This is a genomic window from uncultured Ruminococcus sp., assembly GCF_946415235.1.
Lineage (GTDB): Bacteria > Bacillota > Clostridia > Oscillospirales > Ruminococcaceae > Ruminococcus.
On record NZ_CAMKRR010000004.1, the window covers coordinates 57,348 to 112,780 of the forward strand.

At 47.3% G+C, this 55,433-nt stretch carries 52 protein-coding genes and 1 riboswitch; of the genes, 25 read left to right on the forward strand and 27 right to left on the reverse strand.

The features are described from left to right. Positions 1-9 precede the first annotated feature (9 nt). Genes Q0R37_RS02080 through Q0R37_RS02110 form a run of 7 tightly spaced genes read right to left on the reverse strand, consistent with a single transcriptional unit; the run spans position 10 to position 5,421 of the window. Complete coding sequence (locus Q0R37_RS02080) at positions 10-1,164, reverse strand: D-alanyl-D-alanine carboxypeptidase family protein (protein WP_294750572.1); 1,155 nt, start codon at positions 1,162-1,164, stop codon at positions 10-12. Positions 1,165-1,223: 59 nt separating this feature from the next. Next, positions 1,224-1,658 carry a spore germination protein GerW family protein gene (locus Q0R37_RS02085; protein ID WP_294750573.1) on the reverse strand — a complete coding sequence of 145 codons (435 nt, stop codon included), beginning with the start codon at positions 1,656-1,658 and terminating at the stop codon, positions 1,224-1,226. 11 nt (positions 1,659-1,669) lie between these two features. Further along, complete coding sequence (locus Q0R37_RS02090; RefSeq protein WP_294750575.1) at positions 1,670-2,611, reverse strand: hypothetical protein; 942 nt, start codon at positions 2,609-2,611, stop codon at positions 1,670-1,672. 28 nt (positions 2,612-2,639) lie between these two features. Then, positions 2,640-3,215: an SMC-Scp complex subunit ScpB gene (gene scpB, locus Q0R37_RS02095; protein ID WP_294750577.1), complete on the reverse strand. Its 576-nt coding sequence runs from the start codon at positions 3,213-3,215 to the stop codon at positions 2,640-2,642. Further along, on the reverse strand, positions 3,185-3,940 hold the full coding sequence (locus tag Q0R37_RS02100; protein WP_294750579.1) for a segregation/condensation protein A: 756 nt from the start codon (positions 3,938-3,940) through the stop codon (positions 3,185-3,187). Before Q0R37_RS02100 ends, scpB begins: the two co-directional genes overlap by 31 nt. A gap of 33 nt (positions 3,941-3,973) precedes the next feature. Next, on the reverse strand, positions 3,974-4,690 hold the full coding sequence (locus tag Q0R37_RS02105) for a site-2 protease family protein (protein WP_294750581.1): 717 nt from the start codon (positions 4,688-4,690) through the stop codon (positions 3,974-3,976). 17 nt (positions 4,691-4,707) lie between these two features. Next, a complete protein-coding gene (locus Q0R37_RS02110; protein WP_294750583.1) occupies positions 4,708-5,421 on the reverse strand; it encodes a site-2 protease family protein in 714 nt (237 codons plus the stop codon). Between the two features lie 222 nt (positions 5,422-5,643). Here Q0R37_RS02110 and rpmB point away from each other — a divergent pair, with 222 nt between their 5' ends. From rpmB to Q0R37_RS02135, 5 genes are all read left to right on the forward strand, one after another. Next, positions 5,644-5,829: a 50S ribosomal protein L28 gene (rpmB, locus tag Q0R37_RS02115; RefSeq protein WP_019678047.1), complete on the forward strand. Its 186-nt coding sequence runs from the start codon at positions 5,644-5,646 to the stop codon at positions 5,827-5,829. A gap of 113 nt (positions 5,830-5,942) precedes the next feature. Continuing rightward, on the forward strand, positions 5,943-6,515 hold the full coding sequence (locus tag Q0R37_RS02120) for a hypothetical protein (RefSeq protein WP_294750585.1): 573 nt from the start codon (positions 5,943-5,945) through the stop codon (positions 6,513-6,515). Positions 6,516-6,554: 39 nt separating this feature from the next. Next, positions 6,555-7,259 carry an amino acid ABC transporter permease gene (locus Q0R37_RS02125; protein WP_366517390.1) on the forward strand — a complete coding sequence of 235 codons (705 nt, stop codon included), beginning with the start codon at positions 6,555-6,557 and terminating at the stop codon, positions 7,257-7,259. Positions 7,260-7,271: 12 nt separating this feature from the next. Then, positions 7,272-8,033: an amino acid ABC transporter ATP-binding protein gene (locus Q0R37_RS02130; RefSeq protein WP_294750587.1), complete on the forward strand. Its 762-nt coding sequence runs from the start codon at positions 7,272-7,274 to the stop codon at positions 8,031-8,033. A 262-nt stretch (positions 8,034-8,295) separates the two neighbouring features. Next, a complete protein-coding gene (locus Q0R37_RS02135; protein WP_294750589.1) occupies positions 8,296-9,636 on the forward strand; it encodes an MATE family efflux transporter in 1,341 nt (446 codons plus the stop codon). Between the two features lie 41 nt (positions 9,637-9,677). Here Q0R37_RS02135 and Q0R37_RS02140 read toward each other — a convergent pair whose 3' ends face one another. The 8 genes from Q0R37_RS02140 to Q0R37_RS02175 form a co-directional block, all read right to left on the reverse strand. Continuing rightward, positions 9,678-10,073 (reverse strand): pyridoxamine 5'-phosphate oxidase family protein, encoded by a 396-nt coding sequence (locus tag Q0R37_RS02140; protein ID WP_294750591.1) that lies wholly within the window; start codon positions 10,071-10,073, stop codon positions 9,678-9,680. A 42-nt stretch (positions 10,074-10,115) separates the two neighbouring features. After that, positions 10,116-11,045, reverse strand: a complete 930-nt coding sequence (gene cysK, locus Q0R37_RS02145; RefSeq protein ID WP_294750593.1) for a cysteine synthase A — start codon at positions 11,043-11,045, stop codon at positions 10,116-10,118. 78 nt (positions 11,046-11,123) lie between these two features. Continuing rightward, complete coding sequence (locus Q0R37_RS02150) at positions 11,124-11,399, reverse strand: hypothetical protein (protein ID WP_294750596.1); 276 nt, start codon at positions 11,397-11,399, stop codon at positions 11,124-11,126. A gap of 21 nt (positions 11,400-11,420) precedes the next feature. Continuing rightward, entirely contained in the window at positions 11,421-13,430 is a 2,010-nt protein-coding gene (locus tag Q0R37_RS02155; protein WP_294750598.1) for a class I tRNA ligase family protein, read from the reverse strand. A gap of 130 nt (positions 13,431-13,560) precedes the next feature. Next, on the reverse strand, positions 13,561-15,195 hold the full coding sequence (locus Q0R37_RS02160) for a glutamate--tRNA ligase family protein (protein ID WP_294750600.1): 1,635 nt from the start codon (positions 15,193-15,195) through the stop codon (positions 13,561-13,563). 682 nt (positions 15,196-15,877) lie between these two features. After that, positions 15,878-16,384 carry a peptidoglycan-binding protein gene (locus tag Q0R37_RS02165; RefSeq protein WP_294750602.1) on the reverse strand — a complete coding sequence of 169 codons (507 nt, stop codon included), beginning with the start codon at positions 16,382-16,384 and terminating at the stop codon, positions 15,878-15,880. A gap of 116 nt (positions 16,385-16,500) precedes the next feature. Further along, entirely contained in the window at positions 16,501-17,892 is a 1,392-nt protein-coding gene (locus tag Q0R37_RS02170) for a peptidoglycan-binding protein (RefSeq protein WP_294750604.1), read from the reverse strand. Positions 17,893-17,895: 3 nt separating this feature from the next. Beyond that, positions 17,896-18,588, reverse strand: coding sequence for a carboxypeptidase regulatory-like domain-containing protein (locus Q0R37_RS02175; RefSeq protein WP_294750606.1), 693 nt, complete (start codon positions 18,586-18,588; stop codon positions 17,896-17,898). Positions 18,589-18,722: 134 nt separating this feature from the next. On the opposite strand from Q0R37_RS02175, the gene Q0R37_RS02180 reads away from it, so the two are divergent. The 3 genes from Q0R37_RS02180 (at position 18,723) to Q0R37_RS02190 (ending at position 20,915) form a co-directional block, all read left to right on the forward strand. After that, entirely contained in the window at positions 18,723-19,838 is a 1,116-nt protein-coding gene (locus Q0R37_RS02180; protein ID WP_294750608.1) for a hypothetical protein, read from the forward strand. A 76-nt stretch (positions 19,839-19,914) separates the two neighbouring features. After that, complete coding sequence (locus Q0R37_RS02185; RefSeq protein WP_294750610.1) at positions 19,915-20,427, forward strand: hypothetical protein; 513 nt, start codon at positions 19,915-19,917, stop codon at positions 20,425-20,427. 17 nt (positions 20,428-20,444) lie between these two features. Further along, a complete protein-coding gene (locus tag Q0R37_RS02190) occupies positions 20,445-20,915 on the forward strand; it encodes a peptidylprolyl isomerase (RefSeq protein WP_294750612.1) in 471 nt (156 codons plus the stop codon). 108 nt (positions 20,916-21,023) lie between these two features. Here the strand turns inward: Q0R37_RS02190 and Q0R37_RS02195 are convergent, their stop codons facing one another. Then, positions 21,024-24,167, reverse strand: coding sequence for a GDSL-type esterase/lipase family protein (locus Q0R37_RS02195; protein WP_294750614.1), 3,144 nt, complete (start codon positions 24,165-24,167; stop codon positions 21,024-21,026). Between the two features lie 308 nt (positions 24,168-24,475). Here Q0R37_RS02195 and Q0R37_RS02200 point away from each other — a divergent pair, with 308 nt between their 5' ends. Genes Q0R37_RS02200 through Q0R37_RS02210 form a run of 3 tightly spaced genes read left to right on the forward strand, consistent with a single transcriptional unit; the run spans position 24,476 to position 26,120 of the window. Beyond that, a complete protein-coding gene (locus Q0R37_RS02200) occupies positions 24,476-24,703 on the forward strand; it encodes a helix-turn-helix transcriptional regulator (protein WP_294750616.1) in 228 nt (75 codons plus the stop codon). A gap of 22 nt (positions 24,704-24,725) precedes the next feature. Further along, entirely contained in the window at positions 24,726-25,409 is a 684-nt protein-coding gene (locus Q0R37_RS02205) for a JAB domain-containing protein (RefSeq protein WP_294750618.1), read from the forward strand. A 3-nt stretch (positions 25,410-25,412) separates the two neighbouring features. Then, entirely contained in the window at positions 25,413-26,120 is a 708-nt protein-coding gene (locus tag Q0R37_RS02210) for a JAB domain-containing protein (protein WP_294750619.1), read from the forward strand. Between the two features lie 48 nt (positions 26,121-26,168). On the opposite strand, the gene Q0R37_RS02215 is transcribed toward Q0R37_RS02210, so the two are convergent. The 4 genes from Q0R37_RS02215 to Q0R37_RS02230 all read right to left on the reverse strand — a co-directional run bounded on the left by Q0R37_RS02215 (position 26,169) and on the right by Q0R37_RS02230 (position 30,519). Then, entirely contained in the window at positions 26,169-26,591 is a 423-nt protein-coding gene (locus tag Q0R37_RS02215) for a hypothetical protein (protein WP_294750621.1), read from the reverse strand. Positions 26,592-26,595: 4 nt separating this feature from the next. Continuing rightward, on the reverse strand, positions 26,596-27,780 hold the full coding sequence (gene metK, locus Q0R37_RS02220) for a methionine adenosyltransferase (RefSeq protein ID WP_294750623.1): 1,185 nt from the start codon (positions 27,778-27,780) through the stop codon (positions 26,596-26,598). 63 nt (positions 27,781-27,843) lie between these two features. Next, a riboswitch (SAM riboswitch) is annotated at positions 27,844-27,948 on the reverse strand. 428 nt (positions 27,949-28,376) lie between these two features. After that, positions 28,377-29,855, reverse strand: a complete 1,479-nt coding sequence (locus tag Q0R37_RS02225; protein WP_294750625.1) for a HAMP domain-containing sensor histidine kinase — start codon at positions 29,853-29,855, stop codon at positions 28,377-28,379. Beyond that, positions 29,842-30,519, reverse strand: coding sequence for a response regulator transcription factor (locus tag Q0R37_RS02230; RefSeq protein ID WP_294750627.1), 678 nt, complete (start codon positions 30,517-30,519; stop codon positions 29,842-29,844). Before Q0R37_RS02230 ends, Q0R37_RS02225 begins: the two co-directional genes overlap by 14 nt. A gap of 246 nt (positions 30,520-30,765) precedes the next feature. Here Q0R37_RS02230 and Q0R37_RS02235 point away from each other — a divergent pair, with 246 nt between their 5' ends. The 14 genes from Q0R37_RS02235 (at position 30,766) to Q0R37_RS02300 (ending at position 49,847) form a co-directional block, all read left to right on the forward strand. Further along, on the forward strand, positions 30,766-33,048 hold the full coding sequence (locus Q0R37_RS02235; RefSeq protein ID WP_294750628.1) for an EAL domain-containing protein: 2,283 nt from the start codon (positions 30,766-30,768) through the stop codon (positions 33,046-33,048). A 31-nt stretch (positions 33,049-33,079) separates the two neighbouring features. Next, positions 33,080-34,162: an ATP-dependent 6-phosphofructokinase gene (locus tag Q0R37_RS02240; RefSeq protein WP_294750629.1), complete on the forward strand. Its 1,083-nt coding sequence runs from the start codon at positions 33,080-33,082 to the stop codon at positions 34,160-34,162. Positions 34,163-34,445: 283 nt separating this feature from the next. After that, positions 34,446-36,161 carry a phospho-sugar mutase gene (locus Q0R37_RS02245; protein WP_294750630.1) on the forward strand — a complete coding sequence of 572 codons (1,716 nt, stop codon included), beginning with the start codon at positions 34,446-34,448 and terminating at the stop codon, positions 36,159-36,161. A 104-nt stretch (positions 36,162-36,265) separates the two neighbouring features. Then, on the forward strand, positions 36,266-37,966 hold the full coding sequence (locus Q0R37_RS02250; RefSeq protein ID WP_294750633.1) for a DUF6311 domain-containing protein: 1,701 nt from the start codon (positions 36,266-36,268) through the stop codon (positions 37,964-37,966). Positions 37,967-38,104: 138 nt separating this feature from the next. Then, entirely contained in the window at positions 38,105-38,308 is a 204-nt protein-coding gene (gene rpmE, locus Q0R37_RS02255; RefSeq protein WP_019678077.1) for a 50S ribosomal protein L31, read from the forward strand. A 51-nt stretch (positions 38,309-38,359) separates the two neighbouring features. Beyond that, positions 38,360-39,001 carry a YigZ family protein gene (locus Q0R37_RS02260; RefSeq protein WP_294750635.1) on the forward strand — a complete coding sequence of 214 codons (642 nt, stop codon included), beginning with the start codon at positions 38,360-38,362 and terminating at the stop codon, positions 38,999-39,001. A gap of 92 nt (positions 39,002-39,093) precedes the next feature. Beyond that, complete coding sequence (locus tag Q0R37_RS02265; RefSeq protein WP_294750637.1) at positions 39,094-40,089, forward strand: deoxyguanosinetriphosphate triphosphohydrolase; 996 nt, start codon at positions 39,094-39,096, stop codon at positions 40,087-40,089. Between the two features lie 9 nt (positions 40,090-40,098). Continuing rightward, complete coding sequence (gene dnaG / locus Q0R37_RS02270) at positions 40,099-41,835, forward strand: DNA primase (RefSeq protein ID WP_294750639.1); 1,737 nt, start codon at positions 40,099-40,101, stop codon at positions 41,833-41,835. Continuing rightward, positions 41,798-42,928 carry an RNA polymerase sigma factor RpoD gene (gene rpoD / locus Q0R37_RS02275; RefSeq protein WP_294750665.1) on the forward strand — a complete coding sequence of 377 codons (1,131 nt, stop codon included), beginning with the start codon at positions 41,798-41,800 and terminating at the stop codon, positions 42,926-42,928. The genes dnaG and rpoD overlap by 38 nt, the downstream gene beginning before the upstream one ends. 187 nt (positions 42,929-43,115) lie before the next feature. Then, positions 43,116-45,854, forward strand: coding sequence for an EAL domain-containing protein (locus Q0R37_RS02280; protein WP_294750641.1), 2,739 nt, complete (start codon positions 43,116-43,118; stop codon positions 45,852-45,854). A gap of 103 nt (positions 45,855-45,957) precedes the next feature. Then, entirely contained in the window at positions 45,958-47,052 is a 1,095-nt protein-coding gene (ychF, locus tag Q0R37_RS02285; protein WP_294750644.1) for a redox-regulated ATPase YchF, read from the forward strand. A 5-nt stretch (positions 47,053-47,057) separates the two neighbouring features. Further along, positions 47,058-47,636: a DJ-1/PfpI family protein gene (locus Q0R37_RS02290; protein WP_294750646.1), complete on the forward strand. Its 579-nt coding sequence runs from the start codon at positions 47,058-47,060 to the stop codon at positions 47,634-47,636. Positions 47,637-47,973: 337 nt separating this feature from the next. After that, on the forward strand, positions 47,974-49,269 hold the full coding sequence (locus Q0R37_RS02295; protein ID WP_294750648.1) for a glutamine synthetase family protein: 1,296 nt from the start codon (positions 47,974-47,976) through the stop codon (positions 49,267-49,269). A gap of 8 nt (positions 49,270-49,277) precedes the next feature. Beyond that, the gene (locus tag Q0R37_RS02300; RefSeq protein WP_294750650.1) at positions 49,278-49,847 is read left to right on the forward strand and encodes an ANTAR domain-containing protein; all 570 of its coding nucleotides are present in this window, start codon (positions 49,278-49,280) and stop codon (positions 49,845-49,847) included. A 136-nt stretch (positions 49,848-49,983) separates the two neighbouring features. Here Q0R37_RS02300 and Q0R37_RS02305 read toward each other — a convergent pair whose 3' ends face one another. The 7 genes from Q0R37_RS02305 to leuS all read right to left on the reverse strand — a co-directional run. Then, positions 49,984-50,457 carry a CD1247 N-terminal domain-containing protein gene (locus Q0R37_RS02305; protein ID WP_294750651.1) on the reverse strand — a complete coding sequence of 158 codons (474 nt, stop codon included), beginning with the start codon at positions 50,455-50,457 and terminating at the stop codon, positions 49,984-49,986. A 39-nt stretch (positions 50,458-50,496) separates the two neighbouring features. Then, a complete protein-coding gene (gene efp, locus Q0R37_RS02310; protein ID WP_294750653.1) occupies positions 50,497-51,054 on the reverse strand; it encodes an elongation factor P in 558 nt (185 codons plus the stop codon). Between the two features lie 86 nt (positions 51,055-51,140). Continuing rightward, entirely contained in the window at positions 51,141-52,205 is a 1,065-nt protein-coding gene (locus Q0R37_RS02315) for an aminopeptidase P family protein (protein WP_294750655.1), read from the reverse strand. Between the two features lie 10 nt (positions 52,206-52,215). Then, the gene (gene aroQ / locus Q0R37_RS02320; RefSeq protein WP_294750657.1) at positions 52,216-52,647 is read right to left on the reverse strand and encodes a type II 3-dehydroquinate dehydratase; all 432 of its coding nucleotides are present in this window, start codon (positions 52,645-52,647) and stop codon (positions 52,216-52,218) included. 2 nt (positions 52,648-52,649) lie between these two features. Further along, positions 52,650-53,177 (reverse strand): YqeG family HAD IIIA-type phosphatase, encoded by a 528-nt coding sequence (locus Q0R37_RS02325; RefSeq protein WP_294750659.1) that lies wholly within the window; start codon positions 53,175-53,177, stop codon positions 52,650-52,652. A 78-nt stretch (positions 53,178-53,255) separates the two neighbouring features. Beyond that, entirely contained in the window at positions 53,256-53,429 is a 174-nt protein-coding gene (rpsU, locus tag Q0R37_RS02330) for a 30S ribosomal protein S21 (protein WP_009984057.1), read from the reverse strand. A gap of 193 nt (positions 53,430-53,622) precedes the next feature. Further along, on the reverse strand, positions 53,623-55,433 hold a 1,811-nt coding region (leuS, locus tag Q0R37_RS02335), incomplete at its 5' end, for a leucine--tRNA ligase (RefSeq protein WP_294750661.1).

Below are 55,433 nucleotides of genomic sequence, written 5' to 3' on the forward strand. Positions count from 1 at the left end.
ATCCAGTCCTTAAGGGGAGAATATTCTCCCGAAAAATTCTTTTATCCTTGTGAACAAACCTTTTTCAGCCTTTTTCGTCTTTACGGTCACTGCCTGTACGTCCTCGGCGGCATAAAGCGGAACCGTGTCCACCTCTCGTCCGAAATAGCTTATCCTCAGCCTTGCGGCTTCCTCTCCCGCTTTTACGGGAGCATACAGAAAAGGCGGTCTGAGCACAGTATATGTAAAATCATCGGCATTTCCTGCCACTGTTGACACAATATACGTACTGTTTTCGGGTACGAGCCGCAGCTTTTCCGAGGTACCGCCCGCTACATCAGCCGTGATATCCTTTGGCAGCGTGAGCTCAAGCTGCCTTACCGCATCAAAGCCGTACTCATACAGCGCGATATGATCGTTCCAGTCGTTCCGGTCGTTGAGAGTAACGCATATCAGGTTTTTGCCGTCACGCTGACAGGCAGACACGAGACAGCGCCCCGCCTCATCGGTAAAGCCTGTCTTTACGCCGTAAACTCCGTCATACATTGAAAGCAGCTTATTTGTATTGTAAAGCCACCTTTCATAGGGCGGAGCGCCGAAGCTTACCTTTATGCTTTCCTTTGAGCATATCTCACGGAAAAGCTCGTTTTTCAGAGCCTCACGGGCAAGCAGAGCCATATCTGCCGCCGACGAACCGTGTCCCTCTCCTTCAAGTCCCGAGGGAGTAACGAAAAATGTCTTTGAAAGACCCATTTTTCTTGCACGTTCATTCATAAGCTCCGCAAAGGCTTCGATACTTCCCGATATCCTTACAGCTGCCGCATTTGCCGCGTCATTGCCCGAGGGCAGCAGCATTCCGCAGCACAGCGCGTATTTTGTGACTATATCCCCCTCGCGCAGTCCCATTGACGAGCCTTCTGCCTTTATCGCCTCACTGTCCACAACGAACTCGTCATAGAGCCCGCCGCTTTCAAGGCAAAGCAGGGTCGTCATTATCTTGGTAGTACTTGCCATGGGGAGCTTCTCCGCGGCATTGAGCCCGTAGATAACCTCGCCCGTATCGGCAGATATGAGAACAGCCGCTTTGGCATATATCTCAGGGGCTTCCGCGCCGAAGGACACAGTACCGCACAGACAAAAGGCTGTGAGGAGTACTGCCGCAAATACAGATACAAGTCTTTTCACAGGCACACCTCCGCATAAATGCTATGCTAAAGGATATGCCTCATATCAGGTTTTTATGCTCAGTTTATTGAAACGGAGCCGTCTGTGATATCAGAGGTCTTTGCGTCCGTATTTCCGCCCTTTTTCTTGTTGATAAAGCCGCTTACCTTGTCGATGATGGCAGGCATTTTCTCAATGGCGTTGCTGATAGGATCGTTGGAGCCTTCCATATTTACCATTTTTGCAGAGCCGTCGGGAGCTATTACAAGGAAGCCCTCGGGCTTTATGGAAACTCCTGCGCCAGCTCCGCCGCCGAAGAGCTCCTTATCGTACTTTGAAGGAAGATCGGAACCACCCGATGCAAAGCCGTAGCTTACCTTTGAAACAGGGATTATGGTAGTTCCGTCGGGAAGCTTTATGGGCTCACCGATTATGGAGTTGACATCTGCCATTTCCTTGATCTTTTCAATGGAAATACCCAGGAGATCGCTTACAGGTGTATTGTTTGCACTCATAATTATATACCTCACTTCTGCCTTGCGGCGGATTTTTTCATTTTGCGTTTCATTCTGAATTTTCTCAGCTTTTCAGGCAGAAATGTCCTGAAAAGATATGTTATCAGGAACCATGCTCCTGCAATAACCACCGTTCCGAGGCGGAAATACAGCTTGCCCGCTGCATCCCAGCGCCCCTTTGATACTCCGAACTGCGGACGTACATCTATGGTTTTCAGCCTTACCGTAAAAAGCTCACTGAAAAAAGCGATGCCGTTGTATACAAGCGCGGAATACTTTCCGTATTTCAGCGCACAGTCATATGCGTCCTCATCTGCAATAACGAAGTCAATATAAAGGTCCTTGAGCCTGAAGCCCCTGAATATTTTCAGCATGGGACGCTGAGCGCTCTCCCATATGCCCACAAGGAACTCTATTTTGTCGCTCAGAGACTTCTTTTCATCATCTTCACTGCCTTCGCTTTTTTCATCTGCGAAGATATCGTCGTCAGAATCGTCCTTTTTCTTCTTTTTATCCTTTTTTCCGCCTTTATCTTCATCAGAGCTGTCAGATAAAGGCTCGTAAGCAGCACTTTCATCCGTTTCGGAAGAAGTTTCCGCTGCAATATCCGCTGACTGCATATCAGTCTCGGGATCGTTCACGGGAATGCTGTCAAGCTCCTGCTCCCATTCATACTTTTCCCGTTCCTTTTTCTTTTTTGACTTCTTTTCCCTGACGGGCTTCGGCTTTTTGAGCTTCCTTGGCTTATCCTTTTTGGCGGCTTTTCGTTTTTTCCACCAATTATAAAGTCCTCCGCCCTCCGAGTCCATGATATCAAGCAGCCACAGCTTTACCCTATAACTGAATTTCCCGTCGATATAGCTGAACTCTCCCCCCACAGGGATCATCAGCACGAGAAGAATTATGCCCAAAACGGCAAGAAGTATATACAGCAGAATTTTCAGTACTATCATTCCTGCCGCTCCTTTCTGTTGATCGTCTTTACTGCTGAGACTCGGCAAGCTCCCTGTCCACGAATTCCTCCTCTGTTTCGAGGACAAGATCCCCCTGTCCCGGAAGAGGCGGCAGCTCCGCAGTGGAGCTGAGACCGAAGCTTCTCAGGAACACGGAGGTGGTCCTGTAGACTATGGGCTTTCCCGGAACATCAAGACGTCCCGCTTCCTCAACGAGCCCCTTTTCAACAAGGTTGTTTATTACCGACGAGCTGTCGATACCTCTTACATTTTCCACAAAGCCCTTTGATACGGGCTGATTGTAGGCGATTATGGTAAGAGCCTCCATAGCAGCATTTGAAAGAGGAGTTGTCCTTTTTGTCTCGAGAGCAGCTCTTATCTGCTCCGCATATTCCTCACGGGTACACATCTGATAGCTGCTGTCCAGCTTTTTGATGCAGATACCGCTCCCGCAGTCCTCATAGCGCTCGTTGAGCAGCCTTATCATGGAAGGCAGCGTTCCCGCATCAACTCCGCTCGCCTCCGAAAGGCGGTATATCTCTATAGGCTCACCGCTTGCAAAGAGTATAGCCTCTATTGCTCCGAGCCTGCCTTTGATCTCCAAGATTTCTTCACTCCGTTCTTTCTTCCCTTGAAGAAGATCATCATGTTATCATCGCTTATGGTTATCCTGCCCGACCTTGTGAGTTCAAGCACCGCAAGGAATGTAGCGACTCTCGCCGAGCGGTCGGTAACTCCTTCATAGAGCTTATCCATATACACCTCGCCTGTTGTGTACAGCTCACGGAGCACATGGACTACCTTTGACATTACCGAAACGATACGCCGCTTCACAACAGAGTTGATCTTGTTCTCAACGTGGAGCTTTGCGTGCTCGGATTTAATATTTTTCAGTGATATGGCGCTGTAAGCGATCGCCAGTCTTTCAGGCTCATGCACAAGTGTATAGGTCATGTCAGCCTTAATCTTCATTGGTTCGCGGACGAAAATGCTTCCGCCCACATATGCGTCCGCAAGCTGCTTTGCGGCGATCTTGCAGAGAGAGTACTCAATGAGAGCTCCCTCCAGCTCGCGCTTCATCTGTTCAGCCTCCTCGGGCTGAGGCAGCAGTGACGCTGTTTTGATATATATGAGCCTTGCAGCCATTTCAAGGAATTCGCCTGCAAGCTCCAGATTCTGCTCGTGAGCCTGGTCTATATAGAGCAGATACTGCTCCAGCAGCTTTGATATCTCGATATCGCAGATATTGAGCTTATGCTTTGCGATAAGGCTCAGCAGAAGATCGAGAGGTCCCTCAAAGACCTCAAGCTTGAATGATATGCTTTCCATATTTCACCCGAAGAACAGGGCTGATACAAGGCTCTAAGCCATGTATATGAGCTCTGTAAGTATTTTTAATGTGCTCTCCGCCACGTCGGGGACGAAGAATATAAGATTATCCAGCAGCAGTCTCCACAGATAAGCCAGAAATCCCAGTATGGAGAATTCTCCTCCCGTAAGGGAGTCCATGAAGAATACAGCTAAAAGTATATATCTCGACCACATGGTGATCTTCTGATAGTTTGTGAAATACCAGCGTCTGAACTTAGGCGGTGAGAACTGGTAGAATATATTGAAGCCGTCCAGAGGCGGTATCGGCAGAAGGGCTATGATACCAAAAAACAGGCTTGCTCTTGCCGCCCTTACAAGCACGAAATACAAGGAAGCAAGTACGAAGGACGACGGGGCGAAACCGAGCAGCAGTCCGCCTATATTCCGCAGGACGACATACATAAGCAGGTACGTCACAGGTGAAGCCAAAGATATAAGCGTAACATCGCGCTTCATTTTCTTCAGCCTCGATACGTCAATATTTATCTCCTTGCTCCAGCCGAAGCCGAAAGCGAATATAAGTATGATGCCGAAAAGGTCTGTATGCTTTCTGAAGTCAAGCGTGAGCCTGCCTTCCCTTTCGCCTGTGCTGTCGCCAAGCTTTTTGGCTGCAAGCACTCTTATATAGCAGGCAAGAGGCATAACAGCCGTAAGAATGATGCCTCTGCTGAGAAGCGTGAGAAAAACTCTGTAGATCTTGAATTCCATTATACTATCCCCGCGCCTTATCCTTTATAGCCAAAAGTATCGGGTATCCACATAACAGCCTTCATCATTACCTCGTAAAGATAGTATGACGCTCTGGAAAGCGGAGAATACTCGGAGGGTATCACATTCATGAGAATGAGCAGAGCAAAGAATACCATGTTGATCTCTCTCTGGTGCTGATATACCCAGCGGTCGAACTTCTCGGGCGTGAACGCGCGGAGGATGTTGAAGCCGTCAAGAGGCGGCACAGGTATAAGGTTGAAAAGAGCAAGTCCGATATTTACTATGACAAGGAACTGCAGAAGCAGCATTACACAGGACATAGTATTGAACTGATTTGCGAAAAGTCTGAGATAAGCTTCCTGTCCGCTTTTGAAGCACAGCATTATTGCCAGTGCAAGTGCAGCCGCAAAGGAGGCAAGAAGATTTGAAACAGGTCCTGCCAGAGCTGTCAGAGCATAGCCCGCACGGTAATTTCTGAACCTCATTGGATTGACTTCAACAGGCTTTGCCCAGCCGAAGCCGCCTATAATCATGAGCATTGATCCCAGCGGATCAAGGTGCACAAAAGGATTGAGGGATATCCTTCCCTGCCTCTGCGCGGTATCATCGCCGAGCCATTTGGCCATAAGTCCGTGAGCCGATTCATGTATAGGCAAAACGAGCAGCAGCGTCGCTATCCTCGAAAAATACTTTAATACTGTCTGAATATCCAGATTGCCGCCTAACATCTTTATTTCCTTTCTTTGATGGAGTATCATCACTTTTTAATACATATAGATATACAATATATATTATACTATAAATCGCTATATATTTCAAGTAAAAAAGTATTTTTATGCCTCAAAAAAAATTTTTTTAGTTTTTTTTCAAAAAACACTTGCTTTTTTTCTGAATATGTGTTAGAATAATCATGTTGTATTTTTACAGGTTAGTTAAGGAGGTGCAACCTAATGGCAAAATGTGATATCTGCGGAAAGGGCGTAACCTTTGGTATCAAGGTTTCTCACTCACACAGACGTTCCAACAGAACATGGAAGCCTAACGTAAAGCGTGTTAAGGCTATCGTCAAGGGTACTCCTTGTCATATCTACGCTTGCTCAAGATGCCTGCGTTCAGGCAAGGTTGAAAGAGCTTGATCGTTCAGCATGGATAATAAAGAGCGTTCCGAAGGGGCGCTCTTTTTTATTATTCTTGACTAAAATGCGATTATATGATATAATCATAAAAAATATGAAAGGAGCTGAAAAAAATGTCAGATCATGATGCTTGCCTTAATATACACTATTCCGCCCCCGACGAGATATGGGATAAGATAGATGAAGTCTACAGGTCAATGGAATACTACTGCAAAGGTGAGGACTGCCTTACATGGCAGGGACAGGATATCGAGCTTTACTCCTCCGTAGAACCGGGCGGGATACAGATATCGGGAGAAATGCCCGACGAGATTTGGGACAAATGGTATCCCGAGCTGAAAGCAAAGCTTACAGAAGCTCTCGGCTATGAGATCGGCGAGCCTCAGGACGGTTTTGAATTCAAGCATTGGAAGCCGTATATCAAAAAAGCCTCGGACATCAAGGAAATAAACAAGGACAAGATAGTTTTCCGCGATCTTTCCGAATTCACATGGTCCCTCTTTGAAAACAGAGAAAGGGATATCACCGCAAAGCCGCCGTTTTTCCGCTTCAGCTCCCCTCTTATCGAGCTGAGGATAATATTTGAGTGCACAGGTCTCTTTGCGGGAAAGAAACAGCGTCAGGAATTCCGTGAATTCATGTGTAGGCTTGATGACCTCGGCATAAATACTCTCGATCTGACCTGAAAGCTCCAATGAACTTAATAACCAAAGGACGGTGATCCTGTGACCAAGGAACAATTGGGCGCTCTTTTCAGTCTGATGCTGCAATATGTCGTTCCCACAATGAAGATATTCTGCTTTACGCTTCTGTGGTCGATACCGCTGGGAATGATAGTCGCACTGCTGAAAATGTGCGGATTCAAGCCGATTTCATGGCTCACAAATATATATATACTCATAATGCGCGGAACTCCCCTGCTTTTGCAGCTCATAGTCGCGCAGCATTCTGTTCCCTATCTTCTGAAATGGGACAAATGCCCCTCATTCATACACAGTCTCCTCGACGGTGTGGACATAAGAAGCTCGGGCTATACGTTTACTATGCTCCTCATTGCTTTTGTACTGAATTATGCTGCATATTTCGCAGAAATATTCAGAGGCGGCATAGAAGCCATACCCAAGGGACAATATGAGGCGGCAAGCGCACTGGGATTCAGCCGTTTGCAGACCTTCTTCCGCATAATACTTCCGCAGGTCATAAAACGTGTAGTTCCCGCAAGCTCAAACGAGATAATAACTCTTGTCAAGGATACGTCTCTTGCTTCGGCTATCCCCTACATGGAGATAATGTACATAGCCAAGAAGCAGGTGCCGACATACGCTTCTCTAACTCCGCTGTTCATGGCAGGCGCTTTCTATTTCATATTTGCGACCGTACTCACGCTTGTTTTCGGATATATCGAGAAAAAGCTGAACTACTACAAGTAAGGGGGCTTCTCCGTGTCAATGCTCGATGTTAAAAATCTTTCAAAAAGCTTCGGTGATCTCAAAGTCCTCAAGGATACCACCTTCAATGTTGAAAAGGGCGAGGTCGTAGCCGTAATAGGTCCGTCGGGAAGCGGTAAATCCACTCTCCTGCGCTGTATAAACCAGCTCGAGCGAGCCGACGGAGGCGTTATCAATGTCTGCGGAACGGATATGCTCATAAAAGATCAGAAAGGCAGGACTGTCTACGCCGATGCAAAAACTCTGCGTAATATAAGGCTGAAAACAGGTCTGGTCTTTCAGAATTTCAACCTGTTCCCGCATATGACAGTGCTGAGGAACATCACGGAAGCTCCCGTATGCGTACTTAAAGAAGAAAGATCAAAAGCGCAGGAAAAGGCAATGCAGCTTCTGAAAAAAATGGGGCTCGAAAGCAAGGACAAGTCCTATCCATGCGAGCTCTCCGGCGGTCAGCAGCAGCGTGTATCCATTGCACGAGCCCTTGCTCTTAATCCCGAAATACTTTTCTTTGACGAGCCCACATCCGCTCTCGATCCCGAACTCACGGGAGAGATACTTAAAGTCATAAAGGAACTCGCAAAGGACGGCATGACAATGGTTATAGTAACTCACGAGATGGCTTTTGCACGTGACGTCGCAGATAAGGTCATATTCATGGAAAACGGCTCGATCGTCGAAATGGGAGCACCCGAACAGCTCTTCGGCGATAATGCTTCCGACCGCGTAAAGCAGTTTCTTACACGGTTCAACAGCTGAATACCGCATTGCATATATTTTTTATTTGCAGATAACAAATTTTATGCATTTTTATTGTACAACCTGCTAAAACAAGGGAATAATTTAAGCAGTTAATTTCGTCATTCATACAAAGTTACAAAAAAAGCTGTTATTTTTGGTGATATTGTGATATAATATTCTTGTGTATTAGAGAATAACTGTTGCAGACATACCGAGTGCCTGCAGCGGTAAGCAGGCTGTTTGGCTTGCTTCGTTTGTTTACAGGGGGTAAACATAATTAATGGACAGAAAACCAATACGTAATGATTTTTTCAGGTACATATTGGCAAATGTCACCAGCTCTGTAGGCGTATCTATCTATATACTGATAGATACGTTCTTTATTTCTAAGGGAATGGGGTCGGAAGGTCTTGCAGCACTGAACCTCGCCCTGCCTGTGTTCAATTTTATGAACGGCTTCGGGCTTATGCTCGGAATGGGCGGAGGCAGCAAGTTCTCAATGATGTATTGCAGGACCGAGAGAGAAGAGACTGACAGAATTTTCTCAAACGCGTTCATGACAACGCTGCTCATTGCAGCCGTGTTTGAGATATCGGGGATATTTTTCTCGCGGCAGATAACACATCTCCTCGGCGCCGACGCTGCCGTTTTTGAGATGTCACACAGCTATCTGCACAGGATACTGCTGTTTTCACCTGCTTTCCTTTTCAATAACCTGCTTGCCTGCTTTATGCGTAATGACTGCGCTCCTAAGCTTGCAATGCTGGGGATACTGAGCGGCAGCCTTGTCAATGTGGTGCTTGACTACATCTTTATTTTCAGAATGGATATGGGAATGGACGGCGCAGCACTTGCTACGTGTATCGCTCCGTTCGTAAGTATGGGGATAATGAGCATACATATCCTTACAGGCTGGAACGCTTTCAGTCTGCGGATATCATGTCCCTCACCAAAGCTCATACGCGAGATAGTCTCACTGGGACTTCACTCCTTCTTTACGGAGATATCAGGCGGAGTTGTGATACTTGTATTCAACTTCGTAATATACCGTCTGCTCGGCAATACAGGCATTGCCGCATACGGCGTTATCGCAAATATAGGCATAGTCTTCACGGCTATATACGTAGGTATCTCAAGCGGTGTACAGCCGCTGATGTGCAGATACCACGGCAGAAAAAACGATGCCGCCATACGCTATCTTTTAAAGCTTTCCGTAGTGACCGCACTGATATTCTCGGCAGCAGCCTACGCTCTGCTTTTCATACAGGCATCACCCGTAGTAAGACTGTTCAACAGCAGCAGCGACAAGACACTGCAGTCCATAGCAGAACATGGTCTGAGGCTGTATTTCCTGTTCATGCCGTTCATGGGCATAAACACCATACTGTCTGTGTACTTCTCATCCAACGAAAAGCCTCACACAGCGCAGATGATATCGCTCCTGAGAGGTACTCTCCTCGTCATACCGCTTGCATTCCTTTCATACTGCCTCGGCAGCATAAACTGCATATGGCTGACAATACCGATATCGGAGCTCATTACCGCCGCAGCAGGCGGTGCGATATTTGCTTTCGACCTGAGAAGGATCCTTTCGGAAGACTTAAAACTTGCATACAGATAAAAAAGCCGTTTGGTAATTCATATACCAGACGGCTTTTCATTTTAAAGTATTTTTTCGGGTTCGCCTACAGGCGGTATTATAAGCGCAGTTGCGTCCTCGAGGTGGAACAGCTTCATATTAAGGCCTGTTTTCTCGTTGTATATCTCCTTGAGGAGAGGACTGGTCGCATACATTGCCTCCGTATACCTCGGATCGTCGTCAAATACGATCTTTCCCGTATAGCGGAGCCAAACTCCGTCGGGCTTGCAGGCGACTATCTCGCAGAGAGGGTTCGCAAGCATCTGTCTGTAAACAGCCTTGAAGTCGCCTACTGCAAATATCACCTTTCCGTCCATCTCGATGTGAGAACCGAAGGGTCTTACCTTAGGCTGTGCTCCGTCGTTTGTGGCAATGAAAAACATACCTGCTTCCGTAAGGAAATCGTTTAGTTTGCTCATGATAAATATACCTCCTTATATTATCGCCTTGCGGCGTTTGTATCAGTCCTCAAAAAGCGGCGTCGAGAAATATCTCTCCGCAGTGTCGGGGAGTATCGTTACCACGGTCTTGCCCTCGCCCAGCTTTTCGGCAAGCTTAAGTGCCGCAGCAACATTCGTTCCGCTTGATATACCGCACATTATGCCTTCCTTTGAAGCAAGGTCCTTGGCGGTCTGTATAGCTTCCTCATCGGTAACTATATATATATCGTCGTATATGTTCTGATTGAGTATATCGGGGATTATTCCGTCACCAATGCCCATCTGCAGGTGAGTTCCTATATCTCCGCCTGCCAGTATGGCAGCGTTTTCGGGTTCTACCGCCCATATCACCATATCCGGATACTGTGCCTTGAGAGCCTCGCCGATGCCTGTGATAGTACCGCCTGTTCCTATTCCCGAACAGAAGCCGTCTATCTTTACTGCGGTCTGCTCCAGTATCTCCAAAGCCGTGTGGAATTTGTGAGCGCCTATATTGTTCACGTTTGCAAACTGCTGCGGAACGAATACATTTTCGTCCTCCTCTGCCATTTTCAGAGCTGTGTCAAGGCACTCCTGTATGCACTTGCCGATATCTCCGTCGTCGTGTATAAGCATTACCTCTGCGCCGTAGTGATTAACAAGCTTGCGGCGCTCCTCGCTGACGGAATCGGGCATGATGATTATAGTTCTGTAGCCCTTGACAGCTCCCACAAGGGCAAGACCTATGCCCTGATTGCCGCTCGTAGGCTCTACGATTATCGTTCCCTCGTGTATCTTGCCTTCCATTTCCGCATGGCGTATCATGTTGTAGGCTGTGCGGGTCTTTATGGAACCGCCTACGTTGAGTCCCTCGAACTTTACGAGGACGTCTGCGCTTCCCTTTTTGTTCATTCGGTTCAGCTTTATCATCGGAGTATGTCCGATAGCCTCCAGAACGTTGTTGTATATCATTGGTCAATAACTCCTTTATGAGTTGAAAATTATAAACAGCTATTTTACGGTTCTTCCGCTTTGTCAGTCATCGTTCATTTAATAATGAACGACCTTGTTTTCGTCCCATTTCTCTGTCTTTTCAATATCCCATAATTCTTCGTAGTTCTTGAAATTGTCGGGGAGCAGAAAAACGGAAGTCTTTTCGTACTTCGCATTGTCCAGAAGTACACGCCACCTGACTATCTTATACGTCAGAGCCGTATACATACGTGTGCCGCCGTCCTTGTATGTTCCTGTAGGTACAGGTACGAACAGAACAAGAAGAATACAGACTAATATCACTGAAATGATGGTTTTAGTCTTCTTTTTCACAGCCTCTCCTCCTTAAACAGCTCACTCCTCGGCAGAAGCGAACTGGCTCTCGTGACGGGTGAAGAAGTCCGTTCTCGGAGGCAGGAATTTCAGCTTGTGGTTCTCACCTGTGAAGTATGTAAGCGGCTCAAGGATAGTATCCCATGACCATAGCCTCTCGTCAGCATCAAGGTACTCACGGAGCTTCTCAGTACCGAAGGGAGCCATCGGGTGCAGGAGCACACCTGCTATCCTTATCATGTAGAACAGATTGGCAAGAGCCTGCTTTAAAGCCTCCTTGTCGGGATACTCGCCGTTAAGCGCCTTTGCCATATACTTGCTTCCGTTGCGGATATAGCTGTCAAGTACATAGGTACACTGATGGAATGCAAACTTTGACATATGCCTCTCATACTCAAGGACTGCCTTCTTAGCGTCCTCAAGGAATTTCTCCTCGGGAGCGTTGTCCGGCATAACGCCGTCAAGCTCCTTCTGAGCTGTATAGAAAGCCGTTCTTATCATGCGGTTGTATACGTTTGAGAGAAGCAGTCCGTCCTTTACTACAGGATCGGCATCCTCGGGCTTTGCGTCGGGATTATAGGGCTTGGGCATAAAGCTTACGGAGCGCTGTCCCAGACCGAGACCCAGCCAGTGCATACGGAGCTGCTCGGGAGTATAGTGATTGAGCAGATCATCAGCCATAGGCGGCTTTACCGCACCCGAGCTTGAAGCCTTCTTATCAAGGAAAAGGATATGGTGATTAGCCACGATAACAGGAAGCTGCAGCTCTCCGTCCGCAGGGGAAGCGGTCTTTTCATTGCTCTCCTGCTGTGCCATCCACATTGCAGGCTCGGCAATGCCATAGAAGTAGATATTGTCCTGTCCGATAAACTGATATACAGTAGCGTCCTTGCTGCACCAGTAGTCCTTCCATTCTTCCTTGTCATGACCTATGCTTTCAAGGTAAGTCTCCGTAAACGATATAGGAGCCCACAGTGACTCAGGCCATACCCATACTGTAAGACCGTCCACGCCCTCCATAACAGGTGCAGGGACTCCCCATTCGATATTGCCCGTAAGACGGAAAGGAACAAGTGTCTTTCCTGTTCTGTAGCGTATGCCGTTCTGAGTGAGTATGCGGCAGGCTTCATCGCAGTCCGAAAGCTTGCTGAACTCGATAGTAAAGGAGGGCTTTTTAGGCTCTTCTATGTAGTTATGCTCAGGCATGGAGGCTTTCAGCTCCATGTACTTTTCCTCGAACTCACGCTTTATGTAGATAACCGGGTTCTTGAGGAACTCGTCAATAGTTTTCCATACAACGGGACGGATATCCTTGCGCTTTTTCAGCTCTTCCACCCAGTCCTTCATGAGCTGCTCATAGTCGCGGAGCTTGAAATACCAGTTGGTAACAGGCTTCATTGTGGGAGTCTCGCCTGTGAGGGTACTTATGGGGTTTATAAGGTTCTCGGGCATATACTGATGTCCCATGTCGCACTCGTCTGCGTAGCCTTTTTCGGAGGTACAGCCGTCTACGGGACATTTTCCTATTACCTGTCTGCCGTTTATGAATACTCCCGCTTTCTCGTCAAAGAACTGCATCGTAGTCCTCTGTTCGAGCTGTCCCTTCTTATGGAGAGAGCTGATGAAGCGGTCTGTGACAGAAGCGTGTATCTCCTTGGAGCGGCCGAGACCCGAAGCTGCAAAGAGATTTGGAGCTATACCGTAAGCTGCAAGAGTTTCCTTCTGCTTATTGTGATTTTTCTGTACGAAATCCTCAAGAGAGCCTTCAAATTCGCCGTTCTTGACCTTTACTCTCCAGCCCTCTGCGATAGGAGAGCCGTAGCAGTCCGTGCCGCTGACGAAGATAACATTTTCCTTGCCGATGCGGTCTCTCAGGAAACGTGCATAGGTATCCGCAAATACCAGCATACCGCCCACATGGCCGAAATGGAGCTCCTTGTTGCCGTATGGCATACCGCCTGTAACCACAGCCCTTTTCGGGAACACCGGACGTGGTATCTCAAAATTTTTCTTTTCTTTATTGTCTGACATCTTTATTACCTCTTTTTATAATTCATAATCTAAGAATTCATAACTCATAATTGTGGTGTCCGCTATTGCGGACTGATTTGAATATTTTCAGACGATCATTAATTATGCATTATGCATTATGAATTATGCATTAAGCAAAGGCTTCCAGCCTTCTGCGTGTTATCTCCTCGCCGAGAACATGGCTCACTTCCCATATATCGGGAGCGTTTGCGTGTCCTGTGAGGGCTATGCGAAGCATATTCGTGATATGGACTATGCTTCCCCTGAACTGCTCGGGGTTCTTCTTGTAGTCCTTGGGCTTTACTGCAAAGCCCATTTCCTCTGTGATAGCCTTTACCTTGTCGAACCATACCGCACTGTCGTCGCTGTGGTCGTATGATGCAAGATATCTTCCGAAGAAGTCCTTCACTGTTGCCTCATCGCACTCCTCGGGCATATCGTCCGTAACTCTGAAGGTCTCGTCATAGTAGAAGCTCATGAAGTCGCAGGCCTGCTTCCATGTTTCGATGTCACGTCTCGGCTTTGCACCGCCTCTGCCGACATTGAGAGCTGCAAGCGTCCGCTCGGGGTACTTATTTATGAGTGCGGCGAAATCACTGTTGTACTCGCTGCACCATTCAAGCCAGCCGTCGCGTACCTGCTCGGCAGTCATGCGGCATATTACATTCTTGGATATATCCCTCATCTTGTCCAGGTCTACAAGGGCACCGGAAACCGACATCTTCTCCAGTGTATAGGGGAACTCGTGATAGTCTGCCTCGGGATTGGCTATGCGCCATTCCTCATAATTGGAATTGAGCAGAGTAAGCAGGAACTCCCATACAGCGTCCTTGCTGATACCCTCCTGCTGATAGTATGCCAGCGCAAGCTCGGGGTCCTTTCTCTTTGAGAGCTTTCTCTTGCTCTCGCCGTCCATTTTCATGAGAGTTGCCGTGTGGCAGTATACAGGCTGCTTCCAGCCGAGTGTATTGAAGAGCTCTACGTGCATGGGCAGTGAGGATATCCACTCCTCGCCTCGTATAACGTGAGTTGAGCGCATGAAGTGGTCGTCGATGACGTGTGCGAAGTGATAAGTCGGGATACCGTCGCTCTTAAGGAGTACGAAATCCATATTATTCCTCGGCATTTCAAGCTTTCCGCGGATAGCGTCCTCAACGGCGATAATCTCGCCTGTCTCCTGACCTCTGAAACGGAGCACCCACTCCCTGCCTGCTTCTATATTTGACTTTATCTCGTCAAGGCTGAGGTCGCGGCACTTTGCGTACTTACCGTAAACTCCGGGATTTTCCTTATTTGCGGTCTGCTGCTCGCGGACAGCTTCTATCTCCTCGGCTGTCATGAAGCAGGGGTAAGCAAGTCCCCTTTCCGTAAGGAGCTTTGCAAATACATGATATATCTCCTTACGCTGTCTCTGACGGTAAGGACCGTAGCTTCCGTTGTCGCCCTCTGCGGTAGCTCCCTCGTCAAAGTGAACGCCGAAATAGTCCATAGCGTTGATGACTGTCTCAACAGCGCCCTCCACCTCACGCTTATTGTCGGTATCCTCTATTCTCAGGTAAAATACGCCCTGTGACTGGTGAGCTATACGCTCTCCGATGATAGCGTTGTAGAGGTTTCCGAGATGAACGAAGCCCGTGGGACTTGGTCCTATACGTGTGACATTGGCTCCTGCGGGGAGCTGTCTTTCGGGGAAACGCGCCTCAATATCCTCGGGAGTTTCCTTTACATCGGGGAAAAGGTAATCTGCAAGTGCTTTATAGTCCATATTATCAATCCTTTATATGTTCTCCGTCCGTCTGCTGACAGACACATTTAATTTATTATATCACATTATTATTATAAAGTCAAATATAAGACTGCACAGAACGGCGGCCATGCATTTAACATCTTTCCCTCAGGCATCGGCCTGTAAAAAGGCATAAGAAAAGCTCCCCTCATTATGAGGGGAGTTGTTAAAAAATGCGATTATTCTTCTAAAAAATCATAAGCATTTGCATACTGGAGAACCGCAGTTATTGCAGTTACCAATCTTATACCAACAACCACACTGATAAATATAAGTTACATTATGCCAACCACAATTGTGACTGCAATACTGAGGAGGCACACCTGCATCTGCTTTAAGTGAATTGTCTGTCTTGGTAATAGCTGTACCGGCACCGAGAAGAGTGAAAGCCATTGCGACTGCTGAAATCTTTTTGATTACGTTTTTCATTTGTTTCATATCCTTTATTAAATATTTAAAGTCGGCCGTCTTTATGTGTTTATTATATAACTAAATATGCATATTGTCAACACAATAAATGTAAATTCAACAAACTTTTACCCATAAGTGGATTTTTTGACCATTTATGTATAATATTTTTCATTTTGTGTTTGATTTCTTTTACTATCTTACAAATACAATTTAATTACATCATTTTTGACTGTGAGCTTCACGCCCAAATTCACGCTTTATCCTCAAGGAAACGCACAAGCATATTCCATGTGGTGCAGTCCACTGTACCGCTGTCATCTATCCCGCAGCAGCTCTGAAAGGCTCTCACAGCTCTTACCGAGGCTTCATCAAACTCGCCGCTGACAGCTACCTTCGGCATATTATCGTACCACGCCGCAGCTTTCATAAGCATAGCCTGCAATATATATACCAGCTCTCCGCTGTCGCCCTGACACACCCTGAAGCTCCTTGAGGGGAAAACATGATAAGCCGCAGGAGCTCCGTCAAGATAATCACGGTATATGGCAGCTATCCTGTCCCATGTAGCGGTATCGGTCTCGCCTGTGTCGGGAAGCCCGTATGCGCGTTGAAAGGCTTTCACCGCCTGTACCGTGGAACTGTCATACACTCCGTCGGGAAGCACCTGCGGTATCCGCCTGTCAAAAAGGGATATACCGTAAAGATAGGTCTGAAGCTCCCTGATATGTTCTTTTTTCTGCTGATCTGTATATGGCACAAAAAACAACTCCATTCTGTTTAATGCGTAATTCGTAATGCGTAATTCGTAATGCGTAATTTTGTCAATTAAGAATTACGGAAACATGAAATTTTATTTCCAATAGACGGCGTTCCTTACTTAATGGTATAGCCGGGGTTCTGATATGGACGCTTATCGAAGCCGTAGCGCAGGTCGGAGTATACACCCGCTATCCTGTCCCATGTTACAGCTCCCACGATACCCGTAGGGTCAATGCCGAACTGCCGCTGGAATGCCGTAACGGACTGCTTCGTAAGAGGCCCGAAATAGCCTGTATCGCTTACCACAGGGATATCTGGATAGCTTCTGTTGATATAGGTAAGATACTGCTGGATTATCTTCACACACTCCCCGTTCGCCCCCTCCCTGAGGACTGTGCCGGGATAGAGAGCAACGTAGGTATACTGCGGCGGAACGCTATCCACTATGCCCTGATAGGCACGGTAAAGGTCATTTCTTGTGGCTCTGTCGGCAACTCCCGTCTGAGGAAGTCCGAATACGCGCTGAAAAGATTTCAGCGAGCGCTCGGTCTGTTCTCCGAAATATCCCGTTATCTCAACGGGTATGACCGCTTCGTAGTAAGCACCTATGACCGCAAGATAGTATTGCAGCATACTTACCTCTATTGACTGCATACCGATACTGAGATCCTCTGTGAACCTCGGCGCTATATCCTCAAAGCGGACTCCCTCGGAATCAAGCTCCGCAAGATGCTTTACGCTTGTGTAGATGTAGCTTATCCTGTACCATGTAGCCGCGTCCACAGCTCCCGTCTGTTCAAGTCCGAAAACCTGCTGGAACTTCCTTACTGCGTTCTCCGTAGGAGTATCGAATATGCCGTCTGCGGCGGGTATTTTTGGTATTGCGGGGAAATTACCCGATATGCGGTTCAGCCATACCTGTATGAACTTAACATCGTTGCCGAAGGAACCGTTCCTGAGCTCCGCACCGGGATATGAAGGCATGGCTGTCCGCACGGGAGCATCCTGCACTATCTCTATATCATCCCCGTAGTAATATTTCAGTATCTCCAGCGAATTGTAGCCTCTCTCCGCAAGAGCCTGCGTGCCCCACTGTGAAAGGCCGTTACAGGTGGAAGTCGTACCGTTGCAGAAGGCGGTGAAAAGCGGCTCAACACTTCCCTTCCGCCTTACGTAATCGTTGAAAAGCTCATCAACGAGATAGCTTATGTTCTCGAAATACTCACGGCCGTTAATGAATTTCTGGTCAAACTGTGTCGTTGCAGTGATATCAAAGTCGTACCCCCGTGAACGGTACCATTCCGTATATATCCTGTTCAGCGCAAATGAAACTATGGCATAGATATTTGCACGCAGAGCGCTCACGTTCCATGTGGGATATATCTCGCTGGAAGCCACATTCTTGACATAAGAAGCAAAATCCACTTCAACATTCGGAGCATTTGAATCAGGAAAGCCAAGATGTACCGTAATAGTCTCGGGAATAAAAGGCGTACCTGTAAGCATGGCTCACTCCTTTCCGCCGCCGAAGCCAGGCTCTGTATTATAGTAGGTCACAGTTTCATCATCGCTGCTCATCATAAGCGGAACAGGTATGAGGTTGAAGTTCTGAACCGAGGTTATCCCCGAAAATACAGGCACATCAACGCTCCTCGCGCGGAAGAATCCCTCCGCGTAAACGCTCACGTCGAAGAGATTGTACGGCCTCTCCTCGGGATCGGGAGCCTGCGAATGCTCAAGATCGGGTACAGGCAGCGAAAACTTCGGCGATACGCCGCTTTCATCGGTAGCTCCCGAAGCAAGCACAAGTCTCTTCCCGTCAACTACAGCCGTTACCTTTACAAAAGCGCCCTCCACTGCGGAGGAGTCGTCTCCCGTCCTAACATTTACAAGTATATATCCCATTTCATTCCCGAGGAGCTCCTCCGAGCTGTACTCGGGGGGCTCGTCATCCTTATTGCTATCCTTGCCAAGATCAGTATCCAGCTCCGAAAGATCGGGCTCGGGATAGCGGCTGTTGTAGTCCTCATCATCGCCGTTTCCGTCTTTCTCCGCAAACTCGGCATAGGCAGTATCATCAGGAAGCTCCTCTGTATTTTCATCTTGCACCTTTGGGAGCTCCTCGTCATGTGAAGAGCTTCTGCTGTAGAGCTTCATGAGCTCCTGCTTATATTTTTCAGCATCAAAATTACCGTTTTTCATACTATCTCCTCCCTGTACATCATATTCCCGATATATGCCGAATATTACACCTTTATATTTGACTTTCGGTTGTTTTTATAGTATAATTTGTTTTTGAAAGTGAAAACAAATTATTTTTTCATGAAAGGAAAAACATGAATCACAAAGCTATATATATGCTGATAAGAGAACTCAGCAGCGAAAACGCAAGAAAAAGTCTTATGACCGATGCAGAATTTTCCATGCTCACGGAAGAAGAACAAGCCGATGAGATAAACCGAGCTGTCAACGCAGCCCACATCGACCGTTCACTGATACACATGGCTTATTCAACACCGCCGCCGAACGCAGAAAATACAAATTCTTCAAAGAATATCATGATAATAACAGCCGTGTCAATGATGATCGGCTTTGCCATGTTTATCTTTGGTCTTTTCAAAAATCAGTCCGACTCCGAACTCGGCGGACTAATAATTGCCATAGGTCTTATCCTCGCCGCAGGAGTACCTGCCGTATGCTATGCCGTCGATAAAATACGCACCGAACTTGCACAGAAGCACACGGGAAGCAGCATATCTTTTTCGGAATATGACGCAGATTCCAACTATTCCGACGGAACTCCGCCCAAAAAAGTATTATGGACAGGCGGCATCGGTACTGCTCTTGTGGCGGCTTCACTGGTATCCCTGAGCATATTCCGCGGAGATAAGCTGAGCACGGCGTTCGGAGCACTGTTCTTCGCAGGCTCGGTCCTGCTGTCCGTAAGCCTCAGACTTAACAAACAGCGGGACTATGATATGATCATGTATTTTCCTGCCCTGCTCGGACTTATGCTGCTGTTTATAAGAGCAGCAGCAGCCGTATCTCCCGAGGCTGTGCCCGAGCTTGTAACAAAATGCTTTTTTGCATACTTCTGTCTCCTTGCTCTGTCCCCTTTGATATTCAACATTATCAAACTCATAAGATGCAGGAAAAAAGTCATTGCGGAATGTATAGATGTTGAGGTTTACAAGAGACGCCACTATTCTCATTTGACATCCTACCGCGCTTACTGGGCATACACTGTCAACAGCAGAGCCTATCTGCACAGGGATCTTATTTCACATAGTCAGAAGCCGATCCACGAGCACACCGAACTGCGGGTAAATCCAAAGGATCCTCACGATATCCACAAAGTGCTCTTTCCCGGCGGCGGTGCGCTTATATTACTATTCTGCGCCATGGTCGGCATCATCACCTTTATGGCAGCTCAAGGCACTCCCATTTCGTAAGCACTATTGCACTTGACAATATACCATTATTGGTTTATAATTATAATATATCAACTTTTTTAAAGGAGATTTCAATATGCAGTTAAGACCTTTAATAGCGCTTTGTATTGCCATAATAGCCGCAGTGCTCATAATCTTTGCGGGGAAATCCTGCGCTGAGGACATTGCGAAAAGCAATAGAAAAACACCGCATCTTATAACCGATCCGACCTTGCCATTCAATACCGCGGACCTTACTCCTCCCAACTATAAGCCTACAAAAGAGGGCGAAACGACCGAAGCGGAGGAAACTACAGACTTTTTCTCAACGATACCTACCGATGAGTACGGAATGTTCATCGAGACTACCGCACCTACCGAAGCAGGTCAGATGTATATGATAGTGACAAACGCAGACGGACAGATCGTTGAAATGATACCCGTCACCACCTCGGAGGAAGAAGATGCCCCCGCTACAACTCTTGATTTCCTTGACGAGTACGAAGCCGAACAGGCTTCAAGGGAGGCTGCCGAACAGGCAAGGCGTGAAGCTGAAACAACAACATACGATCCGAATCAGAAGATCGAGATACCATTTATAGAATATTAATATAAGGAGAAATCATCATGGTTATTATCGAAATGGAAAACGGAAAGAAGATCAAGATAGAGCTTTATCCAGATATCGCTCCTATCTCATGCGAGAACTTTGAAAAGCTTGTAAAACAGGGCTTTTACGACGGTCTCACATTCCACAGAGTTATACCGGGATTTATGATACAGGGCGGCTGCCCCAACGGTACGGGCACAGGCGGTCCCGGCTGGCATATCAAGGGCGAATTTGCTGCAAACGGCGTAAAGAACGACCTCAAGCACACAAGAGGAGTTCTCTCGATGGCTCGTTCGATGATGCCTGATTCCGCAGGCTCTCAGTTCTTCATCATGCATGAGGACGCTCCTCACCTTGACGGCAACTATGCCGCATTCGGCAAAGTAGTCGAGGGTATGGAAGTTGTTGACGAGATAGCAGAGTGCGCTACAGACTATCAGGACAAGCCCACAACTCCGCAGATAATGAAGAAAGTCACCATTGAGTGATAGGTCATCAGTACACAGCAATTAGTTTGCGGGCTGCCATAGGCAGCCCGCATTTTTGAATATTACAGCAAAAGGGGCGGATATAATCCGCCCCCTGCACATTGATGCTTACTTAAGATATGAAGCAAGTCCGCTTATATTCTGCTTTCTGATCTCTCCGGCAACAAGTCCCGCAACGATATTTGCGCCCTTCTCGCAGAAGTGAGTTCCGTCGGTAGAATCAGCAACAGCTCCCATAAGATGATAGCTCTTTGCGGTGTCATAGCCTACGGAATTGTAGTGGTTCACCATAAGAGTATTAAGGTCTATACAAGGTATGCTATACTTTCTTGCAAGATTGTAGCAAGCCTCGTTGTAATTGGTATAGCTGTTCACAAATCTGCCGTTTGAGTAAGCCTTCATGCCTATTGTCGTTGTTACAAGTATGGGAGTCGCCCCCTTGTCCTTTGCAGACTTTATGAACTGCGTCATATACCATTCATAGGAACCCGATGAAGGATTATCTGCATTTCCGCAGGTCGGTGCATATCTGTCAGCGTTTGAAGCTCCTGCGTCGTTGATAGCGAACTGTATCATTACGAAGTCGCCCTCTTTAAGGCTGTCAGCAATGGTCTGCCATCTGCCCTCGTCGTAGAATTTCTTGGAGCTTCTTCCTGCTATGGAGTGATTTGCAACAGTGATATCACTGTTGAAGTAATCCTGCATATAGTAGCCCCAGCCCTGCTGAGGAGCATATGAAGCACGGTAGCTCTGTACCGTTGAATCTCCTGCGATATAGAGTGTATGCTGACCGCTGCCTGTATTCTGCTGCTCCTGCGAGGGATCATATATCTCCGCATATGGCTCGTCCGTCAGGATAAGCTCTATATAGTCAAGGTTCGGAGCTCCCTCGGACATTGCAGACTGCATGACTATTGTATTGCTTCCTGCCTTGAGCGGAAGAACTATGCCGAACTCATTCCAGTCCGTCCACGAACCCGTACCCGGGAAGGACTGCATCCAGCAGAGATCGAAGTTGTTGTTCACGAAAAGCTTCATCTTTCGGTCGCTTGTTGAACCGTTTGCGAAGCGGATATGCGTCATGTAATTTCCGTCAGATGGAACATTTACGCTGAATGTGATATTGCTGTCAGTGTTGTTGCCGAGGTTCACATAGCCCCTGTCGCAGGTATATCCTGAATTTGTAGTCTCAATAATACCGTCGTTCCATGTCTGGTCTGCCGCGTAATACTTCACGGGAACAGGAGCCGTAGAAGTTGTTGTTGTGGTGGTCGGCTGAGTTGTTTCGGAAGTTGCAGGAACTACCGTTATCGGGCTCGGAAGCTCGTTAAGTCCAAGGAGATAGGTCTGTATGAACTGAGCGTCCTTTACTGTCATACCATCGCCGTCACCCGTAACGTCGGCATTGCCGATGCCCACAGATGTTATAGCGCGGCTGTCAGAGCCGTTTATGCCGTATTTGTTCGGGTTTGCCAGAGCCTGCATGATAAGAACAGAGTCCGAAAGGTCAACTCCGCCGTCGCAGTTCGAGTCACCGGGAACAAAGGTAATATCAAAGGGAAGAGTTGTTGTTGAAGTCGTTGTAACGGTTGTAGTGGTTGTCGTTGTTGTGGTGGTAGTCGCCGAAACTGTTATAACTGCATCATCGGCCTCGATCATTTCCCACTTCTGGCAGGCGTGACCGTTTACTTCCCACTGCTGTACATTGGCTCCGATGTATTCAGCTGCGCTTCCGACCTCTACCGCAGAGGCATCTCTTGAAGCTCTTGTGAGTATGGTAACAGTGCCGTCGCCGTTGTCCATGAATTTGAAGAACTGATCGCTGTAGCCGTTCTTTTCCGCAACTACGATATTCGCACCGTTATCGCGGCTTCCGTTGTCAACATAGAGGCAAAGCTCCGAACCCGCAGGCCTGATGTAGTAATAGTCACCTGTTGCCTGTACGCACTTCCATGTGATATTGTCCGGAAAGCCTTCACCCTTGTTAATCTGTTCAACATTCATGGTGTCTCCAAGAGTGTACGTCATATACAAACCGCTGTTGACGTTCCTGAACATATAGCAGACATCTTCCTTTGGATGGAAGGGCTCCTTTGCGCCCGAGGATATCTCCTCAAGCATTATCTCCGCTATCTTCTGAGCGCCCATTTTGCTCTGGTGCAGGTCATCGGCAGTACCGTCGTTCTTTATGGCATAATAGGAAGCCATTCCGTCATAGCCGACAGAAAGACCGAAATTCTGCCACCTGTTGAAAAGGTCTACAACCTGTACGCCCTGCTCGCTGCCTATCTTGTCAAGAGAGCCGCCGTACCAGCGTCCCGACAGCTTTGGATTGCGCTGCAAGTCACCGCGTCTGCCCTGCTGCTTGACGAGAACTACCGTCATGCCCTTGGCCTTTGCCTTCTTTACCATATCGGTAACTGTATTGTAATACTCCGTTTCGTTGGAGTAATTTGAATCATTGATGCCAATGGAGATTATGTAGTAATCTCCCGATTTGCCGTAGGTCTCAATGGGAGCGAACTGTCCCGCGTCCACGAAGCCCTTGGCGTACTGTCCGCTCGTAGCCATATTGCGGACATCATAATTGCCGTTTGGAAGCTTTCCGCTGAAAAACTGTCCCCAGCCATGCTGCGAGGTATCTGCACAGTTATAATAATTCGCAACTGTCGAATCGCCGCATATCCATACCGTAGGCGGCATAGCTCCCGAGTCGTTGAGCTGAGTTATCTCCACAGCCGCAATAGACTGTTCACGGTTGCTCATACCCTCAACAGCCTGTAAATTGAGCTGTCCGTCGGTAACGGGTATCTTCACGGTCTCGACTGCGCCTCTGCCTGTGAGGTTCATCATCTGGACCATGCCCTCCAGCTTTATGGTAGTACGTGGAGCATTTCCGATAGTGACCTTTACCTCGTAAAGTCCCTTCGGCAGGTCAACATTGAATGTATTTCCCGAACCGTAATCCTTGAACTGCACAGCGTCCGCAACTGCTCCGCTGCCTCCTGCGGAAACATTTGCAACATTCCATGTCTGTGCGAAGCCATAGCCTCTTCCGCGGTCATAGCCGTCCGAAGCCGATACTCCCGTGAAGCCGTTTGCCGCGCCGCTTCCGCCGAAATCGAACTTCCAGTCAGCCGAAGCCGCCTTAGCACTTGCTGGTCTTGTGAGGTCGGCAGCGCCAAGTCCCGCAAAGGCGGAGAGAGAAAGCGCCAGCGACGTAAGACCGCTCAGCATTTTTCTGAATTTCATGTAAACTCCTCCAATTCCGTACAAAGTACGCATAATTATCTACAATAATTATAGCATTGTTAATAAGTCAAGTCAATATTTAGCGTATGCACTTTTGAATTATTTTTACGTATTTTTGTATCATTTTAACAAGAAGATTACTTAAAAATTGACCGCCTGTCAGGTGACAGTTTTTTATAGTGCATAACAGAACAGTGAAAAAGTTTAGTACCAATAAGTACTCATTCAAACATTCTCTCCTATAAATGTGGTAAAGTCATTAGTACCAATAGGTTCTAAAAAGCTTACCATTAATAGGAGACAGTATTATGCATTTTCAAAGACTTAAAGATCTCCGTGAAGATATGGACTTGACTCAGGCAAAAATCGCCGAGCTCCTGCATACAAGTCAGACGGTATATTCGCGCTACGAACGCGGATTTCAAACCATTCCCGTTGAACATCTCCTGATACTTGCCGATTTTTACGGAGTTTCCGTTGATTATATCCTCGGCAGGACTAATGTAAAGGAAGTCAGCAGGAATATAAAGAAATAACATTTTATAATGGGGGGATAATATGAACGGCAAGAATACTCACGCAGGCCACAGAGAACGCATAAGGAAGCGTTTTCTCGATTCGGGGCAGGACGGACTTTTCGAACACGAGCTGCTTGAACTGCTGCTGTTCTACGCTCGTCCCGTTGTAAATACCAACGGCATAGCCCATGCACTGACAGATGAATTCGGAAGTCTCGGCAGGGTCATGGCCGCGGACAAGGAGGCTCTTACTGCCGTAAAAGGCGTAGGCGCAGGCGGAGCAACTTTTCTTAAGCTCATGTACGATCTCGGCACGAACTATCTCAGGAGCTCCCACAACACCGAAACTCTTACCACCCGTGAACAGCTCTGCGCCTGCTTTGAAGAGCAGTTCCGCGATACAGCTGCAAAGGTCTGTTCGATACTCTGTCTGAGTTCTCAGGGCGAGCTGCTCAGAACTGTCAATATCCCTATGTCCGACCTTATAAACCGCAGCATCTCGCCAAAGGAGACAGCCGCACTGATACTGAGGAGCAATTCAGCCGCGGTATGTATCGGCATAAATCACGGCGACGGATTACCTATCCCCGATAACAGCGACTACGCCGTAACTCACAGCTTCGGAGAGATACTATCCGCTGTCGGAGTTTCCTTCAGGGACTGTATCATCTTCGGCAGCGGCACCAGCTTTTCCATGCGTGCAAAGGGCACGTTTGCGTTCTGAGCCATGGCAGAAGATACGAAACTCCGCCGCGAACAGCTGCTGAAAAAATATGAGGAAAAGGGCTTTGACGGACTTACAGAGCATGAGCGGCTCGAACTGCTTTTTACATACAGCCGCTGCACTGGACCTGCGGCGCTGGCTGCGGAGCTTCTCGGCGAATACGGCAGCATCAACGCCCTTGCAAATGCCGATCCCGCGCTGCTTATGAAGGACGGAAGGATAAACGAGAGTACGGCAGTTCTGCTGAGACTTATCCCCTGCGTCAGCCGCTCGCTGTACATGGAGCGCTTTGCGGTAAAGACCATAAAGGACGCAGAGTCCGCAAAAAAGTACTTTTCCAGTCATTTTATCGGAGCTGTGGGCGAAAAGCTCATAATAACAGCTGTAAGCAGGAAAATGCGGGTCATCAGCTCAAAGGTGCTCGCCTACGGAACAAACACAAAAGCCGCAGCTTCATACAAGGATATAGCTGATTTTGTAGTAAAAACGGACTGCACGATATTTTTCACGGCTCATAATCATCCAAACGGTTCTTCCATGCCCTCTGACAGCGATATACTCTTTACAAAAAACGTTATCGCGTCCATGACCATGCTCGGAGCAGTCCTTGCAGACCATATCATCGTCGGAGCTTCCGACACGACCTCCTTCCGTGAGCTCGGGATACTCCGCGAAATGTCTGATAAAAACGCAGAAGGCTATCACGTATAGCCATAAAAGCACAAAAGCCATAAGGATGCTCCTTATGGCTTTTTGTTATTATTCTTTTTCCACGCTTTTCGTTCTTGTAAGGCTGTACTCGGTATGTGTGACATTTGACTTTTCGGGCTCGTCCTTATCGGGCAGCTCGGAATGTATCGTCATATGTATATCACTGAAGCCGTCGATCACCTGCTGGAGCCTGAAAACCGTTTCACGCAGTATCTCCAGCTTATTTGACACAAATATGCGTCCTGCGGGAGAATGAGGGTTCGTCTCGAACATGATATACATCAGACTTATAAACTGCTCGGTGGTTTTCGGCGCATCAAGGACACCGTTTATCATTTTGAACTTCATAGTCACCGAACCGTCCTCGGCAATGAACTCAGCCATTTCCGAATTTGACGCATATCTGCCGAATATCTCGATAAATACAGCATTTGTGAACTTAAAAACGAGATAATTCCTGAATTCTTCCATACTTTTATGAAAGAGCTGCTCTGAGAGCGTCTGCTCTGTCGGTCTTTTCCCATGCGACGCCCAGATCCTCACGTCCCATATGACCGTAAGCAGCAAGCTGTCTGTATTGCGGCTTTCTGAGGTCGAGCATTTCGATGATGGCCGTCGGGCGAAGGTCAAACACCTTTGCAACAGCCTCTGAGAGCTTCTCCTCGTCTACCTTGCCTGTGCCGAAGGTATCAACAAGTATGGAAATAGGCTTTGCTACGCCGATAGCGTATGAGAGCTGCACCTCGCACTTGTCCGCAAGACCGGCCGCAACAACGTTCTTTGCGATATAACGTGCGGCATAAGCAGCGCTTCTGTCGACCTTTGTCGGGTCCTTGCCGCTGAATGCTCCGCCGCCGTGGCGTGAATATCCGCCGTAGGTATCAACGATTATCTTACGTCCCGTAAGACCACTGTCACCCTGAGGGCCGCCAACAACGAAACGTCCTGTCGGGTTGATGAAGAGCTTTGTATTGCTGTCCATGAGCTCCTTCGGTATAACAGCCTTGATAACGAACTCCTCGATATCCTTGCGTACCTGATCCAGCGAAACATCAGCAGAATGCTGTGAAGAAACAACGACAGCGTCAACTCTTACGGGCTTGCCGTTGTCGTACTCAACAGTGACCTGAGACTTTCCGTCGGGACGGAGGTAACGGAGAGTACCGTCCTTGCGTACCTCTGTGAGCTTCATGGAAAGCTTGTGAGCAAGCGAGATCGGAAGGGGCATGAGCTCGGGAGTCTCATTGCAGGCAAAACCGAACATTATTCCCTGATCTCCCGCACCGTTTGAAAGTCCGTCTGACTCGCTGTTTTCTTCTCTGTATTCAAAAGCCTCGTTAACACCCATAGCGATATCGGGCGACTGCTCGTCGATAGATGTGAGCACTGCACAGGTATGACCGTCAAAGCCGTACTTGGCTCTGTCGTAGCCGATATCAATAACTACCTGACGGGCTATCTTCGGTATGTCTATTTCAGCTGAGGTGGTTATCTCGCCCATACAGAGCACCATGCCCGTGGTAACACAGGTCTCGCAGGCAACTCTTCCGAGCTTGTCCTGCTCAAGGATAGCGTCAAGAACAGCGTCAGAGATCTGATCGCAGATCTTGTCGGGATGTCCCTCAGTAACCGATTCGGATGTAAAAAAGCATTTACTCATTTTAATATGACCTCCTGATAAATAAAAAAACCTCTCAAACTGAGAGGTCATGGTTACACAACGCCCTCATCTTTCGGATAAAACCGCAGGAATTAGCACCTTCGACGCATTTCGGTCGGGTTGCTGCGGCTTCATCGGTCCTGTTACCTCCGCCGCTCTTGATAAGGTTATGTGTGTATTATACACCATTGTCGGAAATTTGTCAATAGTATATTTCCCATATGCAACACTTTTTTTGACACAAAACAAATGAGCCTCCTTTTCAGGAAGCTCATCTGCCATGATATAGGGATTATTGGGGATTTAATAATTTAATGTTGGGGTAAACATTAAACTACCATGAAAATCAGCCTCGGGATATTCTCCCTCAGCATTTATATTATATCACACATTTATGTATTTTGTGTGAAAAAGCCGAACGAGCAGTAGAGAAAATATTCAACATATTCGAAGTCCGATTGTCTATATTTTACAAGTGATATTATTATAATCCACCGGTTTTAAACTTGTAGTATTTTTTTGTAATCGGATTAACGCCAGTTATTTACATTTTCCGACTTTACAGTACCCTATTTCAGGTTCACAGGAACGCCGAATTATTGCTGCTTTTTCACATCACTGATCTTGAACCAGAAGGTAGAGCCCTTGCCGATAGTGCTCCTTACTCCGTAGTCGTAGTTATGCAGTTTGAGCACAGCCTTTACGATGGAAAGGCCGAGACCTGTACCTACTACCTCGCGCTTGTGATTTTCCGAGCGGTAATACTTGTCAAAGATAAGCTTTATCTTATCCTTGTCAATACCGTCGCCCGTATCCTCGACTTCCACAAGAACTCCGTCGTCTGTATTGATCTGACGCACGAATACCTGCTTATCGTCACCTGTGTAGTTTATTGCGTTATTGATAAGGTTGTATATTACCTGTTCTATCTTGACGGTATCGCAGTATACTGTCCTCTCCTCGTCGGGAGTAAAATGTATGGTATAGCCGTTCTTCTCGGAAAGTCCCTTGAAGCGTTCGATTATCTCGCTCAGCTTGCCGCGTATGCCGAATTCGGACGGAGTAAGCTTCTGCCTTCCGCTCTCAAGCTTGGACAGGTCGAGCATATCGTTTACGAGCAGTGCAAGACGATCGGTCTCACTGATGATTATTTCAAGATGCTCGTTCCTCTTAACGGGATTATCCCCCGAAAGATCGCGTATCATTTCCGCATAGGCTTTCAGCATGGTCAGCGGGGTCCTCAGGTCGTGGGAAACATTTGCTATGAGGTCTCTCTGCATCATATCCACCTTTGAAAGCTCTTTTTCCGCATAGGTCAGCGTGTCCGCCAGCTTTTTCGCCTCGAGATAGCCTCGTCCGTCAAATTTCGTCGTAAAGTCGCCCTTCGCAAGTCTTTCGGCAGACTTTGTTATCCTGTCGATAGGCGCAGAGATGCGGTTTGAAAGGTAAAGCGATATAATGAAAGCAAAAGCGATAAGTATCACTGTTATCGTCATGAGCTGACGCTTTATGACATCTACCGTCGCACCCACGGGAACAAGTCCGAGGTTGATGAGCAGATAGCCGTCGGGATAAGCTCCGTCTCCCAGTGTACAGCCGTAGATCAGTATATTCTGAAATCTGTAGCTTATCACATGGCCCTCCGCACTGTCTATACTGTCAGCAAGGATGCGTCTTTTGTCGTTGGGATTATGGATAAGGCAGTCATTAAAAATATGTTTTTTTGCCACTTCCCTGCTGTACTTGTCAACCACAAGCACGCACAGATCCTCTTTCACAGCCGTCTCTTCCACTATATCCGCAAGCTTTTTACTCTGCTCGTCATCAAGGACTATTTCCATTGCGTTGCTGTATTTTTCAGACCTGTCGATCTCGTTGTATACGTCTGCTATAGCTATCATGCTTTTTGCGGCAGAACGCACTCTCATGTCCTCATAAAATCTTTCGAGGAAGAATATAAGGAATATCCACAGCAGGGCGAATACCACCACAGTAAACATTATAAAGTACAGCCATATCTTGACTTTAAGGGATATCTTGCTGTTGGCATGTCTGAAATGTTTAATCGGCTTCAAATTTATATCCCATTCCTCTCAGCGTAACGATGAATTTTCGATACTCTCCGAGACTGTTTCTCAGCATTTTAATATGTGTATCCACCGTTCTGTCATCACCGAAAAAGTCGTAGCCCCATACTTCTTCAAGGAGCTTGTCCCTTGAAAGAGCGATATTCTTGTTTTTAACGAGATAAAACAGCAGATCGTACTCCTTTGGGGTCATTGAAGCCTTTACGCCGTTGACATAGACCTCTCGTCCCGCTATATCAACTTCAAGGCCCTCAAATGCGAATTTGTCGGGAGCGACTGTCTCTTCCTGACGGGTATTTCTTTTCATTACGACCTTGACTCTTGCCATAAGCTCCTTTGGTGAAAAGGGCTTTACAACGTAATCGTCGATGCCGATCTCAAAGCCGAAGAGCTTGTCATACTCCTCGCCCCTTGCAGAAAGCATGATGACGGGGATATTCTTAGTCTTATGTATCTCCTTGCAGGCCGAATATCCGTCGAGTCTTGGCATCATTACGTCCATTATGATTAGGTCGTAATCGTTATCGTGGCAGAGGTTCACCGCTTCCATGCCGTTTTCGGCTTCAGTTACCTCATAGCCCTCGAATTCGGCATATTCACGCACTACCTTTCTGATATTCATTTCGTCGTCAACAACAAGAATATGTGCCATATATTACCTCCATAGTGTTGTATTTTAAGTATCCGATGTCAAAAACATACAAATACACAGCTTCTGCTGTTCTCCGTTTATATTATAACATTATATTTGACAAAAGTGTATATTACGTGAAATTTTCTTGTAAATTTCCGTCAATTTTATCAAATTTGTTAGAGGAGTTAAATTTATAATTGACTTTTTCGGTCATTATTGCTATAATGTATATGGGTAATCATGTTTGAAGGGAGGCAGTGCCTGATGAACAACGGATCTGATAATACCAAAAACGGAAAGAAAAATAAAGTAAAAAGAGTATCAAGCAGCTTTAACCCACTTGCAGCAGCCGTAATAATCGTAGTCGCAAGCGCACTTGTGATAGGCTACTGCATTTTAAACCCCGAGTATGCCAAATCAACTCTTATCATATATATTTGCACAATGGTCTGTGCAACTCTGATCCTTGCCATATCGGGCTGGATTTATAAAAACAGAAAGACCTCGCTGGACGTCAGCGATGTAATAAAGATAACAGAGAACCTCAACACCGAAATGATAATCTGGTCGGATGATTTCTCTTTCGTTTATATAAACAGGAAGCTCCGCGAGCTTCTCGGCATAAGTGCCGACTATTCGGACAAAAAGGAAGGCGTATGGGCTGCCTTCGGCATAAATACCCCAGATTCAACCGCACTGGAAAGGATAGTGGGAAGCAACTCCTACGAATCCACTTTCCGCAATCCCAGCGGCTCTCTAATCTCCATAGCATGGAGCACATCAAAGGTAAAGAAATACAAGAAACGCGATGTTTATCTCAGCACAGGCTTCAACCTCACAGAGCTCAAGAAAATGAGGCTGAACCTTGCAAATGCCAACGACTTCTTCCACTCTTCAATGGAGCTTGCCGAGATAGGCCTTATAATGAGCACCGACAGAAGAGTTTTCCGTGCATCTCCCGAGCTTTCACATATGCTGGGACTTAAAAACAGCTCGATAAACGTAAACGAGCTGCGCTCCATAATCCACCCCAACGACAGGCTCCAGTTTGACGGAGCTATCCGCAGCAAGGACATAACAGCCTCCAAAAATCTCGAAATGAGGCTCAAGAGCGCCGACGGCTCTTACCGCTGGTACTCCTTCCGCCTTAAGTCCATAATAGGTACGGGAAATACCGCTCCCCTCTTCGGCGGAGCCGTTATCGACGTTACCCAGAAGCACGAAAAGGACATCCTTATCGAGCGCCTCGCCTACATGGACGATGTTACGGAGATCGCAAACCGCAACAAGCTGGTTGTTACAGGTCAGGAAATATACGACTCATGTAAGATACTGGACTATTCGTTCTGGATAATAGTCCTCGATATCGACCGCTTCCACATCATCAACGACACCTGCGGCTATACCAACGGCAACTTCGTGCTCAAGAACTTTGCCCATATCCTGTATAAATATGTAACTCCCGGCGGTCTCGCAGCAAGAATAAGCGGCGATAACTTCGCACTTCTCCTCAGAGACTACGGCGACGAGGAAATGCCAACAAGAACAGTAAAGGCTATACAGGAGGACTTCACAAGGCTTGCCGTTGACGATTTTGCTTCAATAAGCCTTACCTGCTCGGCAGGCTACTCAAAAATGCCCGAGGACGGCGGTTCGTTCCTTGAAGTCATGGAGCACGCCGAATTCGCACTTAAATCCAACGCAGGCATTCAGGGCAGCATTTGCGGCTATGAGCCGAGTATGCACGATTCCATCATAGGAAACACCGAGCTTGAAAAGGCTCTTGCACTTGCTATAGACAATAACGAATTACAGCTCTACTATCAGCCGAAGATCGACCTTTCATCAGGAAAGATCATGGGCGTTGAAGCTCTTATCCGCTGGATAAAGCCCGACGGAACGGTAATTACTCCCGATTCATTCGTGCCTATTGCCGAGAGCTCGCACCTCATCGGCAGAATAAGCGAATTCGTACTCAACGAGGGCTGCCGTCAGAACAAGCTGTGGCAGAAAATGGGCTATTCGCCTATAGTTATGTCCATAAACTTCGCCTCCTCGGATTTCTATCAGACAGACCTTAAAGAAAAGGTATTTGAAGCTCTTGCGCGTTCGGCTCTCGATCCCCAGTGGCTCGAGGTAGAGCTCACCGAAAGCCTCGCCCTCAGCGATATCGACTTCGCAGTGGATCAGATGAACAAGATACGCGATCTCGGTGTAAAGCTTGCAATGGACGACTTTGGAAAGGGCTATTCGTCACTGAGCTACCTGCAGGTCCTTCCTATCACACTTCTTAAACTGGACCGCTCCTTCATAACCGATATCGAGCACGACAATATCGCCTACGAGATAGTTTCGGCAGTAATACGCATCGCCAAATCAAAGAAGATAGAAACTATTGCAGAGGGTATCGAGAACAATGTTCAGGAATCCATACTGCGCATGGCAGGATGTGATTACGGTCAGGGCTACCTCTACGGTCAGCCTATGCCACCCGAGAAGATACTCGATTTCTTCGAGCAGAACGAAAAGCGCGATATGAAGCGATAAAACATAACTCTATCACAGGGAGGTCAAGATCATGAAAAGAAGAATAGGTATCCTTACGAGCGGCGGCGACTGTCCTGGTCTCAACGCGACCATAAGAGGAGTCGCAAAAGCCTGCTATGAGCGCTTCGGCGAGGAAAATGTGGATATAGTCGGCATTTCCAACGGATATTACGGACTTATCAATAATCTGTGCAAGGATATGTCACCCTCCTCATTTTCGGGCATACTCACTCAGGGCGGAACTATTTTCGGCACAAAGCGCCAGCCCTTCAAGATGATGCAGGTCATCGGCGAGGACAATATCGACAAGGTAAAGAACATGAAGGAGACCTACAAGAAGCAGAAGCTGGACTGTCTCCTCACCCTTGGCGGAAACGGCACCCACAAGACCTCTAAGCTCCTTGCAGACGAGGGACTCAACATTATCGGACTTCCTAAGACCATTGACAATGATATATACGGCACAGACGTTACTTTCGGCTTCCATACGGCAGTTGACATAGCAACGGACGTGCTTGACAGGCTCCACACAACAGCTGCGAGCCATTCCCGTGTGCTTCTCTGTGAGATAATGGGAAACAAGGCAGGCTGGCTCACACTCAACGCAGGCATCGCAGGCGGAGCCGATGTTATTATAATCCCCGAGATACCCTATGATATCGACAAGATATGCGACGCTGTAATGGCACGAAGCGCTAACGGAAAGACCTTTTCCATAGTTGCTGTTGCAGAGGGAGCTTACGACATCAACGAAGCTCAGATGAAGAAAAAGGAACGCGCAAAAAAGCGTGCGGAAGCAGGTATCCTTACCGCCACGAGCCGCATTGCAGCTCAGATACAGTCAAATACGGGACTTGAAGCCCGCGTATGCGTCCCTGGACATATGCTCAGAGGCGGTGCGCCGAGCGCTTATGACCGCGTACTTTCCACACAGTTCGGAGTCCATGCGGCTTACCTCATAGCAAAGGAGCGCTACGGAAGAACGGTTGCAAAGATAGGCAACAAGATAACCTCCAACAAGCTTGAGGATATTGCAGGCAAGACAAAGTTTGTGGATGTTGAGAATCATCTCGTCATAGCTGCCCGCGATATCGGAGTTTCCTTCGGAGACTGAAAATGCAGTATTATTGCCCCGAAACAGCTGAAAAAGCTGTTTCGGGCTTTTTACTTACAGTCCGCAGCAAACTGCCTCGTGCCATATTGCTTCCCGTATCATATACAATAGTTAATATATATATAATAAATTGATATGATAAGGATATGTCCCTGTAATCCGACGATCCGCTCTTGCAAGCAATTGTTAAAACATTAAAATATCCTGTTTTTTATAAAAAACTATTCCCAAATCCTATTAAGTGTGATATAATAATTATATATATGTTCAGGAGGTATTACAAATGAAAGAAATGGAACTTTACAGCCTTTGGTGTGAAAACGCCAAGGAAGATCCCGATCTTAAAGCTGAACTTGAGGGGATAAAGGACGATAAAGACGGGATAAGCGATAGATTTTACCGCGATCTTGAATTCGGTACCGGCGGACTCAGAGGAGTCATAGGCGCAGGAAGCAACCGCATGAACATCTACACAGTAAGACGTGCTACACAGGGCTTTGCAGACTATCTCAACCAGGAGTACAAAAACCCCAGCGTTGCTATCTCTTACGACAGCCGTATAAAGAGCGATGTTTTCTCAAAGGCTGCTGCCGAGGTGCTTGCCGCAAACGGCATAAAGGTGCATATATACAAGGAGCTTATGCCTACTCCCTGCCTTTCATGGGCTGTAAGAGCACTTAAGTGCCAGGGCGGTATCATGGTAACTGCCAGCCATAACCCTGCCAAGTACAACGGCTATAAGGTATACGGTGAGGACGGCTGCCAGATCACTCTAAGAGGAGCCGAGATAATACTCGAAAAGATCAATTCACTTGATATGTTTAAAGACGTAAAGAAGTCAGACTTCGATGCGGAGCTGAAAAAGGGCACTATCTCCTACATCAGCGACGATATAAAGGAAGCTTTCTATGAGCGTGTGCTTGCCGAGGGCATAAACACCGATCTCTGCGCTTCAAGCGGGCTCAAGGTGGTCTACACTCCGCTCAACGGCACAGGCAACAAGCCTGTACGCGAGATACTCAAGCGTATCGGTATTACAGACGTTACAGTTGTCAAGGAACAGGAAGAGCCCGACGGCAACTTCACTACCTGCCCGTATCCGAACCCCGAGATACGCGAGGCTTTACAGGTAGGTCTCAGCTACTGTGAAAAGGTAAAGCCCGATCTTCTCCTTGCTACAGACCCCGACTGCGACCGTGTGGGTATAGCAGTCCCCGACGGAAAGGGCGGCTATGCTCTGTTCTCGGGAAACGAAGTGGGAGCTATGCTTCTTGAATATATCTGCGAACAGCGCATAAGAAAGGGCACAATGCCAAAGGATCCTATAGCAGTAAAGACTATAGTTACCACAGACATCGTAAACCTCATCGGCAAGGAGTACGGCGTCAAGATAATCGACGTTCTCACAGGCTTCAAGTTCATCGGCGAGCAGATAGGCTTCCTTGAAGCAAAAGGTGAAGAAAACCGCTATATATTCGGATTTGAGGAGAGCTACGGCTATCTTTCGGGCGGCTATGTAAGAGACAAGGACGCAGTTGACGCTTCCATGCTTATCTGCGAAATGGCTGCATACTACCGCACAAAGGGCATATCTCTCATTCAGGCACGTGAAAATATGTACAAGAAGTACGGAATGTTCCTTCAGACACTCTACAGCTTCGAGTTTGACGGTGAGAGCGGCATGAAGCACATGGAAGAGATCATGGCTGAGCTCCGCAAAAATCCTCCCGCAGTCATCGGCGGCCTCAAGGTCGAGCGCTTCGAGGACTACAAGGCAAGCACTTCAAAGGACATCGCTACAGGAAAGGTAAGCGAGCTTACACTTCCCAAGTCAAATGTTCTGGCGTTCTATCTGGAGAACAACTGCAAGGCTATAGTTCGTCCGTCGGGTACAGAGCCTAAGATAAAGACGTATCTCACCGCGAAGGCTCCCACACGCGGGGAAGCAGAGGCTATCGAGAAAAAGATATACGCAGACTTCACTCAGAGCATGAAATAAAAAATCAGCGGGCGGACTTCTGTTCGCCCCCTTTCCTTGTGGAATAAAGGCAGACCTTTCCACTGATCATATGACAAAAATCGACAAGGAGTGCAAGCTAAAAAATGGCTACCCCAAAAACAAAAGCAACTGAAAAAAAATTTATATTCAAGGATCACGGCAGCAAGACCGCATTTCTGATCGGAGCCATACTCGGCGCTGTAACATTCATCGTGATATTCGGCGCTTCCATGATATCCCCTTCCAACACAAACTGGCTGTTCGCCTACACCAGTGACGCCACACAGCATCACCTCGGCTGGGTATTCTTCAGGAACAGCCCGTGGACCTTCCCCATCGGCCTCACCGAAGGGCTTACCTGCGACGGCGCAGTTTCATGTATGTACTCGGATTCTATCCCTCTTTTCGGATTGATATTCAAGATACTCTCCCCCCTTCTCCCCGAGACCTTCCAGTATATCGGTCTGTGGGCAGTTATATGCTTCGCCCTCAACGGAGGCTTCGGAGCCGCTCTGCTCTACAGGATCAAACCCGATCTTGTATTCACATCTATCGGATCGCTGTTCTATTCAGCCTTTCCGCCGACCATACACCGCATCGCCCACCACAACTCTCTCGGCGCAATATGGCTTTTCATCATTGCAATGATACTCTGTCTCGACCATAAAAAGGAGTACAAGCACAAGTTCACGCCCATGATTCTCTGGAGCGTTGACTGTATGCTCGCAGTTCTCATACATACCTATTTCGTTCCAATGGTGTTCATGGTCATGATGGAATACGTGATACTCGTCGTATACAGGGACAAGAACTTCAAAAAGGCAGTCGCCGTATTCTGTTCTTCTGTCGCTTCGACTCTGCTGACCTTGTTCTTTATAGGAGCCTTCTACGGAAACGGCGGCTATATCGACGGCGGCTTCGGCGGATACTCTTCAAACCTCAACACATTCTTCAACAGCTTCGGACTTTCAAAGTTTCTCCGCCCGCTCAACAGCTTTGACGGACAGGGTGAGGGCTTCGGATATCTCGGTCTCGGCATGATAGTATGTGTTATCATCGCATTTATCATCCTTCTCGGTATTATCGAAAAAAAGGACGGCAGCTTCATAAAGACTGCCCGCGGACTGCTTAAAAAGTACAAAGTCGAGTTCTGGGCATTTGCCGTAGTATTCGCAGTAAGCTTCTGCTGGGCTGTCAGCAACAGGATAACCCTAAACGGAAGGGTCCTCCTTGAGATACCCATGCCCCGTCTTGTAAGAGGATGCTTCAGTGTATTCCGCTGTTCGGGACGTTTCATATGGGTCCCGGGCGTCCTTGTCATGACATCAGCTATGGCACTCGTCTCAAAGCTCACAAGAAAGACCGCAGTAATTGCAGTTGCCCTGTGCTTCCTCATTCAGGGGCTGGATATCCGTGACTGGTGCAGGTCGCTCCATAACCAGTACGGCCATAAGCCTGCTTATGAATATGCTCTTAAAGACGAGAAGTGGGAGGAACTTACAAAGGATACAAAAGAAGTGATCTTTCTGCCAATGAAGGACGCTTACGGTCTGTATATGCAGATGTATTTCGATTTTGCACAGATGGCGGCTAAAAAGCACATGGGTCTGAGCAGCTTCTACCTTGCACGTATGGACCTTGCCTCTGTCAGGGACTACGCACAGGAGCAGTACGATCAGCTCAAGGCAGGAAACGGAAGGAAAGATGTCCTCTACGTATTCTTTGACAAAGAGGACGCTGTTGAGGAAACTGAAAATACAAAGGTCTATGAGATCGACGGCTATACTGTCGCTAAAGTTAAATAAAAATAATATTTGTATTTGCTATTGACAAAACTGTTATAAAGTGATAAAATTAATTACTGTAATGTATATTCGGCACTACTGTCTAAAGGAACTGATGGGCTGCTCGATTTGCAAAATAAATCGAAAGAGGTGACAATCGTGAAAGAGGGAATCCATCCTGAGTTCAAGAAGACCACAATTACCTGCCACTGCGGTAACGTGATCGAGACTATGTCTACAAAGGAAAACATCAAGGTTGAAATCTGCTCCAAGTGCCATCCGTTCTATACTGGTAAGCAGAAGCTTGTTGATACAGGCGGACGTGTTGACAGATTCAAGAAGCGTTTCAATATGGACAAGTAAGTCACAAGCCCCGTCATTGACGGGGCTTTTCGTCAATAAGGTTAATTTATTATGAACTATTTCACTATTTCCGCAAACGCAAAGGCTTCATTCATAGAAAAGCGCTCGGAGTTCATAGGCTATATCGCTCCCGTAAAGACCAATGACGAGGCGGTAGCCTTTATAAATTCGGTAAAAGCCGAGCACCGCAAGGCAAAGCACAATGTATATGCATATATACTCCGCGAGGACAATATTTCCAGATATTCCGACGACGGCGAGCCTCAGGGAACTGCGGGAGTACCCGTTCTTGACGTGCTGCAAAAGCGCGGCCTCACGGATGTCTGTGTGGTAGTAACGCGGTATTTCGGCGGCATACTTTTAGGAGGCGGCGGACTTGTCCGCGCATATTCCCATGCGGCTTCCCTTGCCTGTGACGAAGCCCATATAATGAATATGTGCCTTTGTCACCGACTGAAAATAACCGCAGATTACGGCCTTTACGGAAAGATATCATATCTTCTGCCGAATTTCGACACTATCACGGTCAATTCCGACTTCGGAAGCGATGTGACTCTTGAGATACTGGTACTCTCCGAAAAACTGGAGGCTCTGAAAAACGAGCTTACCGAAGCCACAAACGGTTCTGTCGGTATCACTGACTGCGGAGAGCTTTTTGAGGATTTTTCCTCCGTAAAAAAAATTTCGGGATAAAAAAAGGGTTTTTTGTCTCAGGATAGTATAAGTATATAGACACATTTTCAGGAGCATATCCTGAGCATTTTCCATGTTAGGGGGAGTATCGTATGACAGTACGCGAACAGATAGAGATAAGCGAAGCAGGTATTCTTAACAAATTCGCCTGCGCCAGCGTTGATACGCAGAAAACAGAGCGCCAGCGCTATGAGGACAAGTGCCCTTACAGGACAGAGTTCCAGCGCGACCGCGACCGCATACTCCACTGCAACTCATTCCGCAGACTGAAGCGTAAGACGCAGGTGTTCCTTTCCCCTGTGGGCGACCACTACAGGACAAGGCTAACCCATACCCTTGAGGTCTCGCAGATAGCAAGGACCATCGCAAGAGGTATGCGTCTGAATGAGGATCTTACCGAAGCTATAGCCCTTGGTCACGATCTCGGTCACTCCCCTTTCGGACACTGCGGCGAAAGGACTCTTGACGAGATATGCCCTCACGGCTTCAAGCACTACGAGCAGAGTCTGCGAGTCGTTGATGTCCTTGAGAAAAAAGGTCAGGGGCTCAACCTTACATACGCTGTCCGTAACGGCATACTCTGCCATACAAATATGATAGCAGACACCAGAGAAGGCAATATCGTCCGACTGGCAGATACTATCGCGTACATAAACCACGATATCGAGGACTCTATCCGCGCAGGCATACTCGATCCCAACGAGCTTCCCCGCGACTGCGTGGTAACACTCGGAAATACAAAGACAAAGAGGATAACTACTCTCATAGCCTCAGTTATAGAACACGGAGCAGTCGATATAGACTTTGCCCCCGAGATACGAAAAGCCCACGATGACCTTAAAGCGTTCATGTTTGAAAAGGTCTACACAAATCCTACCGCAAAGCAGGAGGAGGGCAAGGCTGAAAGGCTCATACGCAAGCTTTATGCATATTTCATCGAGAACAGCAAAAAGCTCCCCGATGAATATCGCAGTATAATGAAGGATTCAGACGCAGACAGAGCTGTCTGCGATTACATCTCGGGAATGAGCGACGAATACGCAGTCGGTCTTTATACCGAGCTTTTCGTGCCGAAATTCTGGAAGTGAGGAGATAAAATGCCTCAGAATGACGAATTTCTCTATAATCTTCGCAATGCCAACCCTATAGAGACAGTCATGGGCGGCTATGTGAACCTCATACGGCGAGGGCGAAATTATGTATGCTCCTGTCCTTTCCACTCGGAAAAGACGCCATCCTGCACCATTTTTACCGATACTCAGAGCTTTTACTGCTTTGGCTGCGGTGCAGGCGGAGATGTGATAACCTTTGTCATGAAGGCTGAAAACCTTGATTTTTCAGAAGCTGTAAAGCTTCTTGCACAGCGCTCGGGTATGGAAGTTCCCGAGTACGGCAATAAGGACAGCGGATACGCAAAGCGCAAAACGCGCATATACGAAATGAACCGCATCGCCGCAAATCACTTCTATACAAACCTTTTCAAAGGTCCCGACAAAACAGGACTTCAATACTTTGCAAACAGAAAGCTGACACCGCAGACTATAAAAAAGTACGGCCTCGGGTATGCTCCCGATTCATGGAGCGATCTGACAGACCTGCTGCGCTCAAAGGGCTATACCGACGAGGAGATAGCCGATGCATGGCTGGGAGGTCAGAAAAACGGACGCACCTTTGATATGTTCAGAAAAAGGGTGATGTTCCCGATAATAGATCTGCGCGGCAATATAATCGGCTTCGGCGGACGAGTTCTTGACGACTCACAGCCGAAATACCTCAACACAGGAAAAACTCCCGTATTTGACAAGGGCTCCAACCTGTTCTCAATGAACTTCGCAAAGAATTCAAATGCCAAAAGGCTGATACTCTGCGAGGGATATATGGACGTTATCGCCGTAAATCAGGCGGGCTTCGAGAATGTGGTCGCCACCCTCGGAACTGCCATAACTCCCGATCAGGCAAGGCTCATAAGCCATTATGCCGAGGAAGTTGTAGTTGCCTATGACAGCGACGGCGCAGGACAAAAGGCTACACAGAAAGCTATCAATCACTTTGCGGACGTGGGACTCCGCACAAAGATACTTCATATGGAAGGCGCGAAGGACCCCGATGAGTATATCAAAAAGTTCGGACGCGACCGCTTCCGTATGCTTATAGACGACTCAAACGATGCAAATGATTTCATGCTGGACAAGTGCGAGGACGGTCTTGACCTGTCCACGGAGATAGGCCGTGTAGAGCTGCTGAAACGCACCTCAAAGGTACTTGCGGGAATAGAATCGCCGCTGGAGCGTGAGGTCTACATATCCCGCACGTCAAAGAAGTGCGATATCCCCGTGCAGGTACTTAAAACACATATCGACAGTATGCTCGAAAAGAACAGCCGAAGCGCTAAAAAGAACGAATGGCGCACCATAAAGGCCAAAACTGCCTACATACGCGACGATATCAACCCCGATGCAGTTTCCAACAAAAAGGAAGCCCGCGCCGAGGAGACCATAATCAGCTATCTGCTCAAACGTCCCCAGGAATATGAAGAAATAGAAAGGATAGCTCCTCCCGAATGCTTTGTGACCGCTTTCAATAAAAAAGTCTACAAGGCACTTCTGGAAAGAACGAAAAATTCCGAGAAATTTTCGATTTCCCTGCTCTCCGATGAATTTTCCACGGAAGAAACGGGAAGAATAAGCGGAATAGCCGCAAAAAAACGCGAAGTCGCCGTTACTCTCGACGTAGTGGCAGACTGCGCGGAGGTACTGAAAAAAAGTACGCCAAGATCGGACGGAGAACTCAGCGATGATGAGCTTCTGGAGCTCTTCCGTTCCAAAAACAAATAGGAGGATAAATAAAATGGAAAAGAAAAATACCATCGAAGCCCTGATGGAACAGGGAAAGGCCAACGGCAGGCTCACCACAAAGGAGATCACCGACGCGCTGGAGGAGCTTGATTTCAACGTTGATCAGATCGACACCTTCTATGAAAACTGCGAAAACCTCAATATCGAGATCGTTGAGGATATGAACCTCGACGCAGACCTGAAAATAGGCCTTGACTCAAACCTTACCGACGACCTTGAAATGGCTCTTTCAACAGAGGGCATCGCTATCGACGACCCTGTAAAGATATACCTCAAGGAGATAGGACGAGTTCCTCTTCTTACCACAGAGGAAGAGATAGAGCTTGCACAGAGAATGGCAAAGGGCGATCCGTATGCTAAAAAGAGACTTTCCGAAGCCAATCTCCGTCTTGTTGTTTCGATCGCAAAAAAATACGTAGGAAGAGGTATGCAGTTCCTTGACCTTATCCAGGAAGGCAACCTCGGTCTCATAAAGGCTGTTGAAAAGTTCGATTATACCAAGGGCTTCAAGTTCTCCACATACGCAACATGGTGGATAAGACAGGCTATAACCCGTGCTATCGCAGATCAGGCAAGAACTATCCGTATACCTGTCCATATGGTGGAGACAATCACAAAGGTCAAGAAGGTATCGAGCCAGCTTCTCCACGAGAACGGTCATGACCCGAGCCCCGAGGAGATCGCAGAAAAACTCAATATGCCCGTTGACAAGGTACGTGAGATAATGCGTGTGGCTCAGGATCCTGTATCCCTTGAAACTCCTATCGGTGAAGAGGAGGACAGCCACCTCGGTGACTTTATCCCCGATGATGATGCTCCCGCACCTGCCGAAGCAGCTTCACATACTCTTCTTAAGGAGCAGCTCAACGAAGTACTTTCAACCCTTACAGACCGTGAAGCAAAGGTCCTGAAGCTCCGTTTCGGCCTTGAGGACGGAAAGTCACGCACTCTCGAAGAGGTCGGTCAGCGCTTCGACGTTACACGTGAGCGTATCCGCCAGATAGAGGCAAAAGCACTCAGAAAGCTCCGCCACCCCAGCAGAAGCAAAAAGGTCAAGGACTTCCTTGACTGATACCTACATAAGTATTTCCCGAAGCCGCCGTTTTTGGCGGCTTTTTTATTGACATTCACGCCCTTATGTAGTATAATAAAATTGTATAAATGCACGTTATTACGGTCTCCTGCTGACCGTTAAACGCAGGTACGAAACGGAGCCGCTTTCCTCTGTTCAGAGCAGCTCCCTCGGTATAAGGAGAATTATGGGTATATTTGATTTCAGCAAAACTCCTCCCGCGCTAAGTCATGACTGGCAAGTATTTCAGCAGTTTGTCGGCAATATAGGAGCGTTTACCTATATCGCAAAGGAAAAAACCGCTTATCTTGATGCTGTCGCCTGCCACATTCTCGGCTGCCCGAGCGAAAAGATCAACGAATTTGAGTTTTTCGACCTTCTTGAAAAGATATCGAAAAACCCTGTAGAGGGACAGAAGCATATCTACAAATTCACGGACGGGAATACCTCACGCTTCGTGAAAATGAACGTATACGAGAGCAGCGACGTGTGGCTCGGATTTATACAGGACTTTACACGCCAGATCTCGGATATCAGCGACCGTCAGGCGTATGTGGAGTATGATCCTGTCACCCGTCTGCCGTCCTTCCCTTCATTTTCACAGAAGATAAAAAAGATACTTCCCGACGTTCAGCAAGCCTGCCTTGCCACTATTTTCATCAACGGCATAGACAAGCTCGGCTCGTATCTTACTGTGGACAATACCAACAGCTGTATCACATCCGTTGCGGAAGCTCTGAAAAGTTTTGAGAGCGACACTATCATAATCGGCTCAAAGTCAAATTATGAGATATGCGTATTCTTCTGCGACTGCGACAAGATGAGCATATACAATATCCTCAACAGCATGGGCGAGGCTGTGCAGAACTGCACTCTTACCGATGACTTCGGAGAGATAATAGATATTTCCGACAAGAGCCGCATAAGCCTGTCCATAGGCTGCGCGTCCTATCCCGAGGAAGCCTCGGACTTCAATATGCTGGTGAACTACTCAGAATTCGCTCTCTTTGAAGCAAGAACGGACAAGCGCTCGGTGATAAACTGGTACTCCGAGGAGAACTACATACGCGAAAAGGACTCATACCGCAATGCTCAGACCTTCTCCCGCATAGTTCAGGAAAATCTCCTCACCTATCATCTCCAGCCTATAGTTGAGACACAGACTGGCGAGATAGTCGGTTACGAAGCCCTTATGCGTACTATAGGGGACATAAAAATGGCTCCTACACAGATACTGAAAATAGGCGCTGCTCAGAACGATCTTTACTCTATCGAGAAGCTCACTTTCTTCAACACCCTGAAGCTTCTCAGCGATAACCAGCAGATATTCGACAAGCGCAAGCTCTTTATCAACTGCCTGCCAAGCCATCTTCTCACCGATGAGGACTTCAACGAGCTCTACCTCACATACGGAGAGCTCCTCGAAAAGACCGTAATCGAGATCGTGGAGGAATCGGCTGCTTCGGATCAGAATATAGAAACACTGAAAAAGCGCTGCGGATTTGCTCATGCAACTCTCGCTATCGACGACTACGGCGCAGGCTACTCAAATACATCGAACCTGCTGCACTATTCCCCCGATTTCATAAAGATAGACCGATCGCTCATCAGCGATATCCACAACGACCTCAAAAAGCAGCAGCTCGTTACGTCTATCATCGAGTTCTGCCACGAAAATCAGCTGCAATCCCTTGCTGAGGGAGTTGAGACCGTGCAGGAGCTCAAGACCGTAATAAGACTGGGAGTGGACCTCGTTCAGGGCTATTATACCTCAAAGCCCAAGCCACTTTTCCTGAACAGTATATCATCCGATATCAAGGACGAGATAATCAAGACAAATCTTGAGACACGCCCCGACGGTGTAAAGAAGATATACGCAGCTCAGAACGATACAGAGCTTGATCTTCTCAAGCTCGCACTTGAAAAATACACCGATATCCATGTTTATCAGAGTAAACTCACTATCGTGGGCGATCCTGATAAACAGGTCAAAATGAATATTGCCATCATGGATAACCACAGCTGTGAGCTGACGCTTAAAAATGTAAATATGATAAGCGGAAACAGCAAGCCTACTATCACAGTCGGCGAATATGCCCGTCTTGTGCTTAACGTTGTCAAGAACAACAAGCTCAGCTATTCGGGTATCTATGTGCCTATGGGCTCGCAGTTCGAGCTGGGCGGCAAGGGCAACCTCACTATAGACTGCTACGCATCTGAGGGCATCGGTATCGGAAACGACTACGATCACGGCTACGGAGATATCACTATCGACTTCGGCGGCACTCTCGAGATCATATCCAACAGCGTTGAAGCCCTTTGTATCGGCGGCGGTCAGAACGACGACGGCTCGGATATAAACCTCCGCTCGGGCAAGATAAAGATATATATGTACTCACATAACGGTCTTGCTATCGGCAGCTTCAACGGCGACGCAAATATCGACATCGGTGAGAACTGCTCGCTTGATATCACCATATCGGGTATCAAGGTAACAGGTATCGGAAGCTGCAAGGGCATTTCCACTATAAGCTCAGACGCTGATATAGTTATGTCCTGTACGGGCGCCCAGGCTGTGGGTATCGGCGTTCTTGAGGACGGCGAGGGCAGCATCTACATAAAACAGGGCAAGATAAGCATGAAGATGCGCTGCGCCAAGCACTCCTGCATAGGCGCTATGAAGGGCAATATCAATACCAAGATAAAGAATGCCTTCATCAGTATAGACTCCGAGGGCGACGAGGTAACAGGTATCGGCGACGCTCTTGGCACAGGAAACGTCACTATCATCGACTCGGAAGTATCCATGACCGTTAATGCGGGTAATCCCAAGGATATAGGTACAGCTACAGGCGATGTGCAGATACAGAACTCAAACGTCACTTCGCTTGTCAACAATAAGCGTACTACCTACGCTAATAATTAATATGTCATTTCAGGTCTGCCATAACGGCTGACCGAATATAAAATAAGTTAATTCTCCCCGCCTCAAACGGCGGGGAAACATATGAGAAAGGTAAGAAATAAATATGAAGCTTGGCATGGTTGGTCTGCCCAATGTGGGCAAAAGCACTCTTTTCAACGCACTTACGAACGCAGGTGCCGAATCCGCAAACTACCCCTTCTGCACTATCGAGAAAAACGTGGGTATCGTCTCAGTTCCCGATGAAAGACTCGATAAGCTTGCAGAAATGTACGAACCCGATAAGTTCACTCCCGCAACTCTCGAATTCGTGGACATCGCAGGTCTCGTAAAGGGAGCCTCCAAGGGCGAGGGCCTCGGAAACAAGTTCCTTGCGGATATCCGCGAGGTTGACGCTATCGTTCACGTTGTAAGATGCTTTGAGGACCCCAATATCATCCACGTTGACGGAAGCATCAATCCTCTCCGCGACATCGAAACTATCAATCTTGAGCTTATATTCTCGGATATAGAAATGGTTGAAAGACGTATCGACCGCGCTAAAAAGGCTGCAAAGGGCGATAAGAAGTACCTTGCTGAGGCAGAGTTCCTTGAAAGATTAAAGGCTCACCTTGAAAACGGCAAGTCCGCAAGAGGTTTCGACTTCACTGACGAGGAGCGCGAGCTCATAAAGTCAACTCCCCTGCTCTCTGCAAAGCCTGTTATCTATGCGGCTAACCTCAGCGAGGAGGACTTCACCAATAATATCGACACAAACGAGAACTACAAGGCTGTATGCAAGCTTGCAGAGGAAGAGCACTCCGCTGTACTTCCTATCTGCGCTCAGATAGAAGCCGAGATATCGGATATGGGCGAGGAGGACAAGGCTATGTTCCTCAGTGAGCTGGGTCTTGAGGTTTCAGGTCTCAACCGTATCATCAAGGAGGGCTATTCTCTCCTGGGACTTATCTCCTACCTCACCGCAGGCAAGCAGGAGGTACGCGCGTGGACTATCACTAAGGGCACCAAGGCTCCTCAGGCGGCAGGCAAGATACACACCGACTTCGAGAAGGGCTTTATCCGCGCGGAGGTCATCTCCTACGACGACCTTATGGCTTGCGGAAGCATGGCTGCCGCCAAGGAAAAGGGACTTGTCCGCCTTGAGGGTAAGGAATACGTTATGCAGGACGGAGATATAGTTCTGTTCCGTTTCAATGTGTGATCTGAATGAAAGTACTGCTTTTCCTTGCAAAGGGCTTTGAAACAATGGAGGCAAGCGCGTTTATCGACGTTATGGGCTGGGCAGGAGATAGCTTTCATAATGATGTCAAAGTTATCACCTGCGGTTTCAACAAAACTGTTGTAAGCACATTTGGTGTTCCCGTAACGGTAGATATCCTTCTGAAAGATGTCAATGTGAAGGATTATGATGCCCTTGCTATTCCCGGAGGTTTTGAGGAATACGGCTTCTATGAGGAAGCTTTTTCCGATAAAGTATCCGATATAATAAGACAGTTCAATGCTCAGAACAAAATGATAGCTTCTGTTTGTGTTGGTGCGCTCGTACTCGCTCACAGCGGTATATTAGCAGGCAGACGCGCTACGACTTACCACCTTAACGGCGGTAAAAGACAGAAACAGCTTGCGGAATATGGCGTTGAAGTTGTCAACGAGCCTGTTGTAAAAACCGATAATATCTTAACATCCTATTGTCCGCAGACTGCTCCCGAAGTAGCGTTTATCCTCCTCGGTGAGCTTATCGGAAAGGATAAAATGCTCGTTGTCAAAAAAGCAATGGGATTTTAACCACATATTACATCATCATAAACAGAATTATGGAAAAACCTTACGAAATTATTTTAATGCGTGTATGACGGAAATTTTGACGGCTTTGACGGTGTGACCATATCTGATTTTGATAATGATGACAAAATTACAAGGCTGTTCGAATTTCAATCCAGGCCTGAGCATTATTTCCCATACGGTGAATAACGGGACATAGAAGACACCGCTCCCTACATCAGGTAACTTGCGGACTGCAAAAGACAGCCCCTGCATATTTCTTTGTTCTTAGTTCTATAAACCAAGGACTTACGGAACGCCGAGGGCGGCGTTCCCTACACTAATAAATGGAGGTCTTTCAATGAGCTTTTCTCCTAAAGAGATACTAAAATTCGTTGAAGAGAACGACGTAAAATTTATAAGACTTACTTTCTGCGATATGTTCGGCAATCTCAAAAACGTGGCTATAATGCCCAATGAGCTGCCGCGTGCATTTGAATACGGCATCCCCTTCGATGCTTCATGTATCGCAGAGGGCTGCTCCGATCTTCTCCTTGTACCCGATATATCAACGCTTTCGGTACTTCCGTGGAGACCAAAGTCGGGAAGAGTTGTCCGCTTCTTCTGCTCACTCAAGAACACCGACGGAAGCGACTATTACGGCGATATGCGTACAGAGCTGACAAACCATATCAATCAGCTGAGGCTCGACGGATACTCCTGCGAAATGGGCACAAAATGTGAGTTTTATCTCTTTGAGCTTGACGAGCGCGGCGAACCTACCAAGATCCCCCACGATCACGGCGGTTACCTTGATGTAGCTCCTCTTGACAAGTGCGAGAATGCAAGACGTGAGATATGCCTCTCCCTTGAGGAAATGGGCATGAGCCCAAAAAGCTCCTGTCACAAGCACGGTCCTGCACAGAACGAGATCGAGTTCCGCGAAAGTGAGCCGATCACGGCGGCAGATAACATGGTACATTACAAGACCGTTGTTAAGTCCATTGCAGCTCAGAACGGTCTCTTCGCTTCATTCATGCCGAAGCCGCTCCCCAATGAGCACGGAAGCGCTCTGAGTATCTCCATTAGCCTCAAAAAGGGCGGAGACAATATCTTCGGCAATGATATAAACACCATGCCCCATGAGGGTAAATGCTTCATATCGGGCGTTCTAAGCAGGATAAGAGAAATAACCGCTTTTCTCAACTGCACTACAAACTCATATAAGCGCTTCGGTATCGGCTATGCGCCAAAATACGTTAACTGGTCTGCTGATAACTGCGCCCAGCTCATAAGAGTTCCAAAGCCTGTGGGAATCACTCCCCGTATGGAGATACGTTCCGCCGACGCCTGCTGTAACCCCTATATCACCTTCAAGCTCATACTTGCAGCAGGTATAGGCGGCATACAGAGAAACGATTCCTCCCTCTTTGAGAGCGCTATGCACAGTAATACCGCTGACTCGGTATTCCAGCCGCTTCCGTCTACTCTCGAAGAAGCAGCCGCTGCCGCAAAGGCAAGCGATTTCGTAAAACAGACCCTTTCTCCCGAAATTCTCAGCAGTATTTTCGCTCAGCTCGACAAACAGATATACGACTATGAACTCGCAAAGGACAAGGACAAATTTGAGGAAGAGTCATATTTCAAGTTTGTGTGAGGTCATAAATGGAAAGAGCACTTATTGTTTCATCTAATAATGATGTGGCAGAGCTTGCAGAGATGCTGCTCCGAATAGAAGGCTGCAGCAGGATCGCATCATCGGCAAGCGGCAGTGAAGCCAGACGTCTTGTGAAAAACGACACAGAGCCCGAGCTGGTAATAATAAATACTCCCCTGCCCGATGAATTCGGTCAGGAGCTTGCGGAGATGATCGCAGATACCACTTCGGCTGGTATCATACTTATTTGCGGCAGCGACGTTGCAGACGATATTGCCGACAGAGTTTCGGACAGCGGAGTCAATGTCATAACAAAGCCCGTTTCAAGGGAGCTCCTCCAGCGGACTATCCGTCTTATTCTCGCCGCAAGAGTGCGTATGTCAGGCGTAAAAAAAGAAAACGCCGATATCCTCAGCCGTATTGAGGAAATGCGTACTATAAACCGCGCAAAGACCACTCTTATGAAGTATCTGAAGTTCACCGAACCTCAGGCTCATAAATATATCGAAAAACAGGCAATGAACAACCGCCAGACCCGTCTCGAAACGGCTCTGAAAATTCTTGCTCAGTATGAATGAACATCATAACACAGTCCCCTCGGCTTAATGCCGAGGGGGCTGCTGTTTTTATTCAAATAAACTGATCCGTTACATAAAAAATAAAAAACTGCGGAAGTTTTTACGTTCCGCAGTATATAAGCTTTTTTTACGATTATTACTTCTTCTCGGGAGCTTCGTCCTTGTCCTCGAAGTCCTCGATAGTAAGATCGTCATAATCAAACTCAAGGAGCTCATTGCAGTTAGGACAGTTCATTGAGCCCTCTTCGATCATACCTTCGTCAAGAAGAATAGTGTCTCCGCAGGTGGGACATGTGATCTCGTAAAGCTCATCGTCATCATCGTCGAAATCAAAATCGTCGTCCCATTCGTCATCATCACAAGTGTCGCAGTCTCCGTCGCACTCGTCACATTCGTAGAAATCATCTTCTACCTGACCGAGATCCTCATCAAGGATATCGCAGAGTTCTGTGAGCTCATCTACCTGTGACTGAAGATCGTCAACGTAAAGTACAAGCTCGGACATTACTTCCGACATCTGTACAAGTACCTTTCCTTCCTTTGTGGAAGTGTCGATCTCAAGACCGTCGATAAGTCCCTTTAAATATGACATTTTCTCGGTAAGCTTCATAACAAGCTCCTCCTCTCAGATTATAGTAAAGGCATGAGCTTATGCTCTTGACATATACTCGCCTGTTCTTGTGTCTACCTGAATGATCTCGCCTTCGTCGATGAAGAGCGGAACCTTGATCTCAGCGCCTGTCTCGAGTGTTGCAGGCTTTGTAGCGTTTGTAGCTGTATCGCCCTTGAAGCCGGGGTCTGTCTGTGTGACCTTGAGCTCTACGAAGTTAGGCGGCTCAACGCCGAATACGTTGCCCTTATATGAAAGGATCTTACAGATCATCTCTTCCTTGACGAACTTGAAGCTGTCGCCGAGGATAGAAGCACTGATCGGAACCTGCTCGTATGACTCGAGATCCATGAAGTAGTAAAGATCGCCGTCATTGTAGCTGTACTGCATATCCTTTCTCTCAACGAAAGCTGTAGGGAACTTAGCTGTAGGGTTGAAAGATGTTTCAACAACCGAACCTGTGATAACGTTCTTGTATTTAGTTCTTACAAAAGCGGCACCCTTACCCGGCTTAACATGCTGGAACTCGATAACCTGAACAACCTGTCCGTCAAGCTCAAAGGTAACGCCGTTTCTGAAATCTCCTGCTGAAATCATTATAAATACCTCCGTATTTTTTCAAAATAATATGATACTAAATTATACCATATTTTCATATTTTTTGCAATACCTAAAATGAATTATTATAAAGTAATCAGACTTTTTGCGCTTTTTGTCAAGTTTTTGCAGCCGTTTTCGGTCAAAATGACAAAATCTTCTATTCTAACGCCGAATTTTCCCGCAATATATATTCCGGGCTCTACGGTAACTACCGCTCCCTCATTGAGGGGGAGCTTGTAATTCGGCGAGGCGTTCGGCTTTTCGTGTATCTCCATGCCTACGCCGTGTCCGAGAGAATGTCCGAAGCAGCTTCCGTAGCCTGCACGGTCTATTATATCACGTGCTGTCTTGTCAAGGTCGCTGCCTATGATGCCTGCCTTTGCGGCTTCAAGAGCAGCATTCTGAGCGCTCAGCACGATATCGTATACCTTTCGCATCTCCTCGTCGGGCTCGCCTACGCAAATTGTACGTGTCATATCGCTGTGGTAGCCGTTATACACCGCACCGTAGTCCATGAGTACGAACTCGCCTCTCTGAACCTTCTTTTCCGAGGGTACACCGTGAGGCATGGAAGTATTGGCTCCCGAAAGGACTATAGTATCAAAGGACAGATCCTCAGCACCGTATTCAAACATGAGGCGGTTGAGCTCGAGAGCTATCTCACGCTCGGTAACGCCCTCCTTAATGAACTTCAGTATATCATCAAAGGCAGCCTCAGCAATAGACTGAGCCTTCCTGATACATTCAAGCTCTTCCTCGTCCTTGACAGCTCTAAGCGCGGAAATAGCAGTGCTCAGTGAATCGTCATGTATGAAGCGTATCTCGCTGAAAAAGTGCTCGTAAGCATTGAGTTCCTTGACTGTCATGGTCTCGGATTCTATTGCCACTGACTGTGCACCGTGCTTTTTGAGCAGCTCCATGAGCTGAGGATAGAGCTTTTTCGCCTCGATCACCTCTGCATCGGTAACTGTAGCCCTTGCCTTTTCGATATAGCGGAAGTCTATGAGCAGATATGCCTTGTCGGGGAATGCTATAACTACTCCTGCGGAGGATTTCATTCCCGTAAAATATCTGCGGTTTATATCAGATGTGATGAGAACGCAGTCTGCGCCGTCAAATATATCGAACAGCTTTTCAAATCTTGTCATTCCGCACCTCTCAGAGCTCCGCAAGAGCCTGAACTGCAAGATAATAGCTTCCGAAGCCGAAGCCGCTTATACTGCCCTTGCAGACAGGTGCAATAACGGAATTAGAGCGGAATTCGTCCCTTGCGAAAACATTGCTGATATGTACTTCTATGACAGGTATCTTTATTGCTGCTATAGCGTCGCGTATAGCATAGCTGTAGTGGGTGTACGCTCCTGCATTGATTATCACGCCGTCAAATGTTGTCCTTGCAGCGTGGAGCTTGTCTATGATAGCTCCCTCATGATTGGACTGGAATATCTCACATTCAAGTCCCTGTTCCTTTGCACGGTCGATAATATTGCTGTTGAGAGTGTCAATGCCTGTATTTCCGTATATTCCCGGCTCACGCTCACCGAGCAGATTAAGGTTCGGACCATGTATAACAAGTATTTTCTTTATCATATTTACTCCTTTTCATCGTCAACAAATTTGTCGGGCAAAAACGGCTTCTCAAGTACTCTCTTGAAGCGTATGAAGCGTTTGCTCTTCGGCTCAGGCTGCATGGGCTGTACAAACAGCATTTTAATATGCGAATGATTTGCTCCCCATACATCCGTAAACATCTGATCTCCCACAGCTGCGGTCTCCGATGCCTTAAGCCCCATTTTCTTCATAGCTGCGGCATATCCTCTTTTTAGGGGTTTTCCGCCGTCACAGACGTAATCAAGGCCGAGAGGAGCTGCAAATCTTTTTACGCGCTCGTCGTGGTTATTTGAGAGTATTATCAGCTTTATCCCGCTTTTTTTCATATTCCCGAGCCATTCGGGTATACCCTCGGCAGGAACGGGATCATCATGAAAAGCGAGAGTATTGTCGACATCGAGGATAAGTCCCTTTATGCCGTGCTTTTTCAGGAAAGACGGTGTTATGCCGACAGTTCTCCTGAATGCGAAATCCACGTCGGTTTTTGTAATTTTATGCTTTAATCCCAAGCTATTTGTCAACTCCGTTCAACAAATGAAAAAGCGAGCCGCAGCCCGCTTTTATCAACATTAATCAATTCCGCAAGATCAATACTTACGCTTACGAGCTGCCTCAGACTTCTTCTTACGCTTTACCGAAGGCTTCTCGTAGTGCTCTCTCTTACGAACCTCAGCAATTACGCCATCCTTTGCACATGATCTCTTAAATCTCTTAAGAGCTGTGTCCAAAGACTCGTTTTTGCCAACACGAACTTCTGCCACTAAATTTCCCTCCCTTGTTCAGAGGTTGCACAGAGCATTTGCTCCATGGCATCTATACTAATCACCCATACGGGCGTCAGTCAGCGCATACCCCAATACATAGCAGATACACATATAATCATATATAATATACTATAAGTTTACCACATTTTCCGCTCGTTGTCAAGCGTTTTTTTATTAATTAATAATTTCGTTACTTTGCAACAATATTAACAAGCTTATTTGGTACATATATCTGCTTGACTATGGTCTTTCCGTCAATGGCTTCCTTGACCTTTTCGTCGTTAAGAGCCATTTCCATTACAGAATCCTTGTCTGCGTCAACTGCAATATTCAGCTTAGCCTTTACCTTGCCGTTTATCTGTACGACGATCTCGATAGTGTCCTCCTTGCAGAGCTCTTCATCGTATACAGGCCAGCTCTCATATGCAATAGTGTCATTATGTCCCATGATGCTCCATATTTCCTCTCCCATATGAGGAGTGATGCATGAAAGCATCTTTATAAGTCCCTCGGCATATTCCCTCGGGCATGAATCGTTCTTGTATACCGCATTCACAAATATCATCATCTGACTGATAGCAGTATTGAATGCAAGCTTCTCAAAGTCGTCGGTGACCTTTTTTACTGTCTGGTGATATACCTTTGTAAGTGCGCCGTCGTTTGTATCGGTGAGCTTATCGGACTCTGTGAAGAAATTCCATACTCTCTGGATAAATCTCTTTGCACCCTCGACGCCGTTTTTGCTCCACGGCTTGCTTACCTCGAGAGGTCCCATGAACATCTCGTAAAGGCGGAGAGTATCTGCACCGTAATCCCTTACGATATCGGACGGATTTACGACGAACTCAGGGAAACGCTTACCCATTTTGATACCGTTCTCGCCAAGTATCATACCCTGATGAACCAGCTTCTTGAAGGGCTCCTTTGTGGGAGCTAAGCCCTTGTCGTAGAGGTATCTGTTCCATATACGGGAATAGATAAGGTGTCCTACAGCGTGCTCTGGACCGCCTATATAAAGGTCAACAGGCATCCAGTGCTTAAGGAGCTCCTGATCTGCGAATTCCTTGTCGTTGTGCGGGTCGATATATCTGAAGTAATACCAGCTTGAGCCAGCACTTCCGGGCATTGTCGAGGTCTCACGTGTACCCTTTATGCCGTTATGATCGTACTTTTTCCACTCCTCTGCATTTTCAAGTGGAGCTTTTCCGTTCTTGCCCTTGTAATCGTCAAGCTCGGGGAGAATGAGCGGGAGCTCTTCATCGTCGAGGGCATGGATAGTTCCGTCCTCGCAGTGTACTACAGGAACAGGCTCGCCCCAGTAACGCTGACGTGCGAAGATCCACTCACGGAAGTGATAATTTACCGTGCGCTTTGCCCTTCCCATTTTTTCAAGCTTCTGAGTGATAGCTTCCTTTGCTTCCTCAACGGTAAGACCTGTGAATTCCTCAGAGTTAATGAGCTTATAGCCCTTTCCGAGGTACTCTGTCTTTTCCATAGCGGCTTCGGAAACGTCTATATGGCCGTCCTTGCCGTCGATTACCTGAATCATGTCGATATTATGAGCTATGGCGTACTCAAAGTCTCGCTGGTCGTGGCTCGGAACTGCCATAACAGCGCCTGTACCGTAGCTTGCAAGTACGAAATCGCCGATGAACATACGGACTTCCTTGCCGTTTACGGGATTTATACAGGTAACGCCCTTGAGCTCACAGCCTGACTTGGTCTTGTTAAGCTCTGTACGGTCCATGTCGTTCTTCTTCTTTGTCTCGTCAATGTATGCCTGTACCTCTTCACTGTTCTGTACACGGTCGAGAAGGCTCTCTGTGATAGATCCGTCGGGAGCGAGCACCATGAAAGTGATACCGTAGATAGTTTCGATACAGGTAGTAAAGATAGAGAACTTTCCTCCGCCGACAATATCGAATTCTACTTCAACACCCGTTGACTTGCCTATCCAGTTGCGCTGTATAGCCTTTGTGGACTCGGGCCAGTCTATCTCGT

Excerpts from the sequence above, each read along its gene's own strand:
- Q0R37_RS02085 (WP_294750573.1), bottom strand. The coding sequence starts at position 1,658 with ATGAGTGCAAACAATACACCTGTAAGCGATCTCCTGGGTATTTCCATT.
- Q0R37_RS02090 (WP_294750575.1), bottom strand. The coding sequence starts at position 2,611 with ATGATAGTACTGAAAATTCTGCTGTATATACTTCTTGCCGTTTTGGGC.
- Q0R37_RS02100 (WP_294750579.1), bottom strand. The coding sequence starts at position 3,940 with ATGGAAAGCATATCATTCAAGCTTGAGGTCTTTGAGGGACCTCTCGAT.
- Q0R37_RS02105 (WP_294750581.1), bottom strand. The coding sequence starts at position 4,690 with ATGGAATTCAAGATCTACAGAGTTTTTCTCACGCTTCTCAGCAGAGGC.
- Q0R37_RS02110 (WP_294750583.1), bottom strand. The coding sequence starts at position 5,421 with ATGTTAGGCGGCAATCTGGATATTCAGACAGTATTAAAGTATTTTTCG.
- rpmB (WP_019678047.1), top strand. The coding sequence starts at position 5,644 with ATGGCAAAATGTGATATCTGCGGAAAGGGCGTAACCTTTGGTATCAAG.
- Q0R37_RS02120 (WP_294750585.1), top strand. The coding sequence starts at position 5,943 with ATGTCAGATCATGATGCTTGCCTTAATATACACTATTCCGCCCCCGAC.
- Q0R37_RS02135 (WP_294750589.1), top strand. The coding sequence starts at position 8,296 with ATGGACAGAAAACCAATACGTAATGATTTTTTCAGGTACATATTGGCA.
- Q0R37_RS02140 (WP_294750591.1), bottom strand. The coding sequence starts at position 10,073 with ATGAGCAAACTAAACGATTTCCTTACGGAAGCAGGTATGTTTTTCATT.
- cysK (WP_294750593.1), bottom strand. The coding sequence starts at position 11,045 with ATGATATACAACAACGTTCTGGAGGCTATCGGACATACTCCGATGATA.
- Q0R37_RS02155 (WP_294750598.1), bottom strand. The coding sequence starts at position 13,430 with ATGTCAGACAATAAAGAAAAGAAAAATTTTGAGATACCACGTCCGGTG.
- Q0R37_RS02160 (WP_294750600.1), bottom strand. The coding sequence starts at position 15,195 with ATGGACTATAAAGCACTTGCAGATTACCTTTTCCCCGATGTAAAGGAA.
- Q0R37_RS02170 (WP_294750604.1), bottom strand. The coding sequence starts at position 17,892 with ATGCTTACAGGTACGCCTTTTATTCCCGAGACTATTACGGTACATCTT.
- Q0R37_RS02175 (WP_294750606.1), bottom strand. The coding sequence starts at position 18,588 with ATGAAAAACGGTAATTTTGATGCTGAAAAATATAAGCAGGAGCTCATG.
- Q0R37_RS02180 (WP_294750608.1), top strand. The coding sequence starts at position 18,723 with ATGAATCACAAAGCTATATATATGCTGATAAGAGAACTCAGCAGCGAA.
- Q0R37_RS02185 (WP_294750610.1), top strand. The coding sequence starts at position 19,915 with ATGCAGTTAAGACCTTTAATAGCGCTTTGTATTGCCATAATAGCCGCA.
- Q0R37_RS02190 (WP_294750612.1), top strand. The coding sequence starts at position 20,445 with ATGGTTATTATCGAAATGGAAAACGGAAAGAAGATCAAGATAGAGCTT.
- Q0R37_RS02195 (WP_294750614.1), bottom strand. The coding sequence starts at position 24,167 with ATGAAATTCAGAAAAATGCTGAGCGGTCTTACGTCGCTGGCGCTTTCT.
- Q0R37_RS02200 (WP_294750616.1), top strand. The coding sequence starts at position 24,476 with ATGCATTTTCAAAGACTTAAAGATCTCCGTGAAGATATGGACTTGACT.
- Q0R37_RS02205 (WP_294750618.1), top strand. The coding sequence starts at position 24,726 with ATGAACGGCAAGAATACTCACGCAGGCCACAGAGAACGCATAAGGAAG.
- Q0R37_RS02210 (WP_294750619.1), top strand. The coding sequence starts at position 25,413 with ATGGCAGAAGATACGAAACTCCGCCGCGAACAGCTGCTGAAAAAATAT.
- Q0R37_RS02215 (WP_294750621.1), bottom strand. The coding sequence starts at position 26,591 with ATGGAAGAATTCAGGAATTATCTCGTTTTTAAGTTCACAAATGCTGTA.
- metK (WP_294750623.1), bottom strand. The coding sequence starts at position 27,780 with ATGAGTAAATGCTTTTTTACATCCGAATCGGTTACTGAGGGACATCCC.
- Q0R37_RS02230 (WP_294750627.1), bottom strand. The coding sequence starts at position 30,519 with ATGGCACATATTCTTGTTGTTGACGACGAAATGAATATCAGAAAGGTA.
- Q0R37_RS02235 (WP_294750628.1), top strand. The coding sequence starts at position 30,766 with ATGAACAACGGATCTGATAATACCAAAAACGGAAAGAAAAATAAAGTA.
- Q0R37_RS02240 (WP_294750629.1), top strand. The coding sequence starts at position 33,080 with ATGAAAAGAAGAATAGGTATCCTTACGAGCGGCGGCGACTGTCCTGGT.
- Q0R37_RS02245 (WP_294750630.1), top strand. The coding sequence starts at position 34,446 with ATGAAAGAAATGGAACTTTACAGCCTTTGGTGTGAAAACGCCAAGGAA.
- Q0R37_RS02250 (WP_294750633.1), top strand. The coding sequence starts at position 36,266 with ATGGCTACCCCAAAAACAAAAGCAACTGAAAAAAAATTTATATTCAAG.
- Q0R37_RS02260 (WP_294750635.1), top strand. The coding sequence starts at position 38,360 with ATGAACTATTTCACTATTTCCGCAAACGCAAAGGCTTCATTCATAGAA.
- Q0R37_RS02265 (WP_294750637.1), top strand. The coding sequence starts at position 39,094 with ATGACAGTACGCGAACAGATAGAGATAAGCGAAGCAGGTATTCTTAAC.
- dnaG (WP_294750639.1), top strand. The coding sequence starts at position 40,099 with ATGCCTCAGAATGACGAATTTCTCTATAATCTTCGCAATGCCAACCCT.
- rpoD (WP_294750665.1), top strand. The coding sequence starts at position 41,798 with ATGAGCTTCTGGAGCTCTTCCGTTCCAAAAACAAATAGGAGGATAAAT.
- Q0R37_RS02280 (WP_294750641.1), top strand. The coding sequence starts at position 43,116 with ATGGGTATATTTGATTTCAGCAAAACTCCTCCCGCGCTAAGTCATGAC.
- ychF (WP_294750644.1), top strand. The coding sequence starts at position 45,958 with ATGAAGCTTGGCATGGTTGGTCTGCCCAATGTGGGCAAAAGCACTCTT.
- Q0R37_RS02290 (WP_294750646.1), top strand. The coding sequence starts at position 47,058 with ATGAAAGTACTGCTTTTCCTTGCAAAGGGCTTTGAAACAATGGAGGCA.
- Q0R37_RS02295 (WP_294750648.1), top strand. The coding sequence starts at position 47,974 with ATGAGCTTTTCTCCTAAAGAGATACTAAAATTCGTTGAAGAGAACGAC.
- Q0R37_RS02300 (WP_294750650.1), top strand. The coding sequence starts at position 49,278 with ATGGAAAGAGCACTTATTGTTTCATCTAATAATGATGTGGCAGAGCTT.
- Q0R37_RS02305 (WP_294750651.1), bottom strand. The coding sequence starts at position 50,457 with ATGAAGCTTACCGAGAAAATGTCATATTTAAAGGGACTTATCGACGGT.
- efp (WP_294750653.1), bottom strand. The coding sequence starts at position 51,054 with ATGATTTCAGCAGGAGATTTCAGAAACGGCGTTACCTTTGAGCTTGAC.
- Q0R37_RS02315 (WP_294750655.1), bottom strand. The coding sequence starts at position 52,205 with ATGACAAGATTTGAAAAGCTGTTCGATATATTTGACGGCGCAGACTGC.
- aroQ (WP_294750657.1), bottom strand. The coding sequence starts at position 52,647 with ATGATAAAGAAAATACTTGTTATACATGGTCCGAACCTTAATCTGCTC.